Source organism: Serratia sp. GW822-FHT06E05 (assembly GCF_058799445.1).
Window position 1 is genome coordinate 343865 of the sequence record NZ_JBXALM010000003.1, and the last position, 57253, is coordinate 401117.

Sequence of the window (57253 nt, forward strand, 5' to 3'; positions counted from 1 at the left end):
GAATGCGCGGCTGGTGATATAGCCACGGTTGATATACCAATCGGAGATCTGCTGCACCAGCGTCTGGACTTGGCCCAGATTCAGACATTGCTGCAGATAAGGCTGCGTGAGTTTACGTTGTGCACTGGCGGGCAGATGAGCCGCGCCTTCCAGCCGGATATGGGCGATGCTAAAACAAGGTCCGCCAGCGTTGGCGTTGGGTGTTGCAGGGGTCGGCAAGGCCGGCGTCAGGCTACGTTGCAGCTCCTGCCGCTGCTGCTGGTTTTGCTCCAGCAATTCACGCTGCTGTTGTTGAATGGTGTCACGATCTGCCGGGCTAAGCAGGTTAGCGCCCGCCGCGGAGGAAAAGAAAATGCACAGCAAAGCTGTCGAAAGCCGTTGAGTCACTGAATCCATTCAGAAGATCATCCGTGTGTTTTTTCAGCATTTTAACGACGGAAGGAAGAATGTAACAAGCTGTGAATCATTAGCTGGAGAGGCAATTAGGGCAATCGATACAGAAAGCTCTTAGGGAAAACCGCAGAAAATAGCTTCAAATAGTTAAATCTAATTTATTGATTTACTGAGGCTGGGAAAAACAGTGGATCGCTCTTAATTTAAGCAAAGCCAACTCATTGCCGTTAATGCGATGCAGGCCGCAAAATGGCGTTTGATAGGGGCCGGGATCCGGCCCCAGGAGACGGTTACGCGGTACCACCAACGGTCAGGGTGTCCAGCTTCAGGGTCGGTTGGCCGACGCCCACCGGCAGGCTTTGCCCCTCTTTGCCACATACACCAACGCCTTTATCCAGCGCCAGATCGTTGCCGACCATTGAAATCTGCTGCATCGCCTCGATACCGGAGCCAATCAGCGTAGCGCCTTTCACCGGTTTGGTGATGCGGCCATTTTCAATCAAATAGGCTTCGGTGGTGGAGAACACGAACTTGCCCGAAGTGATGTCCACCTGACCGCCGCCGAAGTTAGGCGCATACAGCCCGTACTCGACGCTGGCGATGATCTCTTCCGGCGTCGACTTACCCGCCAGCATGTAGGTATTGGTCATGCGCGGCATTGGCAGGTGCGCATAAGACTCGCGGCGGCCGTTACCGGTCGGTGCAACGCCCATCAGGCGCGCATTGAGCTTGTCCTGCATGTAGCCTTTCAGGATGCCGTTCTCAATCAGCACGTTGTACTGACCCGGTACGCCTTCGTCATCGATAGCCAGTGACCCACGACGCCCTTGCAGAGTACCGTCATCCACTACGGTGCAAAGCTCGGAAGCCACCAGTTGGCCCATCTGACCGCTGAACACCGACGTACCGCGACGGTTGAAGTCACCTTCCAGGCCGTGGCCTACCGCCTCATGCAGCAGTACGCCTGGCCAGCCTGCGCCCAACACCACCGGCATATTGCCCGCCGGCGCCGCAACGGCAGACAGGTTGATCAACGCCATGCGCACCGCCTCTTTGGCGTAGGCATCGGCGCGAACGTCACCCTCGACGATTTCCAGGAAATAATCATAGCCAAAACGACCGCCGCCGCCGCTGGAGCCGCGCTCACGCTTGCCGTCTTGTTCCACCAGCACGCTGACGGACAAACGCACCAAGGGGCGCACGTCCGCCGCCAGGGTGCCGTCGGTAGCCGCGACCAGGATCTGCTCATATACGCCGGTGATGCTGGCGCTGACTTCCTGTACGCGCTTATCGGTAGCGCGGGCCACCTTATCAACGCGATGCAACAAGGCAATTTTTTCTTCACGCGGCAGGCTTTGCAGCGGATCAAGCAGCGGGTACAGCGCCTTATGGCTTATTTCGCCCAGGGTATGTACCTGGCCGTTGCCCTTGTCACGTACGATGCTGCGCGCCGCCTGTGCGCTCTGCTGCAAAGCGTTCAGGGTGATCTGATCGGCATAGGCGAAGCCGGTTTTTTCGCCGCTGACGGCGCGCACCCCGACCCCTTGATCGATATTGTAAGAACCATCCTTGATAATGCCGTCTTCAATCACCCAGGCTTCATGGTAGCTCGACTGGAAATAGAGATCGGCATAATCGAGGCGGCGTTCTGCCAGTTGCCCCAGGACGGAAAACAGGTCTTGGTGGCTCAACTTATTCGCAGCAAGTAACTGCTCACTGACAAACGTCAGGCTCATAATTTTTTCACTCTTTAATGGAGGAGTTTTTTTCAAACGGCGCCGTCAGCGACATCTGGAATCTGTTGTGTTGCAACACCGGCATCTGCTCACGAATCGTTTTGAGGCCGGTAGTGTCAACCCGCACTTTCAACGCCGAGACCGCATCCGCGTTTTCGGCCAGCACCTTGCCCCAACCGTCTACCGCCAGCGAGTGGCCCCAGGTGCGGCGAGTCGGGCCATGGCTGCCGACCTGCGCCGGCGCCAGGATCACACACTGGTTTTCAATCGCCCTTGCGCGCAGCAGTATTTCCCAGTGCGCTTCGCCGGTCACGCGAGTAAAGGCTGCAGGCACGGAAATCAGTTCAGCGCCCTGCGCTCGCAACGCCTGGAACAGCGCCGGGAAGCGCAAATCGTAGCAGATGGTCATGCCAAGCCGACCGACCGGGGTATCCACTACCGTGAGCTGTTGGCCATGTTGATAGGTGTCCGACTCACGATAATGGCCGTGGGAGTCGTTAATGTCCACGTCGAACATGTGCAGCTTGTCGTAACGCGCCCGGATCTCGCCCTGATCGTCAAACAGCAGGCTGCTGGTAGTGATAAGCGCAGGATTTTCGCGGCTGACCAGCGGCATGGAGCCGACCAGCAACCACACGCCATAGCGTCGCGCCATTTCGCGCACCGCGTTTTGCAACGGCCCGTCGCCCTGTTGCTCCGCATGCTCACGATAGGCCGCAGAGTTGGCGAACAGCAGCGCATTCTCCGGCGTCATTACCAGTTTTACCCCGGCATTGAGCTGCTTAATCTGCTGTTCAATCTGGGCCAGGTTGTCACGCACCCGATCGCCACTGCACAACTGTAACAACGCAACGTTAGCATTTCTCATGACGCCTTATCCTCCTTTGGCTTACGCAACACCTCATTGATCTTCGGCTGATCCAGGCTGCCGCCGATATGGTAACGAATCAGCGAAATCTTGTTCCACAGCGGCCCCAGCACTTTGGACGCGGCAAACACCGCAGCACCGACAATCGGGTTAATCACGAATGCCGTCGCCACGCCGACGGTGGCTGAAATTTCCGGCGCCACCACCGCTTCCATATCAATCTGCCGACGCGCCAGGTCAATTTGCCCGCTCATGGCGATATCCGCTGCCAGCCCGTCTACCAAAAGGTTATCGGTATGCATTATGCCATCTTTCAACCACGAGGTGCTGCGGATGGAGTCAAAGTAGAAGCCTTTGCCGAAGGTATCGCTGAAATCGAACTGTAGCTTGCGTAACAGGGCATCGAAGCTCACCAGACGCAACAGCTGGCCGGCACGACCGCCGCCCATGCTGTCGATTTCGCCCTTGCCCATATTGATTTTCAGCGCGCCACTCAGGGTGTTCAACTGCGGTTTCCACGGCTGGCCGCGCCAGTAGAGATCGAAATCGACGTCATAAGGTGCGCCTTTCAGCGGCGTGGTGATGCCGAAGAAAGCCGCGGTTTCATCAATTTTGGCACCCAGCAGTTTACCTTTCAGCGAGCTGCGCTCCTCCTGGGCATTCTGTTTCCATAAACCGCTGGCGGTCATGCGCCCTTTGCCGGTATCGACTAACCCGTGCGTCAGCAGGAGGGTATCCCCCTGATTGGTCAAATCCGCCTCAACCTTGCCGAGGTTCTGCCCCATCACCCAGCACGACTTACAGCGCAGCATCAGCGACGGCCAGTCGCGGAAGGAAACCTTGTCTGCGGCCACCTGCGCAGCTGCGGTCGCCGTCGGAGTGCTCTTAGCGGCGTCAAACTGCGGGTTGTAATAGAGATAATTGATATCGGCGCGCCACGGCCCCCGGTCCGCCACCCGTAAACTGCCATCAACCTCATCGCCCTTGGCGCTGACCAGCGTGGCCCCCAGCTGCTTCTCTGCCGACAGCGTCAACTTATGCCACGCCTGACCGCCTAGCAGCAGCTGTGGCGTTTTTAGTGCGACGGTGGTCGGGAAGTTAAATCCGCCCACCTTGCCCATACCGCCACTTTGTTTCAGCGCCGGTGCCATCAGGCCCAGCCATTTCTCACCGTCCAGCGGCGGCAAGTTCAGCGTCAGAGATTTTCCGTTCGGTAACGGTGGGGTTCCACTACCAGCGGTCTGCCAGGCCGCCCGTGCCAGCGTGACCTGCTGTTTGGCGAAGGTCCATTCGCTGTTGAATTTGTTTTGTTTGCCAGCACTGCCGGTCAGCATGAGTCCATTCAGACCGCCTTTCACTTTTACGCTCAGCGGCAATGGCTCACCCGCCGGTTTATCTAATGGCGAAGGTAAGTGACTACTTACTTTCTTAAGGTCCGCATCAACGCCAATGTCATAGCTGGCCGCGCCCTGATGAGGCAAGACAATAGCCACTTGGCCTTGCCAAGGGGCGCTGCCGCTCAGTGCATCGCTCACTTCCTGCGGGATGCCAGGGAATTTGCCCGGTTGCCAGTCAGCTTTCAGGCCAACGTTGACCTTGTAATCGTTTTTCCCTTCCTGAGTGTTGAAATCCACCGCCACCGGCTGTCCAAACCAATTGGCAGACAGGGTATCGCTGCTCAGGTTGCCGTTATCAAAACGGAACTTGCCGCTGACCTTTTGCAGCTCACTGTCGATAGGCTTCACCAACAGTGAGTTATTGTTCAGTGCAACTTCACCGGTGGCGCGCACCAGCTCGCCGTTCAACGGAATATCGAGGTGTAAGCGCCCACTGACATTACCACCAATCTGCAGTTCATCCAGGGCCGAGCCCAATGAATCGTGCAGCGGAGTCTGTTTGAAATAGTCATGGATTTCCCCCCCCTGGCCCGCGACCTCGGCATCCACCAACAAACGCTCTTTCAGGTAGTCCGGAATGACGGCACTGACATTTTTGCCATCGACTTTACCCAATTTGGTTTGCGGAGCGTTCATCCACAGCCCCTCATTGGCGAAGTCGAGATCGATAGCCAGATCGGTCAACGCCGGCCAATCCGGTTGGAACTGGAAGGTGGAATGACGCAGCGGGACAAACACCTCAAACTGACCTTCGTTTTTGCGGTATGGGAAATGCTGCGGATCGCCGTTGTAGATCAGCGTGGCGTTATCCACCTGCCCACCCTGGATGGCGCCGCTGAGGTAATCCACCAGATGCTTGCCCATCAGGGGCTCAGGGAAGTAGCGCCAGGCGTCCGCGCCGTCGTACAGACGGATACCTGCCAGAATATTCAGCCACGGGTCGCCTTTGGCCGGCTGCTGATAGCGGAAGTCACCGTTAACCCACAGCGATTTGGCTTTCACATCCAGGTTTTGGCTCGCCAGTTCCCAGCCCTGGTCATTGTTCTGCCAGGTCAGAGCCCCCCGCGCGCTGCTGATTTCCAGAGGTGCCCGGAACATATCGCCATACGGCAAGGTGCTGTTATTGAGATCAAGCTGCAGACGACCATTTTCCACACCGCCACTCAGTGCGCCGGAGAAGTGATTCACGCCGGGCAACAGTTTCCAGTGCTGCCAGCTGACATCCTGCCAAAGGGCCTGGAAACGCGTTTTTTCCGGTTGTTTCAACGGGATATCCAACGCCAACGCGTTGACCTTGCCTTGCGGTTGCAGATCGTTCCAGCGATCCAGCACGTCCGGGCTGAGGAAAGAGAAGGTCGGCAGTAGCGCGGCCAGGCGCTCAAGCTGAATGTCAGTGGCGCGCACGCGAAGCTCTTCGGTTTGCCCTGGGCCCAGGAACTCGGTGTTTTCCGGCAACCACAGCGCAGACAGTTTACCCTGTGGCCAGGCCTGACCGTCGGTGGCCAGGTTCAACTGCGGAACGTCCACCTGCCAGCCGGTACCCTGACGGCTGAGCGTCAGCGCCAGGTTGTCCACGTCGAGCCGATGAGCTTGAGTCCCCACGTTCCAGTTGGCCGCCCCCTGTTTCAGTAATGCACTGCCGGTGGCGATTTCACCATTTTGGATCTGCAGCCAGGCCGCCAGACTGAAGTCTGCGCTTTCCAGCCCGGTATTGGCACGCAGCCAACGGGTGAACCAGGGCTTCATATCGATATTGTCGGCCTGCATATAGACAGTGCCGGTATTCAATAGCCCTTGGTTATCACGCAGATCCATGCGCAGTTGCACCACACCATGCTGACCGTTCAGCGTCGACAGGCTGATCTGCCCTTCTGCCCGGTGACGATCGCGGCCGTTCAGCCAGGTCAACTGCGGGATTTCGAATTCGGCACGCGCGCCGGCGGGCGTCAGGAATGAGATGCGGCTGTCGCGCAGGTCGAAATGATCCAGCTGATGCAGCAGCAAATCGGTGATTTTACCCGGTTCGATGGTGCTACCCTGGTGCTCATCGCCGCCCAGCGTGGTGTTAAGATCGAACTGGAGTTGGTGAAAGGTAAGATCGCGGAACTGCCAGCGCAAATGCAGCAGCGATTGCCACACGTCCAGCGCCAAGGTCACGCGTTCAATCTTCAGATTGCTTTTGGGCAGCGTGGCGCGCACGTTGCGCATTTCAAGCTGTGGGCCAAAAGTTTCCCAACTGCCCTGGATGAAATCGACCTGTACGGGCACGCCGGAGAGGCTTTCAACCTTTGCCAGCAATTGAGGGCGATAGTTGTTCAGTTCAGGCAGCGCCAGACGCAGCCCGCTGATCAGCAACGCCACGATGACAATCAGAGTGGCGCCTGTAGCTAACAAAATCCCAGGCAGTCGCCTCACGCAGTTCTCCTTGCTTCCGCTGCCTGGCAACGGGAATATCTATGCACGATGGGGCTCAGTATGCTGAGCCCCACTCATGTCTGACTTTAGCCACCAACGGGCGAACTACATCATGACAACGTCAAATTGTTCCTGGCTGTATAAAGGTTCGATTTGTACCTTCACCTGCTTGCCCACAAAGATTTCCACTTCGGCCAGCGCATGGGACTCTTCGCTTTTCAGCGCCTCACCCACCGCCGCAGAGGCGTAAACCAGGAAACGATCTGAATCATAAGCATGGTGCACGCGCACAATTTCACGCAAAATTTCGTAGCACACGGTTTCCACTGTTTTCACCGTGCCGCGTCCCTGACAGGTAGGACAATCGTTACACAGCACATGTTCAATGCTTTCCCGCGTACGTTTACGCGTCATTTCCACTAAGCCTAGCTGAGAGAAGCCGTTGATCGTGGTTTTTACCCGATCTTTACTCAGCGCCAGCTCCAGCGAATGCAATACTCGACGGCGATGTTCTTCATTATTCATATCAATGAAGTCAATGATGATAATGCCGCCCAAGTTGCGCAGCCGCAGTTGGCGGGCAATGGCCTGGGTCGCTTCGATATTGGTGTTGAAGATGGTTTCGTCGAGATTGCGGTGGCCGACAAAGGCGCCGGTATTGATATCCACGGTCGTCATCGCCTCGGTCTGATCGATGATCAGATAACCGCCGGACTTCAGCTCGACCTTGCGCTCCAGCGCACGCTGTATCTCGTTTTCGACGTCGTACAGATCGAAGATTGGCTGGCTGCCGGTGTACAGCTCCAGCTTGGCGGTGATATCCGGGATGTACTCACCGGTAAACTCCACCAGCAGATCGTGGGTCAGGCGGGAATCCACGCGGATCCGGTCCAGCGCCGCGCCGGCGAAGTCACGCAAAATGCGCTGCGCCAACGCCAACTCACCGTATAATTTGTATTTGGTCTGGTTGCGTTTTTTACGCTCCATCACCTTGGTCCACAGGCGTTTGAGGAAAGCGGCGTCCTGCGCCAACTCTTCTTCGCCAATGCCTTCAGCCGCGGTGCGGATGATAAAGCCGCCCAGCTCATCACAGTAACCGGCCACCGCTTTTTTCAGGCGATCGCGCTCGGCTTCACTTTCTATACGCTGCGAAACGCCAACGTGCGCCGCCCCTGGCATAAACACCAGGTAACGCGAAGGCAAAGTGATGTCGGTGGTCAGGCGTGCACCCTTGGTGCCGAGCGGATCTTTCACCACCTGGACCATCAGATCCTGTCCCTGGCGCACCAGTTCGGCAATGTCACGCACGTGGAAATTTTTCTGCTCATCGCCGGCGACACATTCCGTGTGCGGCATGATATCGGAAGCGTGCAGGAAGGCCGCTTTATCCAGGCCGATATCGACGAATGCCGCCTGCATGCCCGGCAACACGCGGCTTACGCGCCCTTTATAAATATTGCCGACGATGCCGCGCTTGGATTCGCGTTCGATATGGATCTCTTGCAGGATGCCGCCATCAATATAGGCAACCCGCGTTTCAGACGGTGTGATATTAACCAGTAGCTCAGCTGTCATGCCTTCTCCTCAGAGCCGGTCGATAATGGCAGCGCCCATCAACCGGTTCTTACATCACGTAATGCGACAAAATTACTGAGCAGCTCATGTGTTTCGACTAACGGCAGGCCCATCACCGCATGATAACTCCCGGTTATCGTTCTGACGAAACAACCACCCTTTCCTTGAATTCCGTAGGCGCCCGCTTTATCCATCGGCTCGCCCGTAGCAATATAGTCGCAGATATCCTGCTGTGACAGGTTGCGGAATGTCACGTCCGTCACCACCAGTTGGCACAGAACGTCATGGCGATCGGCGATCGCCACCGCAGTCATCACTTGATGCTGTTTACCCGACAGCGCCGCCAGCATTTGTGCCGCGTGCGTCTCGTCCTGAGGTTTTTCCAACACCCGGCCATTGAGCACCACAATGGTATCGGCACCCAGCACCGGCCACGCCTGCGGTGCCAGCGCCACGCCGGCTTTGGCCTTATCCTGCGCCAGACGGCGCACATAGGCTTCCGCGGATTCCCCTTCCTGCCGCTGCTCTTCGGTATCCGTCAGGATAACTTCAAAGGGGACGCCCAACAGGGTCAGTAATTCATGTCGACGGGGAGAGCCGGAGGCCAGATAAAGCGAAGTCATTGTTATACCCTTACTGTACGGCGAACTGACGGCGAATTTTTCGCATCAACAGGAACAACCAAGGCCACAGGATGCCGTTTACCACACTACTCCAGAACACCTCTGGGCGGAAAGAAACGTTGATCACTAAAAACTCGGCCCAGAACACCACAACGTCCATCGCCAGTGACAGCAGCACGACGATCAGCGCCTGTTGCCAGAGCGCCATATTGCGGAACAGTTGGAATTTGAACGCCACAAGATAGGCAATAATACCTAACGCCAGCGCGCGTACGCCCAGCGTGGAACCGAGGATCAGATCCATAATCAGCCCCAGCACGAAGCCGGTGCCGACGTTAACCCGATGAGGCAACGCCATCACCCAGTAGATCAGGATCAAAGCCAGCCAGGAGGGACGGAACATGTAGATCTGTTCCGGCCACGGCATGATTTGCAGCACCAGCGCCACCAGGAATGACAGCCAGATTATCCAGCGCCCGTTGCTGCGGTAACGATTCATTGCGTGACTCCCGCAGCAGGAGCAGCGGTTTGTACCGCGGCCCCGGTTGCCGGAGCAGGCAGAGGCAGTTGCGGCCCCACCGCATCAGCCGGCGGCAGAACCTGCGGCATCATCTGCATCAGACGCTCATTGGCGACGCGATGAACTTCATCGGGCGGCAACGGCATGTCGCCGTTACGATCGGCCCCCCACAGTAGCAGCAGATAGCGCAAGCGCTGTAGCCCTGCGGTTGGTCGAGCCTGAATCACGGTATAGGCGCGCTGATTATCCACTTTGACCGAGGACACCACCGCCACCGGATAGCCTTCAGGGAAGCGGCCGCCAAGGCCGGATGTGACCAGCACATCACCCACGCGGATATCGGTATTGTTCGGCAGATGTTCGAGCTGTAAATCGTCGGCACAGCCGCTGCCTGCGGCGATCACCCGGATATCGTTGCGCAGCACCTGAATTGGCAGCGCATGTGAAGCATCGCAGATCAGCAACACGCGGCTGGTGACTTTAGCCACCGCCACCACCTGGCCCACTACGCCTTTATCACTGATGACCGGCTGGCCTTCATAAACGCCGTTATCCGATCCTTTGTCGATTACTACCTGATCGCTGTAAGGATCCGAGCCGGTCGAGATCACCTGAGTGACCATTTTGTGTTCGTCCTGGCGCAGCGGCGAGCCTAACAGCTCACGCAAGCGGGCGTTTTCCTGCTTGAATTGGCCAAGAAGAAGAATATCGCTGTTTTTCAGCAGCAGTTCCTGCCGCAGAGCCCGGTTTTCCAGCTCCAGCTGTTGGCGGGTAGCCAGCGTTTCTGAAACGCTGTCCAAAACTTTACGTGGCCCATTGGCCAAAAAATAGAAAGGGCTGACGGCCGTGTCCATGTAGTTACGTATTTTCACGAACGTACCGAGACGGCTATCGGCAACGATCAGGCCAATGGCCACGATCACCGCCAAAAAAAGTCGTAGTTGCAGGGAAGGCCCCCTGCTAAAAATCGGCTTCATAAATTATGCGTGTTCCTCGACAACAGAAAGAGGAACCGTACCTGATTTTCGCTTTGCGCATTCACCCGATACGATTCCTCCTTCTTGGGGCTGACTATTCTTCGCTGAACAAATCGCCGCCATGCATGTCGATCATTTCCAACGCCTTGCCACCGCCGCGGGCTACGCAGGTCAGCGGATCTTCTGCCACGACCACCGGAATACCGGTTTCTTCCATCAGCAGGCGATCCAGGTTGCGCAGCAATGCGCCACCGCCGGTCAACACCATGCCGCGTTCGGAAATGTCGGAAGCCAGCTCTGGTGGACACTGCTCCAGCGCCACCATCACCGCACTGACGATGCCGGTCAACGGCTCCTGCAGCGCTTCAAGGATTTCATTGGAATTCAGGGTAAAGCCACGTGGCACGCCCTCAGCCAGGTTACGGCCGCGAACTTCGATTTCATGCACTTCATCGCCCGGATAAGCGGAACCGATGCCATGCTTGATACGTTCGGCAGTTGCTTCACCGATCAGTGAGCCGTAGTTACGACGCACGTAATTAATGATAGCTTCGTCGAAACGGTCACCACCGATACGTACAGAAGAAGAGTAGACCACACCGTTCAGTGAGATCACCGCCACTTCAGTGGTACCGCCACCGATATCCACCACCATGGAACCTGTCGCTTCAGAAACCGGCAGGCCGGCACCGATTGCGGCAGCCATAGGTTCTTCAATCAGAAACACCTCACGCGCACCGGCCCCTTGGGCAGATTCGCGGATGGCGCGGCGCTCAACTTGAGTTGCGCCAACCGGCACACACACCAGCACGCGCGGGCTTGGCCGCATGAAGCTGTTGCTGTGAACCTGTTTAATAAAGTGCTGCAGCATTTTTTCGGTCACGAAGAAATCGGCGATCACGCCGTCTTTCATCGGACGAATAGCCGCGATGTTGCCGGGCGTACGCCCCAGCATTTGTTTAGCCTCATGACCCACGGCCGCAACGCTCTTGGGTGAACCGGCACGATCCTGGCGAATGGCAACCACCGACGGTTCGTTCAGTACAATGCCTTGCCCTTTAACATAAATCAGGGTATTGGCGGTACCCAAGTCGATGGACAAGTCATTGGAAAACATGCCACGAAATTTCTTAAACATAACTAAAGGATAATCCTGCAAGCTGGGGGCGGAAAATAAAATCCGCCTACTTTACCAACCACACGAAGCAGCGACAAGGCGCAAAAACGTTCTACTTCGGTGAAAAATAGTCTGTATTGTTTCTGCTCGAATGCACGGAAATTGGATGAGGCCTGAATTCCCTGAACAAAGGCTCAGTTTACCACCCTGTCAGCGCACGAAACGGCGTAACACAGCTCATAAAATCTAACATATTCCCTGATTGCCGCTGGTGGTAAGCACCTACCAACGTTCAACAGAAAAGGACTGACAAGAGCCTATATCAAATAGGCGTCATTGTCGCAGGCAGTTTGGGGGTTATCCCAAAATGACAGAGAAAAAAGCCCAGATGAATTGGCGCTCATTCTACGTTAATTTTTGTTCGGTATTCAGGTTAAACACGATAACGACGCGAATATTTTTTACGCCCGACGTCTATCGGTTCCGGCGACGCGAAAAAGTCGCCCTGTCCACCGAGGATCCCCCGCTCTTTCAGCGTCTGCCACTCATTACGCGTCCGCACGCTGGCGGCGAAAACCTGAGTGCTGGTGCCTTCACAGGCGCCGGTCAGGCTTTGAACGAACAGCTGATTTTCATCACGCTTATCAATACTCCGCACCAGACCCGGATGGAGCTTAACCAATTCCACTGGTAAGGACTTGATATAGGAGGTACTTACCACGGTTAACCCGGCCTGGGACACCGCCAGACGACAGCCCAGCCCTGACAGTAACTTCAGTACCGGACGTAAACGGTCGATATGTTGACACACGTCTGCCTCTGCAAGTTCAATCAGAATTCGCCGACGATGACTTTTTTCACACTGTAACAGGCTATCACGCAGCCAACGCTGGAAACTACGCTGCAACAGTGAGTCTACGCTCAGCGTAAAGGCCAATGTCTCTTCGGGCCACAGCGTCAGTAAAGGAAGAATACGGCTCAGATGTTGACGATCGTAGCTTTCCGCCAGCCCTAACTGTCGCACCAGAGGCATATACTCCGATGGCAGCAGTTCCTGGGTGCCATCGTAGATCCGGCTCATGATCTCACGGTGATGCACTTCCCCTTCTACCGTCACCGCCGGTTTCTGATACAAACGCGGGCCTCCCCGCGCCAGCACCTGTTCCAGCAGGGTGCGCCACTTGACGCTGCCGCGCCCTTTTTCCGGCACCTGGCTGTCATAAACGTACCAGCCGTTTTCGCCTTGCAACGTAGCATGGCGCGTTGCCTGCTCCGCGTAATCGATCACCTGTTCGGTGGTTTGTCCGCTGCGGTACGCCACGATGCCAATGTGCAGGAATGCTTCACGATCGATAAGCGCCGTTGAAGGCAAGGCATCAATCGCGTGGACCAGCTGCGAAGCAATGCCATCCGCCTCTTTCAGGGTTCGATGCGGTAACAATACGGTGAAATCGCTGTGGAAATAACGCGCCAGCAGCGCCGCCGGATAGCGCATCACGAAGGTCGACAGCAGATTGACCAGCGAGTACATCAGTTCCTGCACCGCGCCGTTGCCGTGAATTTCCCGCAGCGTGTCAAAATCGGGCAGTCGCACCATCATCACAATGCCGTGCGAGCCTTCCTCTTCCAGTTGAGTGGTTAGCTGGTTGTCGAAGAACAGTCGATTATTCAGGCCGGTTTTGGCATCCTGAGCGGCAAAGGCGCGGATCAAGGTATCGACCCGATTACGTTCCTCGCGCGCTTCCGCCAAATCCGCCAGTAAACGATCGAGCGCGCCACTGACGTTTGCTGGCCATTCGCGCATATCGCCCTGCATCACGCTCTCTCTTTCACCGTTAAGAATGCGCCGTGCGCGGCGTTCCAGCCGATCCTCTCCGTCGGCCTGATCGCGCAGCCAGCGCAGGCTAAACAGCAAGATCACCACCATCACAACGATCGAAAGCGTCACGGCGGCGGTAGATTGCAACGAGCGTACGTCGCTGGCGAAAGGATCGATATAAGTAATTTGCAGTGCCGCGCCGGGATGCTGCATCAGCGGCAAAGCCACCTGCCTGTAACCGTTGAGCGGATCCCAGGGCTGTTTGTTGAGCGTCGGCAATTTATAGGAAAGGAGGTTACTGTGGCTGGTATCCACGCTGACCGCCACAATACCCAGTGGACGCATCACCAACGGCAACCAGCGTTTCTGTTCCTCTGGGGATTCGTGCAGCATCGCTTGGTCGAGTGAGGTCATCAGCGACTCGAAGCGGCGATCCAGACGCTCCTGAGTGACGTAAAAGAAGCTGTATGAGCAGCCCATCAGCATCAAAAACATCGCCAAAGCAACAAGCAAGGTGATCAATGCAGAGAGTTTGGTGGTGAATCGCATCCCTGTGCCTTGTCCGGTATGGTTACGTGAGTTTTCACCTTTGGAAGTATAAAGGCCCCGAATCCGCTCAAATGAATCCAACACAATATCCTGATTTTTTTAATGAATAGCGGGTACCGCTCCGGCGATACCCGTTGTCGGTTCACGACACCCAAGCTACCAAGCCTCGACAACGAAGAAAACCTTCAATCACCCTTTTTTGTCTTTTATCAGGACATAAATTTCTTATATGCATATAGTCAATTAAATCTGGTTCAGCCATCCATGGCAAAAATGCAAACAAGAGGAAGAGTGACATGCGTGCACTGTTATTGGAACAACAAGGCGATCAAACTCTGGCTCACATCAAGGATATCAGCAGCGATCTGCTGCCCGACGGCGATGTCCTGGTAGACGTCAACTGGTCCAGCCTTAACTATAAAGATGCGTTGGCGATCACCGGCAAAGGCAAGATCGTGCGTAACTTCCCGATGGTGCCAGGCATCGATTTCGCCGGTACAGTACGCGAAAGCCGCGACGATCGTTTTAAAAAAGGCCAAAGCGTGGTGCTCACCGGTTGGGGCGTGGGTGAAAACCACTGGGGTGGCCTGGCTGAACAGGCACGAGTCTCAGGCGAATGGCTGGTGCCCTTGCCAAACGGGCTGGATGAACGCAAAGCGATGATCCTGGGTACCGCCGGCTTTACCGCCATGCTGTGCGTGATGGCGCTTGAAGAAGGTGGCGTGCGCCCGGACGACGGCGATATTTTGGTTACCGGTGCCAGCGGCGGCGTAGGCAGCACGGCCATCGCCATTCTGGCGGCGTTGGGCTATCACGTCACCGCCATCAGCGGCCGCGAGAGCAATACCGAGTATCTGAAAGCGCTGGGCGCCAAAGAAGTCCTGTCGCGCGACGGCTACCTGGAAGCCCCGCGTCCGCTGGAAAAGCAACTGTGGGCCGGGGCGGTAGATACCGTCGGTGACACCCTGCTGGCACGAGTACTGGCGCAGATGAATTATAACGGCACGGTCGCCGCCTGTGGCCTGGCCGGTGGCTATCACCTGCCCACCACGGTGATGCCGTTTATCCTGCGCAACGTTCGCCTGCAGGGCGTGGACTCGGTGCATACGCCACTGCATCGCCGCCAAACCGCGTGGGAACGGCTAGCCGGTATTTTGCCTGACAGTTTCTACCAACAGGCCACCCAGGAAATCACTTTGGAACAGGCACCGGCCACCGCCGCCGCGCTGCTGAATCATCAAGTAACCGGTCGCACTCTGGTTAAAATCCGCTAAAGCTTAAATCGCCCCCCGGCAACGGGGGGAACATCCGCCTGCGAAATTTCATATTTTCCCGCGCCCTCTCGCATATAGCCTGATTTCACGCCATGCTTACAACACAGATACCCCAGCATACTGTAGGGGCGTTGCATGCTGCGTCCGCGTTAATCGGGCTCAGAAGGTTACCCCCTACAGTCACTCTGACGGGAGCAGGTTTGAGTACCCGCACCTGAAAGGCGGCGGGGATGAAACGCGGAGAAAACACCATGAGAAAGCCCCCTAAATTGACCGAAGCCGATGTCACGCCCGAGAGCGTGTTCCATCAGCGGCGCAAAGTGCTGCAGGCGTTGGGTATCACCGCCGCGTCGCTGGCCTTGCCGCTTAATGCGCAGGCCGATTTGCTGTCATGGTTCAAAGGCAACGATCGGCCCAAGGCCCCCGCCGGTAAACCGCTGGCATTCAGCAAGCCTGCGGCCTGGCAGGCGCAACTGGCCATGACGCCGGAAGACAAAGTCACCGGTTACAACAACTTCTACGAATTCGGTCTGGATAAAGCCGATCCTGCCGCGAATGCCGGCGGCCTGAAAACCGAAGGCTGGAAAGTACGTATCGACGGCGAAGTCGCCAAACCGATCACATTGGATATCGATGACTTGATCAAACGCTTCCCGCTGGAACAACGCATCTACCGTATGCGCTGCGTGGAGGCCTGGTCGATGGTCGTGCCCTGGATTGGCTTTGAGCTGGGTAAGCTGATCAAGCTGGCGGAGCCGAACAGCAATGCCCGCTACGTCGCTTTCCAAACGCTGTACGATCCGGAGCAGATGCCAGGCCAGAAGGATCGTTTTATCGGCGGCGGGCTGAAATACCCTTATGTTGAAGGGCTGCGTCTCGATGAGGCCATGAACCCATTGGCCCTGCTGACCGTCGGCGTATACGGCAAAACGCTGCCGCCGCAAAACGGTGCGCCGCTGCGGTTGATCACCCCCTGGAAATACGGCTTTAAAGGCATTAAGTCGATAGTCCATATCCGTCTGGTGCGCGATCAGCCGCCCACAACCTGGAATGAATCTGCGCCGAATGAGTACGGCTTCTATGCCAACGTAAACCCGAACGTCGATCATCCACGCTGGTCACAGGCCACCGAACGCTTTATCGGCTCCGGCGGCATTCTGGACGTTAAACGCCAACCCACGCTGCTGTTTAACGGCTATGGCGAACAGGTAGCGTCGCTGTACCGCGGCCTGGATCTAAGGGAGAATTTTTAGGTGCGTTTAACTCCGGCTCATATCAAGTGGATTAAGGTCGCCATTTATCTGGCGGCATTCCTGCCTTTTCTCTGGCTGGTGCTGTCGGTGGACCAGGGTTGGTTCAGCGCCGATCCGGCCAAAGACATTCAACACTTTACCGGCAGAATGACGTTGAAACTGTTGCTGGCAACCTTGATGATTGCGCCACTGGCGCGCTATGCCCGGCAACCGCTGCTGATTCGCTGTCGTCGTCTGGTGGGACTATGGTGTTTTGCCTGGGGCACGTTGCATCTGATAAGCTATTCGACGCTGGAGCTGGGGCTGAGCAATATCGGCCTGCTGGGGCGTGAACTGGTCACCCGCCCTTACCTGACGCTCGGCATCATCAGTTGGCTGATCCTGCTGGCGCTGGCCGCAACCTCCACGCTGTGGGCGATGCGCAAACTGGGGGCCAAATGGCAGACGTTGCATAATCTGGTCTATCTGGTGGCGATCCTGGCACCGATTCACTACCTGTGGTCGGTAAAAACCTTTTCGCCGCAGCCCTTCATTTATGCTCTGCTGGCCGTCGCGCTACTGGCGCTGCGATACAAGAAATTCCGCAATTGGTGGCGTTAAAAGCCGGAACTTTTCTGTGTTCTACCCCTCATAATGCAATATCGCCCTGGCCAGTTTACTGATTTAGGGTTGAATATCTTCGCTGATAAGACCAGTATTTAGCTGCGAATTGCTACGATATCGTTATAATGCCCGACCTTGTTCCTGTTCTCAGGGTGAATTTTCCCCTTAACAGGTGACAAATCTGTGACGTCGGGTTATTTTCTACGATGATGGTTTTATTGCCGGAGATACCAGCACAATGGCGGATAAGTTTCACATTTTGCTTCTGAACGGCCCCAATCTGAATCTGCTGGGGACGCGTGAGCCGGAGAAGTACGGCAGCACGACGTTAACAGAGATTGTTAACGGATTGGAAAACCAGGCATCCGCACTGGATATTACCCTGAGCCATCTGCAGTCTAACGCCGAACATGCGCTGATCGACCGCATACATCAGGCGCGCGGCAACACAGATTTTATTCTGATTAACCCTGCCGCGTTCACGCATACCAGCGTGGCGCTGCGTGATGCATTGCTGGCGGTGCAGATCCCGTTTATCGAGATCCACCTCTCCAACGTGCATGCCCGAGAGCCTTTCCGCCATCACTCTTACCTCTCCGATATTGCGGTAGGCGTGATTTGCGGCCTCGGCGCGGATGGCTACACATTTGCTTTACAGGCAGCGGTTAACCGTCTGTCGAAAACCCACTAATTGCTACGCAAAAGAGTACGGAATCACACTCATGGATATTCGTAAAATCAAGAAACTGATCGAACTGGTTGAAGAATCAGGTATTTCTGAACTGGAAATTTCTGAAGGCGAAGAGTCAGTTCGCATCAGCCGCGCTGCTCCAGCGCAGGCTTACCCAATGATGCCACAGGCATACGCAATGCCAGCACAGCCGCAGCCAGCACTGGCTACCGCCGTTGCCAGCGCGCCAGCCGAAACGCCTGCAGCACCAGCGGCCATGAGTGGCCACGTCGTTCGTTCCCCAATGGTCGGTACTTTCTACCGCACGCCAAGCCCGGATGCGAAAGCCTTCATCGAAGTCGGCCAGAAAGTGAACGCCGGCGACACTCTGTGCATCGTTGAAGCAATGAAAATGATGAACCAGATCGAAGCGGACAAATCCGGCGTGGTGAAAGCCATCCTGGTAGAGAACGGCCAACCGGTAGAATTTGACGAGCCACTGGTCGTCATCGAATAACGAGGCGAACATGCTTGATAAAATTGTTATCGCCAACCGTGGCGAGATCGCGCTTCGTATCCTGCGTGCTTGTAAAGAGCTGGGCATCAAAACCGTTGCCGTGCACTCGACAGCCGATCGCGATCTGAAACACGTACTGCTGGCTGACGAGACCGTGTGTATCGGTCCTGCGCCATCGGTAAAAAGTTACCTGAATATCCCGGCAATCATCTCTGCGGCTGAAATCACCGGCGCAGTGGCGATCCACCCGGGCTACGGCTTCCTGTCTGAAAACGCCGATTTCGCCGAGCAGATCGAACGCTCCGGCTTTATCTTCATTGGCCCGAGAGCCGAAACTATCCGCCTGATGGGCGACAAGGTTTCTGCCATCAATGCCATGAAGAAAGCTGGCGTGCCTTGCGTACCTGGCTCTGATGGCCCGCTGACCGACGACATGGATAAAAACCGTGCCTTCGCCAAGCGCATCGGCTACCCGGTTATCATCAAGGCATCCGGCGGCGGCGGCGGTCGTGGCATGCGCGTAGTGCGCAGCGACAAAGACCTCGAGCAATCCATTTCCATGACCAAGGCGGAGGCCAAAGCGGCTTTCAACAACGACATGGTTTACATGGAAAAATACCTGGAAAACCCACGCCATATCGAAATTCAGGTGTTGGCGGACGGTCAGGGTAACGCCATCTATCTGGCCGAGCGCGACTGCTCCATGCAGCGTCGCCACCAGAAAGTGGTTGAAGAGGCTCCGGCACCGGGCATCACCAGCGAAATGCGCCGTTATATCGGCGAGCGCTGCTCGAAGGCCTGTGTGGAAATCGGTTACCGCGGCGCGGGCACTTTCGAGTTCCTGTATGAAAACGGCGAGTTCTATTTCATCGAAATGAACACCCGTATTCAGGTTGAGCATCCGGTTACCGAGATGATCACCGGCGTGGATCTGATCAAAGAGCAGCTGCGTATCGCTGCCGGTCAGCCTTTGTCGATCAAACAGGAAGAAGTGAAGGTTCACGGCCACGCGGTGGAATGCCGTATCAACGCCGAAGACCCGAACACCTTCCTGCCTAGCCCAGGCAAGATCACCCGTTTCCATGCGCCAGGCGGTTTCGGCGTGCGTTGGGAATCTCATATTTACGCCGGTTATACCGTACCGCCGTACTATGATTCCATGATCGGCAAACTGATCACCTACGGTGAAAACCGTGACGTGGCGATTGCCCGCATGAAGAACGCCCTGGCTGAGCTGATCATCGATGGCATCAAAACCAACGTTGAACTGCAACAGCGGATCATGAGCGACGAAAACTTCCAGCACGGTGGCACCAACATCCACTATCTGGAGAAAAAGCTCGGTCTGCAGGAAACCTAAGGCAGGCTATTCGCATCGCCTGACAGAAGGCCGGTTAATCACCGGCCTTTTTCTTTACTGCTTTGGGTCACTCAATGGATGATCAAATCCATAATAGTTGTATACCCTAAATAATTGGAGTTGCATCAAGGCGGCAAAGGAGCGCATCCCGATGAGCTTACTGTAGTAAGTGATTCGGGTAAGTGAGCGCAGCCAACACAGAGGCAGCTTCAAGTATGACGGGTATATTGGAGAAACGGATGGACACACGTTTTATTCAAGCTCACCGCGAGGCGCGCTGGGCACTGGGCCTGACGCTGCTTTATCTGCTGGCCTGGGCGCTGGCAGCCTATCTGCCGGACAGCGCATCCGGTATTACCGGTCTGCCGCACTGGTTCGAAATGGCCTGCCTGTTGGTTCCGCTGCTGTTCATCGGCCTGTGTTGGCTAATGGTACGCGGCATATTCCGTGATATTTCGCTGGAGGACGGCGATGCAAACTGAAGTCATTCTGCCGCTGGTCGCCTATCTGGTGCTGGTGTTCGGGCTGTCGGTTTACGCCTATAGCCGACGCCAGAGCGGCAACTTCCTCAGCGAATATTTTCTGGGCAACCGATCGATGGGCGGCTTCGTATTGGCCATGACCTTGACCGCCACCTATATCAGTGCCAGTTCCTTTATCGGGGGCCCCGGCGCCGCCTATAAATACGGCCTTGGCTGGGTGCTGTTGGCGATGATCCAACTGCCGGCGGTTTGGCTTTCACTCGGCGTGCTGGGCAAGAAGTTTGCCATTCTGGCGCGCCGCTACAACGCCATTACCCTGAACGATATGCTTTACGGCCGCTATCAAAGTCGTCTGTTGGTCTGGCTGGCCAGCCTCAGCCTGCTGGTGGCGTTCCTGGGTGCCATGACGGTGCAGTTTATCGGCGGCGCGCGCCTGCTGGAAACCGCCGCCGGTATTCCTTACGACACCGGTTTGCTGATCTTCGGTATCAGCATCGCGCTGTATACCGCCTTTGGCGGCTTCCGCGCCAGCGTGCTCAATGACGCCATGCAGGGGCTGGTGATGCTGATCGGCACCGTGCTGCTGCTGGTTGCGGTGATTCACGCCGCCGGCGGCCTGCACAGCGCCGTGGATAAGCTGCAACAGATTGACCCCGCGCTGGTATCACCGCAGGGCGGTGAACAGATCCTCAGCCTGCCGTTTATGGCATCGTTCTGGATACTGGTGTGCTTTGGCGTGATTGGCCTGCCGCACACGGCGGTGCGCTGCATCTCCTACAAGGACAGCAAGGCGGTGCATCGCGGGATCATCCTCGGCACCATGGTGGTCGCGGTGCTGATGTTTGGCATGCATCTGGCTGGCGCGCTGGGCCGTGCGGTATTGCCGGACCTGAAGATCCCCGATCAGGTGATCCCGACGCTGATGATCACCGTGCTGCCGCCTTATGCCGCCGGTATTTTCCTGGCGGCGCCGATGGCGGCAATCATGTCGACCATTAACGCCCAATTGCTGCAATCTTCCGCCACCATCATCAAAGATCTCTACCTTGGCGTACGCCCACAGCACATGCAGAACGAGCGCCTGATCAAACGCTTCTCCAGCCTGACCACGTTGATTCTCGGCTTGCTGGTGCTGTTGGCGGCCTGGCGGCCACCGGAAATGATCATCTGGCTGAACCTGCTGGCATTTGGCGGCCTGGAAGCGGTATTCCTGTGGCCACTGGTGCTGGGCCTGTACTGGGAACGCGCCAATGCGCAGGGAGCACTTAGCTCAATGGTGACGGGTGCGGTATGCTATACGCTATTGGCCAGCTTTAATCTGCAGCTAGCAGGGTTGCACCCTATTGTGCCTTCGCTGCTGCTTAGCCTGCTGGCGTTTTATATCGGTAACGTCATAGGCGAAAAGCGCCGAGTGGCGTCATCATTAGCCTCTTAAAGAGAATTGTTATGCCTTGGATCCAACTAAAACTGAACACCACCGGCAGCCAGGCGGAAGACCTGAGCGACGCGCTGGTTGAAAGCGGCGCAGTATCGGTCACTTTCCAGGACACCCACGACAATCCGGTGTTCGAACCGCTGCCGGGCGAGACCCTGCTGTGGGGCGACACTGATGTGATCGGGTTGTACGATGCCGAAACCGACATGGCCGACGTGGTCGCCATGCTGGAACAGCACCCGCTGCTCGGCGCCGGCTTCCGCCATAAAATTGAACAGCTGGAAGACAAGGACTGGGAGCGCGAGTGGATGGACAACTTCCACCCGATGCGCTTCGGCGAACGTCTGTGGATCTGCCCAAGCTGGCGCGACGTGCCCGACCCGAACGCGGTCAACGTCATGCTTGACCCGGGCCTGGCATTTGGTACCGGCACTCACCCAACGACTGCACTGTGCCTTCAATGGCTAGACGGCCTCGATCTGGCCGGTAAAACCATTATCGACTTCGGCTGTGGTTCCGGCATCCTGGCAATTGCCGCGTTGAAGCTCGGTGCAGCGCGCGCTATCGGCATCGATATCGATCCCCAGGCCATTCAGGCCAGCCGCGACAACGCGCAGCGTAACGGCGTTTCAGAGCGTCTGGAGCTGTATCTGCCAAAAGACCAGCCTGCCGATCTGCAGGCCGACGTGGTCGTCGCCAACATCCTGGCGGGCCCATTGCGTGAGCTGGCCCCCTTGATCGGCTGTCTGCCGAAGTCCGGCGGTTATCTGGGCCTGTCCGGCGTGCTGGCAACACAGGCGGCAAGCGTGGCGCAAGCCTATGAAGAGAAATTCACGCTGGATCCGGTCGCAGAGCGTGAAGAGTGGTGCCGCATCACCGGTCAGCGCAAGTAATCCCCTTACTGCCCTGATAAAAACCACCGCCAACGTAGCCCGTGGCGGTGGTTTTTTGTTTTTCCTGTCTACGCGACGTCGGCACCCCGCGCCTTTGAAACGCCATGCCAAATTCACGTGACCCTGAATATTTTCTGCCTAAGCCTTCACCACGCGATTTCAGCATAATTCAGCCCATTCTCAATGAAAAACCCTGACAAACGACTTAAATCACTGCCGTTCTCGAGCTGAATCGAGACTCATTACAGATAAAATCCTGTTGTATTGGGAATATTTTATAGCGCACTAATTAACCAAAATCAGGCAAGCCATTGTTAAGTATATATAATATTTTTATGAATCCCGACAAACCGCATTTTTAATGGCGAATAGCGGCCAATTGGTCAAAGTTTGGCCTTTCATCTCAGCGCAAAAATGCGTAATATACGCGCCCTTGCGGACACAGTATGGTTACTCTTTGTCTATGCGCATTGGACACCACCAGCTTACAAATTGCCTGATTGCGGCCCCGATGGCCGGCATTACAGATCGCCCATTTAGGACCCTATGTCATGCAATGGGTGCTGGGATGGCTGTATCCGAAATGCTCTCCTCCAATCCGGAGGTGTGGCGGACGGATAAGTCGCGTCTGCGTATGGTCCATAGCGATGAACCAGGGATCCGCTCCGTGCAGATTGCCGGATGCGATCCGGATGATATGGCCGCAGCGGCGCGTATTAACGTGGCCGGCGGTGCACAGATCATCGACATCAATATGGGTTGCCCGGCCAAGAAAGTGAACCGGAAACTTGCAGGGTCTGCATTGCTGCAGTACCCGGATCTGGTTAAACAGATCCTCCACGCGGTGGTTAACGCCGTGGATGTGCCGGTAACGCTTAAGATCCGCACTGGCTGGGCGCCAGAACACCGTAACTGTGTAGAGATTGCCCAACTGGCCGAAGACTGTGGTATACAGGCCCTGACTATTCATGGCCGAACCCGTGCCTGCCTGTTCAACGGCGACGCGGAGTACGACAGCATTCGGGCAGTTAAGCAGAATGTTTCCATTCCGATTATCGCGAATGGCGACATTACTGACCCGCATAAAGCCAGAGCAGTGCTCGACTACACTGGGGCTGATGCCCTGATGATAGGCCGCGCTGCTCAGGGGAGACCCTGGATCTTCCGGGAAATCCAGCATTATCTGGACACTGGGGAACTGCTGCCCCCTCTGCCACTTGGCGAGGTTAAGCGTTTGTTGATAGGGCATATTCGGGAATTGCACGGCTTTTACGGCCAAGGCAAGGGATTCCGGATTGCTCGTAAGCACGTATCCTGGTATCTCCAGGAGCACGCCCCGAATGACCAGTTTCGGCGCACATTCAACGCCATAGAGGATGCCAGCGAACAGCTGGAGGCGTTGGAGGCATATTTCGAAAATCTTGCGTAACAAAAAAGAGCTGACAGAACTATGTTCGAACAACGCGTAAATTCTGACGTACTGACCGTTTCAACCGTGAACTCACAGGATCAAGTGACTCAAAAGCCTCTGCGTGACTCGGTTAAACAAGCACTGAAGAACTATTTTGCTCAACTGAATGGTCAAGACGTTAACGATCTGTATGAGCTGGTATTGGCTGAAGTTGAACAGCCACTGTTGGACATGGTGATGCAATACACCCGTGGCAACCAGACCCGTGCAGCCCTGATGATGGGCATCAACCGCGGTACGCTGCGTAAGAAATTGAAAAAATACGGCATGAACTGATACTAGTCAGTTGGCATGTTGAAAAGGCGCAACCTCGCAAGAGGCGGCGCCTTTTTCTTTTTCCGGATTGCGGGCAATAAAAAAGGCCGGAAGCCCGGCCCTCTTGCAGTATAGCTACCGAGTTATTCGGTGACTTTGTTCTTGAGGCTTTCCGTTTCTTGCTTGGTTTTATCCCAGGCTTTCTCGGTACCTTGTTTGGTGCTGTGCCAGGCTTTTTGCGTACCCTCGGTCACTTTGCTGCCCGTAGTATCGCTTTTGCCTTCAGCAGCATGCTTAGCTTTCAGCTTCAGCTCATCGCCTTTATCCTGCGTTTGGTGCAGTTTTTCTTTGGCAGTATCTGCGCCCTTGTGCGCTTGCGCAACAACCTCATCGCTGGCCTGCGTCGTAGTTGCAGCAAACACCGGAGAAGCGAGTAACAATGCAGACAAGGCAAAAATTGATTTTTTCATAATTCCCTCTTTTCAGATACGTGCTATTCAGCCTAGAACAAGATGGCATAATTTTTCCATTATGCGCCTTAGGAATAGGACTAAAATGCCAAAACACGATACAAAAGCTCTTCAACATTCAGTTGTTCGAACTTTTATGCTAACCCTGCCACTTACCGCGTTCGCTCCAATCAAGGCACAAAAAATTAAAATTTTTCATGTAAAAAACTATAATTTATCCGTTTTTTAACACGCAATGAATAGGATGGATTCTATGGTTGCCGTCATCATCATTGGCATATTTATCATCAGCTTTGCCTATGCACACTCCCGCGGAAAAGAAAAACTAAAAGTGAGACGTCAGCTTTTTGATCACTCTACATTTATGGGGCCGATCAATATGTTCATGACGGGGTTTTCACGACTGCCTGCCAAACAGCCTTATTTCGATCCTTGTGAGTTTCCCGAGTTGCAGATCCTGAGCGACAACTGGTCGACGATCCGCGATGAAGCAGTTCGCTTGCAAGATCATATCAAGAAGGCGCAATCGCACAACGATGCTGGCTTCAATACCTTCTTCAAACGCGGTTGGAAACGTTTTTACCTCAAATGGTACAGCGACAGCCACCCGTCAGCCGAAGCGCTATGTCCGCAGACGGTTGAGTTGCTGAATCGCCTCCCATCGGTTAAGGCAGCCATGTTTGCCGAGTTACCGGCCGGTAGCCATCTGGGCAAACATCGCGATCCCTATGCCGGCTCGGTGCGTTATCATCTGGGGCTGGTAACCCCCAATGACGATCGCTGTTTCATCGACGTAGATGGGCAGCAACACAGTTGGCGTGACGGCCAGTCGGTGATTTTCGATGAAACCTATGTGCATTGGGCGCAAAACGCCACTAACCAGACACGAATCATCCTGTTCTGTGATATTGAACGGCCAATGAAATGGCGTTGGGCACAGGCGGTAAATCATTGGGTCGGTGCCACCCTCATGTCGGCCGCCAGTTCACCTAACGATGATAAAGACCGCACCGGCTTCATCAACCGGATATTCAAATACGTCAACGCCGCGCGTGATGCCGGTCAAGGCCTGAAAGCCCGTAATCGCCGTGGGTATTACCTGCTAAAATGGCTGGTGATTGCCGCAATTTTCGCCGCCATCATCTTTCCCAGCCTGTAAAATTCCGATCTTCAATAGGGGTACAACACGAATGAGAATATTCGCATGCCCCTCTTCTGCTGCACCCAGTATTGTGTGATACAATACGCATTCCTAGAGCCGCCTTCGCTGGCCTACAGCCCTCCTTCCGAAGCCTGATAGCAGCGCGAACCGCCCTTCGAGTGTAAAGATTTAGTCAATTATGGAATCTGGCTAAACCATAGTGGTATCTGGGTGTCTGAGTGGTTGTATCGCAATTGAGTGGATCTTTATGCGTTACAGGTTGCTGCCCCCTTAACGCATAAATGAGTTCATATGAAGCGTCCGCAAAAATTCAAATCGGCCCTGCTGCATCCGCGCTATTGGTTCACCTGGTTCGGCCTGGCTTGCTTATTCTTATTGGTCCAACTTCCCTACCCGGTGCTGCACAAGCTCGGCGTGTGGATGGGCCGCACCTCAATGCGATTCCTCAAACGCCGCGTTGCCATCACCCGCCGTAACCTGGAGCTGTGCTTCCCGGATATGGACGAGGCTCAACGCGAACGCAAAGTGGTAGGCAACTTCGAATCCCTCGGCATGGGCCTGCTGGAAACCGGCATGGCCTGGTTCTGGTCTGATAAGCGCGTTAAGCGCTGGTTCAACGTTTCCGGTATCAATCACCTGAAAATGGCACAACGAAACCAACGCGGTGTGTTGGTGATTGGCGTGCACTTTATGTCGCTGGAGCTGGGTGGCCGTGCCATGGGTTTGTGCCAACCCATGATGGCGATGTACCGCCCACACAACAATAAAGCCATGGAATGGGCACAAACCAAAGGCCGCATGCGCTCCAACAAGGCGATGCTCGATCGCAAAGATCTGCGCGGCATGGTTCATGCCCTCAAGCGCGGCGAGGCCGTATGGTTCGCCCCGGATCAAGACTACGGTCCACGCGGTAGCGTGTTCGCTCCACTGTTCGCCGTCGATCAGGCTGCCACCACCAGCGGTACCTTTATGCTGGCGCGCATGGCCAAGCCGGCGCTGGTGCCGGTGGTTCTGATCCGCCGCGAAAAAGGTCGGGGTTATGACCTGCTGATCCAACCGGCGCTGGAGAATTATCCTATCGGCGATGAGATTGCCGCGGCGGCTTACATGAATAAAGTGGTGGAAAAAGAGATCATGCGCGCACCTGAGCAATACATGTGGCTGCATCGTCGCTTTAAAACCCGGCCGGTCGGGGCTCCGTCATTGTACTGAGCCCAAAAACCATACTTATCAGCCCGGCCAAAGCCGGGCTTTTTTGTGCGCCGGATTTAAAAAACTGCGGATGGGCGCTTATCTTTGCTGTAACCTCCTTTTTTACCCGCACAGGAAAAGGAAATGATGAAAGCTCAAGTCCGTATTGCTCTGGTCGGTGACTACCAACCTCAGGCCGTTTCTCACCAGGCCATTCCTATCGCTCTTCAGCTCACCGCTTCACATCTTAACGTCGACATTCAATCCCACTGGCTGCCCACAGAAACCATTACCGACACGTCGGTACTGCAGGACTATGATGCCATCTGGGTGGTGCCCGGCAGCCCGTATAATCATGACGATGGTGCCTTTATGGCTATTCGCCATGCGCGTGAGCAAAACGTTCCCTTCCTGGGCTCTTGCGGCGGTTTCCAATATGCGATCGTAGAATACGCCCGTAACGTGATGGGCTGGCACGATGCCGGGCATGCGGAAACCGACAGCGGGGGTCGGTTGGTGATAGCCCCGCTGAGCTGTTCGCTGGTCGAAAAAAGCGGTGCTATTATTTTCCAACCCAATACGCTGGCAGCCCGTGTCTACGGCAAGCTGGAAACGCACGAAGGCTATCACTGCAACTTCGGCGTCAACCCGGAGTTTGTCGCCGATCTGCAACGGCACCCGCTGATAATCAGCGGCCACGACACCGAAGGTGACGTTCGCTCGGTTGAGCTACCGGGACACCGTTTTTACGCCGCCACGCTGTTTCAGTCCGAACGTGCGGCATTGCGAAACGAGCTTTCACCACTGGTGGTGGAACTGATCAGGACCGCGGCAACGGCCTGATAGCCCCTGATTCGGCAATAATAAGGAGGATCATGCCGCTATGATCCTCCTTCTGGGTTGTAATCGCAGGTTCACCACATCAGTTGCCCTATCAGTGGGGCGGCAATCACCGTGATAATCCCCGCCAGCATCATCACCAGGCTGGAGACGACGCCTTCTTCCTGCCCCATCTCATAGGCTTTCGCGGTACCGGCGCCGTGCGACGAAGCCCCCAGCCCGGCCCCTTTCGCCAGACTGCTGCGCACTGACAGCCGCAGAAACAGGATGTCCCCCACTGCCATACCGAATACCCCGGTGATCACCACGAACAGCGCCACCAGATCCGGCTGGCCGCCCATCTGTTTGGCGGCCTCCAGTGCAAACGGCGTGGTGATGGATCGCACCGCCAGGCTGCGTTGCACTTCTTCCGGCAAGGTCAGCAGGCGAGCCAGCCACACCGAGCTGTAAACCGCCACCAACACCGCCGTTAGCACCCCGGCGCTGAGCGATAACCAATGGCGTCGAATGATATGCAGATTTTCGTAGACCGGTACCGCGAAGGCGATGGTCGCCGGCCCCAATAGCCATAGCAGCCAGTGCGTTTCACCGATGTAGTCCTGGTAGGAAATATGGGTCACCACCAGCAGCAGCACCAGGATCATCGGCGTCAACACCAATGGCATCAGCAGCAGGGTACGACGGCGCCGGTAGAGTTTTTTATTGGCGAAGTACAACACCAGGGTTGCCAGAAAGCAGGCGAGGCTAAGGATAAAATCATTCATCGCGTTGTTTACGCCGTTGCAGCCAGACTTCCAGTCTATAGACGCGATCGACCACCAATCCGGTCGCGCCCAGCGTTAGCATGGTGCTGACCGCAATCACCAGGAAAATTTTCCAGCCCTCCACCATTAACAGCTGGGCATAGTTCACCACGGCCACCACCGCCGGAACAAAGAACAGCAGCATCTCGGCCAGCAACCAGCGCGAACCGGCCTTGACCCAGTTCAGCGGCAGAATGCGCAACAGGATCAGCGCCAACAACATCAACATGCCAACAATGTTGGCGGGCAGCGGCAGATGGAACTGCTGCACCAATCGGTCGGCAATCAAAAATAACACTGCATATAAAGCAACCTGGATCGGCACCTGCAGCCGGTTCAACAAAGAGGGAGCTGCGTGGCGGAACGCCAATAACATGGGGGAAGGCCTTAAGCAAAAAATTCACGGTTTACAGTATACGCAGCCAGGAAACCTCGCCTGAAATGAATTAAAATTATCGACATCATGCCATCAGGGAATAGTTTCCCGACGGTACTTCCCCCAGGAGAATCCAACGTGGATGTCCGCACCCTGCGCTACTTCGTGGAAGTGGTACGCCAGCAAAGCTTTACCCGCGCGGCGGAGAAACTGTTCGTCACCCAACCGACCATCAGCAAGATGCTGCGCCATTTGGAAGAAGAGCTGGAATGCACGCTGCTGATCCGCGAAGGCCGTAAACTGCACCTGACCGACAGCGGGCAAGCGGTATATCAGCGCGGGCTGGCGATCATTGATGAGTTCCGCCAATTGGAGGCGGAGCTGGAAGACATCAGTTCGGTCAAAAAGGGCGTGCTGCGGCTGGGTATTCCCCCCATGGTCGGCCGGCAGATTGCCGATCTGATCCGTCAATTCCGCCAAACCTACCCTGGCATCGAGCTGAAAATCTCCGAGCTGGGTGGGCTGTCGGTGGAGCAGGCGGTGATGTCCGGCGAGCTGGATCTGGCGATGACCATACTGCCGGTCGATTCGGATCAACCACTGACCTTCCTGCCGTTACTCGTCCACCCCATGTGCGTGGTTGCGCCGCGTACGCCACACTGGCTTAATCGCACCAGCATCAATATCACCGAGTTGGCTAACTGGCCGATCCTGCTTTATAACGAGGACTTCGCGCTGTACAAAATGCTGATGAAAGCGTTCCGTCAGGCCGGGTTTGAGCCACAGATTGCGGTGCGCAGCGGACAGTGGGATTTTTTGGCTTCGATGGTACAGGCCGGGGTCGGCATCGCCACCCTGCCGGAGCCGGTCTGCCAATGGCTGGATAAGGAAAACCTGATCTGGCTGCCGCTAGAACCCCGTATGGAATGGAAAGTCGGGTTGATCTGGCGGCAGGGCAGCTACCTGTCGCACAGTGCACAGGCCTGGATAGCCTGCTGCCGCGATTACTGGCCCGCAGCCAGTACCAGTCACCACAAATAACAAGGGCCGCATATGCGGCCCCGTGAGTATTATCCTTCTCGCTCTATCAACAATGCTTCCAGCAGGTCGAGATCGTGCAACAGCTTCTGCAGCGTCTCGTTGCTGATTTTTTGCGTAGCGCGCAGGTGATATAGCTCCCCACGCTCAGCGCGTAGCGCCGTCAGGCGGAAACGTCGCTCGAGGTTCTCCAGCATCAGCGCATTCTCGATATCGTCCTTGGTGGTGATACGGCGCCGCAGCGTCCCCACCACTCGCGAACTGATCTCTTTCAGCACCTGCGGATCGAGGTTTTCCTCGGTATCAACCGCCAACCGCTCTTCCATTTTGTTGATGCTTTCGATCGCCACTTCAGCCGCCATGGCGATTGCCATCCGCTCTTCGCTTTTGCTGACGCTCTTATCCGCCACCTGAACGCCACGCAGCAACAGCGGCAGCGCCAGTACGCCGGCAATCAATGAAAGCAGGATCACCCCAGCGGCGATAAACACCAACTGGTAACGCGCCGGGAAGGCGGTGCCGTCACTCAGCAACAGCGGAATAGATAGCACACCGGCCAGCGTAATCGCCCCGCGTACCCCGGCAAACGATGCTACCCACAGTTCGCGGGTGGTGTAATCGCCGAACTGCAACGGCCGTTTTTTCATAAAGCGACGGCTGGCGTTTTTCATCAGCCACAGCCAGGTAAAACGCAATACCAGCAGCGCCGCGTAGATAATCGCCACGTCGGCAAACAGGTACCAGGTCTGAATGGTCGGATCCAGCTCCGCCTGCAGGATGGAGGTTTCCAGGATCCCCGGCAGCTGCAGGCCCAACATGATGAATACCATGCCGTTGAACACAAACTCCAGCATCGCCCAGACGCTGTTGGCGCGCAGGCGCATCGCCAGCGGCGCGTTGCGGATCACGCCGGACTGGCTGATGGTCATCCCCGCTGCCACCGCCGCCAGGATGCCGGATACGCCAATGTGTTCGGCAATCAGGTAAGAAGCAAAAGGTAACAGCAGCAGGAAGACTATCTGCGTCGCCGGGTCATCGCCGCTCCAGCGGCTCATGATCCGCAAAGATTTACTGTAGAGCCAGGTGACCGCTACGCCTGCCAGCAGGCCGCCGATCGCCACCTTGAGGAACTCGAGCGTCGCGCCGCCCACGGTAAACACCATGGTGCCCATCGCCACCGCGATAGCGAATTTGAGTGAGACCAGGCCGGACGCGTCGTTCATCAGCGCCTCGCCTTCCAGCACGCCCATGATTGGCTTCGGAATACGCCCTTTGCCGACGATGCCGGACAGCGCCACGGCATCCGTTGGCGACAGCACCGCCGCCAGCGCAAACGCCGCCACCAGAGGAATGCCCGGCACCATGGCGTAAATCAGATAACCGACGCCGACCACGGTGATCAGCACCAATACCAGCGCCAGGCCAAGAATTTCACGACCGTGGTGCAAAAACTCCCGCGTCGGGGTTTTCCAGCCATCGGCAAACAGCAGCGGCGGGATAAACAGCACCAGGAACAGTTCAGGGTCAAAGTCGACGTGCAACCCGAAATGCGGCCAGGCCAACAGGGCCCCGATACCGATTTGCATTAACGGCAGCGGCACCTGGAACGGCAACATGCGCGTCACCACCCCGGACAGGGAGACCACCAGGATTAAAATGAGGATTGTAAAAAAGATTTCCATGCTTTCCTTAGACTCTTGGGTTCAGACTACATCTCTGATGTATACCCGATAGTAGATCACTTTTTTTACGGCGGTTAAAGCTTGTTGTGCCTTTCAAAATGCAGCATCGGCAGAAGGAGATTTATCTGAATAGGGTATGAGGGCAAACATCCCCCGCCGGAACGACGGGGGAAACGACATAGCGGTTAGATTGCCCAGCCGCCGGCATAGAATGCCACCAGCGCCACGGCGATCAGCACGGTGCCGATATTCAGCCGACGCCATTCGCCGGAGAAGATGCGGCCAATCACCAATGAGCTGAAGCCCAGCATGATACCGGTGACGATATTGCAGGTCAGCACGATAAACACGGCGCACAGCAGGCCGGACATGGCATCGACAAAATCATTGAAGTCCAGCTTGGTGACGTTGCTCAGCATCAGCAGGCCAACGTACATCAGCGCCGGTGCGGTCGCGTAAACCGGCACCAGATAAGATAACGGCGACAGGAACAGGATCAGCAGGAACAGCAAACCGACTACGGTTGCTGTCAGCCCGGTTTTACCGCCCGCAGCCGTGCCCGCTGCGGATTCGATATACACCGCCGCCGGGGCCGCACCGACCAGACCAGAGAAAATGCTGCTCAGGGAGTCCGAAGTCAGCGCCTTACCGCCGTTGATGATTTGCCCGTCTTTATCCAGCAGGTTGGCCTGGCCGGCCACCGCACGGATAGTACCGGTAGCGTCAAATACCGCGGTCATCACCAGCGCCAGCACGCTCGGCAAGACCACCGGCTGCAATGCGCCCATGATATCCAGGCTGAAAATCAACGAATTGCCGTTGGCATCCGCCAGGCTTGGCATCGCGAATAAGCCCTGGTATTTCACCGCCGGGTCAAACACCAACCCCACCACCGAAATAGTGATGATCACCAGCAGAATACCGCCGGGAACGCGCAGTTTTTCCAGCCCGAAAATCACCGCCAGCCCGAGCAGCGTCATCACTACCGGGAACGAAGTGAATGCGCCCAAAGCCACCGGCAGGCCGTCCAGTGGGTTTTTCACCACCAGGCCAACGCCGTTAGCGGCGATCAGCAACAGGAACAGACCAATACCGATGCCGGTACCATGAGCGACGCCCATCGGCAAATTGCGCAGGATCCAGGCGCGAATACCGGTTACCGAAATAATGGTAAAAAGCACCCCCATCAGGAATACCGCCCCCAACGCCACCGGAATGCTGATGTGTTGGCCCAGCACCAGACTGAACGCCGTGAAAGCGGTCAGAGAAATCGCACAGCCGATGGCCATCGGCAAATTGGCCCATAACCCCATCAGCAACGAACCGAGACCCGCCACCAGGCAGGTGGCGACAAACACCGCCGTTGGCGGGAAGCCGGCTTTGCCCAGCATGCTCGGCACCACGATCACCGAGTACACCATCGCCAGGAAGGTGGTTAGCCCCGCCACCACTTCCTGACGCACGGTGCTACCGCGCGCAGAAATATTAAAATAACCATCAAGCCCGCCTTTTGGTTTAACGGCGTTATTCGCTTGAGAATTCGACATGTTGCTGTCCCCTGTGTTTCATTGCCAGCCCGTTTAAAGAGGCTTGTTATTCCGCCCACGCATGTTCATTAGGGTAACGTTTGCTTTTCTGCCCTTTGCTCACGTCGCCAATGGGCGTCGCATCAAAGGCAAACGTTTAACTCACAGTGAATGGTGCGGGTAATTTATGGTGGTTTATTCAAGGCAAACGATTATCCAGCCTTCCATACCGTCTGATCAACCAAAGATCGCGCCAATTTATGCGGAAAAGCACTGGGATCAATCATTATCGAAAATACGGTATTTGTCTCATAGGTAAATCCGATGGGAACGCCCCCCTTTCGGAGGGCAAAACGACTACTGAGCCTGGGCCGCCTTTTCATCCATGTACATCAGTTCCCAGATGTGTCCGTCCAGATCCTGAAAACCGTGGCCATACATAAAGCCATAATCTTGCGGCTGATTATAGGTATTGCCGCCGGCGGCAATCGCTTTGCGCACCAGATCGTCCACCGCTGCCCGGTTAGGCTGCGACAGGCATATCAGCACTTCGGTCGCCTTTCTGGCATCGCTGATCGGGTTCGGGGTGAACATTTTGAATTTGTCGTGGGTCAACAGCATCACATAGATGCTGTCGCTGACCACCATGCAGGCGGCGGTGTCATCGGTGAACTGTGGATTAAAGCTGAAACCAAGACGAGTGAAAAACTCGATGGATACGGGCAAATCGCCCACCGGCAGGTTAACAAAAATTTGCGTAGCCATGGGCTACCTCCGACGAAGAGTGACCTCATCGAGTATAGCCCACCCGCTCATTTCAGCAGATCATAAGGCCCGCCCTGCTCCAGCGCCCGTTGGTAGGCCGGCCGCGCATGGATACGCTGGAGATAGTCGCGTAGCTTTGGACAGCCATCCAATGCGCCACGTGCCGCCATCGCTTCCAACGGAAAACTCATCTGGATGTCCGCCGCGCTGAATTCATTGCCGACAAACCAGGTGCTTTTTTCCAGGTGCTGTTCAAGATAGTCGCGGTGCGGAGCAATCTGTTTATCCAGATACTCCCGCTGTACGCCTTTGCCAATAGCCCCTGCCACTGGTCGTAACAGCCAGGGAATGGGCGGCTGGCCCAAGCGGCTAAACACCAGCTTCATCACCAACAGCGGCATCAGTGACCCTTCGGCATAATGTAGCCAGTAACGATACTGTTGCCGGGCATGATAGTCGGTGGGGATAAACTGCCCCTGCGCATCGTAGGCTTCCTGCAGATATTCAATAATGGCGCCGGACTCCGCCAGCGTCAGATCGCCATCGACAATCACTGGCGACTTGCCGAGCGGATGGATCTTTTTCAACTCCGCAGGCGCCAGCATGGTTTGCGGATCGCGCTGATAGCGCTGCACCTGGTACGGCACTCCCAATTCTTCCAAAAACCACAGGATGCGCTGCGACCGCGAGTTATTTAGATGGTGCACGATAATCATGGGGCTTCTCCACTCTGTTGCCACACCCGTTATATGTCGAGGCTTCTGGTTAAAGGGTAGTGGTGAATTATCCCACCCGCCAACAAGGTCATCTGCCGCTCAAAATTAAATCAATAAATTTGACAGAGATACTCAAAACTCTCCGATTTTCTCTTTGGGCATGACGGCCTATTATCTAACACATCGAGAGACAACAGCCTCTCACCTAAAAAATACCCTGAGGATTGAATCATGAAAAACATCAAATTTTTTGCTACCGCTCTGCTGCTGACTACCGCTTCTTTCGCCAGCGTTGCCGCTGACCAACCCGCTAACCAGCCTGCGGCCGGTGCCCAGAAAATCGGTGTGGTGTCCGTGAGCGGCGCTTCTAACCTGAGCACGCTGGAAAATGAACTGGCCAGCAAAGCCGCTGCATCCGGTGCCAGCTCTTACCGCATCATCTCCGCCGGTGGCCAGAACAAACTGTATGGCACCGCAGAAATCTTCAACTGATCGTCAGACAGTAAACTGACGGAAGAAAAAAGCCCCGCAAGGGGCTTTTCTCGTTTCTAGCGAGCATCAAACCTCGCCGCCAGCTTCTGCAGCCGAAATTGTTCGATCATGAAATCAACAAACACTCGGGTTTTGGTCGGCAGGAACTTGGTGGTGGGGAAATACAGGTGCACGCTGCCGCGATCGACATACCAGCCCGACAATACCCGCACCAGTCGACCGCTTTCCAGATAAGGCAAGGCGTTCGGCATGGCGATCAGCGCGATCCCCAACCCCATTTCCGCCGCCTGCGCTGCAGCATCCGGTTCATTTACCGTCATTTTGATTTCCATCGACGGCGCTCGCTGTTCATTCTCCGCATTACGTAGCGGCAGATTGCGGATCCGCCCGGTTTGCGGTGAGCGGATAAAAATGCCCGCATGGTTCATCAACTGTTCCGGCTGCCGGATGGCGGTGTTGCGCTGCAGATACGCAGCAGAAGCCACCAGGACCCCATGGGCTGGAGCCAGTTCACGTGCAATCATGCCCTGCGCCAATTCGATACCGCCCCCCATTGCAGCATCAAAATGCTCACCAATCAGATCCACTTTACGGTTGTCGAAATGCCAGTCTGGGACAATTGCCGGGTAACGCGCCAGAAAGTCGGGCAGCATCGGCATGACAAAATGCAGGCCGAACGCCGTCCCCATGCTGACCTTCAGCGTGCCGGCCGCCACCCCGCCGCCGCTGCTTACTCCTTTTAATGCGCACTGGATCGACAACAGGCCGCCGCTGACCTCCTGCAAAAAACGTTCGCCCTCTTCGGTCAGGATCAATTTGCGCGTATTGCGCTGGAAAAGCCTTACCCCGACGATCGTCTCCAGCTTGGTCACGTTCTTCCCGACTGCCGCAGAGCTGATGCCCAGCTTGCGTCCGGCCGCAGAAAAGCTGCCGTTCTCTGCACTGCTGACAAAACATTCCAGGTGACCAAGCATGGTTGCTCCTGTTGATTTCAAACCCACGGTTTAAGCTGATTATAGCTCTTTGTGGCTAGTGGCGACCCGGCGTTTCCCAGATACTGATCCGGTAGATGTTTAACCTCACCCCACTCTGGAGAAGCACCATGACAACAGCACATCCTCTGCAAAACAAAGTCGCATTTATTCAGGGCGGCTCACGCGGCATTGGTGCCGCCATTGTTAAGCGCCTGGCACGTGAAGGCGCCACCGTAGCCTTCACCTACGTCGCCTCCGCCGAAAAAGCAGACGCCCTGGTGGCCGAAATCAGCGCCACCGGCGGTAAAGCGCTCGCCATCAAGGCCGACAGTGCCGATGCCGCGGCCCTGCAACAAGCGGTACGCCAGGCAGTAAACAGCCTGGGTAATCTGGACATTCTGGTGAACAACGCCGGCGTGCTTGCGATGGGCAGTACCGAAGAGCTGCCGCTGGAAGATCTGGATCGCACGCTGGCTGTCAACGTGCGCAGCGTATTTGTCGCCAGCCAGGAAGCAGCGCGCCATATGAATGACGGTGGCCGAATCATCAATATTGGCAGCACCAACGCTGAACGCATGCCCTTTGCCGGCGGCGCAGTTTATGCCATGAGCAAATCCGCGCTGGTCGGTCTGACCAAAGGCATGGCGCGCGATCTGGGCCCACGCGGCATCACCGTCAATAACGTGCAACCCGGCCCGGTCGATACCGACATGAATCCGGCCAGCGGTGATTTCGCCGAACAGTTAAAAGCCATGATGGCCATTAGCCGTTACGGTAAAGATGAGGAGATCGCCAGCTTTGTCGCTTACCTCGCCGGTCCGGAGGCGGGCTATATCACCGGCGCCAGCCTGAGCATCGACGGCGGTTTTTCGGCTTAAATGTTCTGAAAAGCAAAAAGCCCCTTTCGGGGCTTTTTTTGGGCTTAAGACAACCTGATATCAGAAAGGAATATCGTCGTCGAAGTCCATTGGCGGTTCATTGCTGCTGGCTGCCGGTGCGTTGTTCTGCGCCGGGCGCGCCTGCTGGCCACCGCTGAACTGGTTGCCGCCTTGTGGCTGCTGAGGTTGACCCCAACCGCCCTGGCCGCCGGAAGCCTGACCACCGCCTGCCGGTGCGCCACCGCCTTGACGGCCGCCCAGCATCTGCATGGTGCCGCCAACGTTAACCACAACTTCGGTGGTGTATTTTTCTACGCCAGCCTGATCGGTCCATTTGCGAGTCTGCAGCGCGCCCTCGATGTACACCTGGGAACCTTTACGCAGATATTCGCCCGCCACTTCAGCCAGCTTGCCGAACAGCACAACGCGGTGCCACTCGGTCTTTTCTTTCTGCTCGCCAGTCGCCTTGTCACGCCAGCTTTCGGAGGTTGCCAGGGTAATGTTGGCCACTGCACCGCCATTCGGCATGTAACGGACTTCCGGGTCTTGGCCCAGATTCCCGACCAGAATTACTTTGTTTACGCCTCTGCTGGCCATGAGAACTCTCCTGATGATTGATTTTTACACAGTATAAACGAGTAAGTTTAACACGCTCAGCCTGAAACGACACCCGTGTTGATTACTGCGTGCTGTATTCCGGAATTGTCCTTTCGATCGACCTGTTTGCATTCATGTACTGGATATTCATTCAGGTTTTTTTGTGTCATAATTATGCGTTTCGTACTGGCTGTGCCGGTTTTTTGCGCGTTCGATCACATAATCGTGCGTAAATCACCCAGACAGGCGCGGTGTATCATCAAGACGGGAAGTGTAAATGGACAATATCGAAGTTCGTGGTGCTCGAACCCATAATCTCAAAAACATCAACCTGATTATCCCGCGTGACAAGCTGATCGTCGTCACCGGTCTGTCCGGTTCAGGCAAGTCCTCGCTGGCCTTTGATACCCTGTATGCCGAAGGGCAGCGTCGCTACGTCGAATCGCTCTCCGCCTATGCACGCCAGTTCCTTTCGCTGATGGAAAAACCGGACGTCGACCACATTGAAGGTCTGTCACCGGCAATTTCCATCGAGCAGAAATCGACCTCGCATAACCCGCGATCCACGGTCGGCACCATCACCGAGATCCACGATTACCTGCGTCTGCTGTTTGCCCGCGTCGGCGAACCGCGTTGCCCGGATCACCATGTCGAACTGGCGGCGCAAACCGTTAGCCAGATGGTGGATAACGTGCTCAGCCAGCCGGAAGGCAAACGCCTGATGCTGCTGGCACCGGTGGTAAAAGACCGCAAGGGCGAGCACACCAAAACGCTGGAAAACCTCGCGAGCCAGGGCTATATCCGTGCGCGCATCGACGGCGAAGTGTGCGATCTTTCCGATCCCCCGAAGCTGGAGTTGCAGAAAAAGCACACCATCGAAGTGGTAGTCGATCGCTTTAAAGTGCGTGATGATCTGTCGCAGCGTCTGGCGGAATCCTTCGAGACCGCGCTGGAGCTGTCCGGCGGCACCGCCATTGTGGCTGATATGGACGACGAAAAAGCGGATGAGCTGCTGTTTTCCGCCAACTTCGCCTGCCCTATCTGCGGCTACAGCATGCGCGAACTCGAACCGCGCCTGTTTTCGTTCAACAACCCGGCCGGCGCCTGCCCAACGTGCGACGGTCTGGGCGTACAGCAGTTCTTCGATCCGGAACGCGTAGTGCAGAACCCCGAGCTTTCGCTGGCCGGCGGTGCCATTCGCGGTTGGGATCGTCGCAACTTCTACTACTTCCAGATGCTGCGTTCGCTGGCAGAGCATTACGCGTTTGACGTTGAAGCGCCTTTCAACAGCCTGGACGCCAACGTGCAGAAAGCGGTGCTCAGCGGCTCCGGTAAAGAATCGATCGAATTCAAATACATCAACGATCGCGGTGACACCACCGTGCGCCGCCATCCGTTCGAAGGCGTGCTGCACAACATGGAGCGCCGTTATAAAGAAACCGAATCCAGTGCGGTGCGCGAAGAGCTGGCGAAGTTTATCAGCAACCGCCCTTGTGCCTCGTGCCACGGCACCCGTCTGCGCGAAGAAGCGCGAAACGTGTTCGTTGAAGACACCACGCTGCCGGAAATTTCCGATCTGAGCATCGGCCATGCGATGACCTTCTTCCAGAACATGAAGCTCAGCGGGCAGCGCGCCAAGATCGCCGAGAAAGTGCTGAAAGAGATTGGCGATCGCCTGAAGTTCCTGGTGAACGTCGGCCTGAACTACCTGTCGCTGTCGCGTTCGGCGGAAACCCTCTCCGGCGGTGAAGCGCAGCGTATCCGTTTGGCCAGCCAGATTGGCGCCGGCCTGGTGGGCGTGATGTACGTGCTGGATGAGCCGTCAATCGGCCTGCATCAGCGCGACAACGAACGCCTGCTGGAAACCCTGATCCATCTGCGTAACCTCGGCAATACGGTGATCGTGGTGGAACATGACGAAGATGCCATCCGCGCCGCCGACCATGTCATCGACATCGGTCCCGGCGCCGGCGTGCACGGCGGCCAGGTAGTGGCGGAAGGTACCGTCGAAGACATCATGGCGCAGCCTGAGTCATTGACCGGCCAGTTCCTCAGTGGCAAACGCGAGATTTCCATTCCGGAACAGCGCGTCCCGGCGGACCCGACCAAGGTGCTGAAATTGAGCGGTGCTCGCGGTAACAACCTGAAGGACGTGACGCTGACGCTGCCGGTGGGGCTATTTACCTGCATTACCGGGGTATCCGGCTCCGGCAAATCCACGCTGATCAACGACACGCTGTTCCCGATCGCCCAGCGCCAGCTCAACGGTGCCACTATTGCCGAACCGGCGCCGTTCCGCGAAGTGACCGGTCTGGAGCACTTCGACAAGGTAATCGACATCGATCAAAGCCCGATCGGGCGCACTCCGCGTTCCAACCCGGCGACCTACACCGGCATCTTTACCCCGGTGCGTGAGCTGTTCGCCGGCGTGCCGGAATCGCGCAGTCGCGGTTACAACCCGGGCCGCTTCAGCTTTAACGTCAAGGGCGGCCGCTGCGAAGCCTGCCAGGGTGACGGTGTGATCAAGGTGGAAATGCACTTCCTGCCGGACATCTATGTGCCGTGCGACCAGTGCAAAGGCAAACGCTATAACCGCGAAACGCTGGAAGTGAAGTACAAAGGCAAAAGCATCCACGAAGTGCTGGAGATGACCATCGAAGAGGCTCGTGATTTCTTCGACGCGGTACCGGCATTGGCGCGTAAGTTGCAAACCTTGATTGAAGTCGGCCTGTCTTACATCCGTCTCGGCCAGTCGGCGACCACGCTGTCCGGCGGGGAAGCGCAGCGCGTCAAGCTGGCTCGTGAGCTGTCAAAACGCGGTACCGGTCAAACGCTGTACATCCTGGATGAGCCGACCACCGGGCTGCACTTCGCCGATATTCAGCAACTGCTGGCGGTGCTGCATCAACTGCGCGATCAGGGCAATACCATCGTGGTGATTGAGCACAACCTGGACGTGATTAAAACCGCGGACTGGATTGTCGACCTGGGGCCGGAAGGCGGCAGCGGCGGCGGTGAGATCCTGGTTGCCGGCACGCCGGAAACCGTGGCTAACTGCGAAACGTCGCACACCGCGCGCTTCCTTAAGCCGTTACTGAAGAAGAAATAATCCCCTGCCAGGCGGGCCGCTACTGTAGCGGCCCGCACGCTTACCCGTTTCGGTCAAATTGAACAGAAACAGGCAAGATTTAGACATTTTCAGGCATTTCCCTCCCCGCTCTCAGCTTTTATCATCAATGTTCCCTCTGTGGCCCTTTGCCGTACTCAGGCCACGTCCAACGGCACCCTACTGCCGGAAGCCGTTCCCCCCATACACTGATGACTGGAGTTACCATGAACATTACGCACGCCTATGCCGCGCATGACGCCAAATCAGCGTTAGTTCCTTTTGATTACACGCCGCGCACCTTGCGCGACCACGATGTGCAAATCAAGGTTCTGTTCTGTGGCGTCTGCCATTCGGATTTACACCAGGCCCGCAACGAATGGAGCAACACTCTTTTTCCGGTGGTTCCCGGCCACGAAATTGTGGGGCGCGTGAGCGCCGTCGGCAACCATGTGTCACGCTATCAGGTCGGCGATTTGGTCGGCGTGGGCTGTATGGTGGACTCCTGCCGCAGCTGTCCGAGCTGTGACGAGGGTCTGGAGCAATATTGTGAAAATGGGTTTACCGGCACCTATAACGGTGAGGATCGACAAACCGGCGCCACCACCTACGGCGGCTACTCCACCGATATGGTAGTAGATCAGGACTTTGTACTTCGCGTACCGGAAAACCTCGATCCTGCCGGTGTCGCCCCCTTACTGTGCGCCGGTATCACCACCTATTCCCCGCTGCGTCAATGGGGCGCCGGTCCGGGTAAAAAGGTGGGCATCGTCGGTCTCGGCGGGCTGGGGCACATGGGCGTTAAACTGGCCCGGGCGATGGGAGCGCATGTGGTGCTGTTCACGACTTCAGCGTCCAAAGTCGAAGATGCCAAACGCCTCGGCGCTCACGAAGTGGTGATCTCACGCAATCCGGAAGAGATGGCGCAGCACACCAACAGTTTCGATTTTATTCTTAACACGGTGGCGGCCCAGCACGATCTGAACCCGTTCCTCAATCTGCTACGCCGTGACGGCACCCTGACGCTGGTTGGCGCACCGGAGCACGACCATCCGTCACCGCAGGTGTTTAACCTGATCATGAAGCGTCGTCGCATCGCCGGTTCACTGATTGGCGGCATTGCAGAAACCCAGGAGATGCTGGATTTCTGCGGCCAGCACGGCATTACCTCGGATATCGAACTGATCCCGATGCAGCAAATCAATGAAGCTTTCGAGCGGATGCTGAAAAGCGACGTGAAATATCGCTTCGTGGTGGATATCGACTCTTTGCGAGCCTAAGCCTCTCGGGCGCCCACAGCGGCGCCCGATTTTCTTACAGCTGCTTTATCACTCGCGCCGGATTGCCGCCGACCACGCAGTTCGCAGGCACGTCCTTGGTCACCACCGCACCGGACGCCACCACCACGTTATCCCCCAGCGTAACGCCAGGATTAATCACCGCACGACCGCCAATCCACACATTATTGCCAATGCGCACCGGCTTGCCGAACTCCGCCCCGCCCACGCGGGTTTCCGCATCCAGCGGATGGGTGGCGGTATAAATATGCACTCCAGGCGCCAGCAGGCAGTTATCACCGATATGCACTTCGCATACGTCGAGGATCACGCAGTCAAAATTGGCGTAGAAATTCTTCCCCAGATAGATGTTGTAGCCGTAATCGCAGCGAAACGTCGGCTCGATAGTGCCCCCCTGATACTGGCCCAACAATTCTGCCAATCCCTGTTTACGCAGGTCGCCCTCATCCGGTGACGAATGGTTGTAACGGTGGACCAATTGGCGTGCGCGCTTGCGCTCGCTGCGCAACAGTTCGTCGCCGGCGTCGTACAATTCACCGGCAATCATTTTGCGTTTTTCTTCACTCATCGCCATCTCGCGGCATCCTTTGGTATTTCGGCTTATTGATTAAAAAGCCTAGTCTTTCCTCATCAACAATAAAACGGGAACGTTCCCAATATCGAATCGCGATCACAGTTTGGCGGGAAAACAGAAGAAATAAACGAAGGACTCAGGCAGGCGCTACACCTGCCGTTATCTATGGTTAGGCGCGCAATTCCTGGCGCACATGGTCGGGTAACCCTTCCAGCACCAGCTGATAGGAACTGTCGATCAACGTATAGAACTGCGAGTTCGGCAGATTGCCATCAAGAAAGACCGTATTCCAGTGTGCCTTGTTCAGTCCGACGCAGGGGACGATCTCCGGGTGATGCTCCCGTAGGCTTTCCGCCAGTTCCGGGCTGGATTTTACCGCCAAAGCAGGTCGCCCCTGTACCTCGCACACCATGGCGAACATAACGTCGCCGACTTTGATCTGGCTGGCCTGCCACTGGTTCTGGTCGCTCTGTTCCGCGCCCGGCTTCGCCATGCAGTATTCCAGCAGTGCTGTGTTATTCATTGGGTTATTCCCCCTGTAACGTGGCCACAACCCGGCGTGAACCGCCGTGGATGCGGTGCTCCCCCAGCCAAATTCCCTGCCATGTGCCCAGCATCAGCCGCCCGTGACCGACAGGCAGCGTCAACGACGTGCCCAACAGAGAGGATTTGATGTGCGCCGGCATGTCGTCCGGCCCTTCGTAGTCATGCTGATAGGGTGCGTTCTCTGGCACCTGACGCAGGAAATGCTGCTCCATGTCGGCTCGCACCGTAGGATCGCAGTTCTCGTTCAGCGTCAGCGAGGCCGAGGTATGCTGCAATAACAGATGCAGCAGGCCAGTTTGCAGGCGGTGTAAGTGGGTTAGCTGGTCAGTAATCTCTTCGGTAACCAGATGAAAACCACGCGCTTTTGCGCTGAGGATTAGCGTTTGCTGATGCCACATAAGTGAGCGCCCCTCAATCAGTATATTCTCTCTCCAGTTTGCGGCAACTCTGGCGGCAAACCGACAACAAAAAAGGAGCGATATCGCTATCGCTCCCTGGCTAACGTCAGTTTACCCTAACAGCTTTTACTGCACGGCGGCAAACGCCTCGGCTACCTGATGCACGTTGTGGTGGTTCAGGCCCGCCATGCAAACGCGTCCGCTGTGGATCAGGTACACGCCGAACTCTTCACGCAGGCGATCAACCTGGGCGGCGCTGAAGCCGGTGTAGCTGAACATGCCGCGCTGTGCCAGCAGATAATCGAAGTTCCGTTGCGGCAGGGCGATTTTCAGCGCTTCCACCAGCGTCTTGCGCATCTCGAGAATACGGGTGCGCATGGTTTCCACTTCGGCCAACCACTGGGCTTTCAGCTGCGTGTCGTTCAGCACCTTCGCCACCACCTGCGCACCGAAGTTCGGCGGGCTGGAGTAGTTGCGACGCACCGTGGCCTTCAGTTGCCCCAACACGCGTCCGGCCGCTTCTTCGCTTTCACACACCACCGACAGGCCGCCGACGCGTTCGCCGTACAGCGAGAAAATTTTCGAGAAGGAATTGCTCACCAGGCATGGCAGACCGGCCGCAGCAATAGTGCGGATAGCGTAGGCATCATCGGCAATGCCGCCGCCGAAGCCCTGATAAGCGATATCGAGGAACGGGATCAGTTCACGCTCGGCAATCACTTTGACCACTTCATCCCACTGAGTGTGGGTCAGGTCGGAACCTGTCGGGTTATGGCAGCACGGGTGCAGCAATGCGATGCTGTGTTTCGGCAGCTGTTTCAACGCGCTCAGCATGGCGTCAAATTTCACGCCCAGGCTTTCGCTGTCGAAGTACGGATAGGTGTTCACTTTGAACCCAGCGCCGCCAAAGATGGCAACGTGGTTTTCCCAGGTCGGATCGCTGACCCACACCTGCGAATCCGGGAAGTAGCTTTTCAGGAAGTCGGCACCGACTTTCAGCGCGCCGGAACCGCCCACGGTTTGAATGGTGGCGATGCGCCCTTGCTGCAGCATCGGGTGTTCGGCACCGAACAGCAAATGTTGGATCGCCGTGCGGTAAGGCAGCAGACCTTCCATCGGCAGGTACACCGATGCCCCATGATCCACGCTGTTCAGCTGCGCTTCTGCCGCAGCAACCGCTTTCATCTGCGGGATAATACCCTGCTCATCATAGTAAAGGCCGATACTCAGGTTAACCTTGTGCGCACGTGAGTCTTTTTTGAATTTTTCCATCAGCGACAGGATCGGGTCACCTGCGTAGGCATCAACATTCTGGAACACGGATTATTCTCCTGGATTATGGTGAGTAGGCACAGCGTTACGCTCCTAATATAGACGGAAAAGGCCGTTCAGTTTGAGCTTTATCTCGCAACCGGCAACAAACCATTTTCCTTGATTCGGTTGAGCACCACCGCCGTTTTGATATGCGCCACGCTTTTGTGGCGGGACAGCGTCTGGCTGATCAAATCGTCCAGTGCCGGCAGGTCCGCCACCGCAACCTTCAGCAGATAATCAGCATCGCCAGTGGTTTTGTAAGCGTCAAGAATGGCGTCCACTTCTTCCAGCATCTGGTGGAAACTGTCGATCTGCTCCTGAGCATGGTGAGTCAGACTTACTTCTATCAGGCCAACCAACCCTAGCCCGACGGCCTCCGGTGCCAGTCGCGCGTGGTAACCGCGGATCAGTTGCGCCTGTTCCAGGCTGATGCGCCGCCGCGAACACTGGGATGCCGACAGCCCCACCAGATCGCTCAGTTCCTGATTGGTCAGACGGCCATTGGCCTGTAACAGCGTCAGGATTTTCATATCAAAATCGTCAATGTTGTACATAGCCACCTGTAAACTGTGTTAATAAATGTTGACGTTATAGCCTATCAGTTTTTTGACTGTGGATACCCTTCCCGCGCCGAGGTTGTGAAGCGCACAGCAGCAATGCCGGACGTTTCCGCCTGCCAATGGCATAAAAAACGGGTAACTCGCGCAAGTCAGCAACAATGAGCGGTTAAATAGCGCATAAAACCACGAATGTATAATAAGGACGCCGATGAAAAGATTTCTCCCTCTCGCACTGCTGGTTGCCGCCGGAAGCGCCAGCGCACAATCGCATTTGGATAAGGTGATACAGCAGGGCACGCTGGAAGTGTGCACCACCGGCGATTACAAACCCTATACCTTCCAAAAAGAAGACGGCAGCTACGAAGGCATTGATATCGCCATGGCGGAATCGCTGGCAAAAAGCCTGGGCGCCAAGGTGAAATGGGTGAAAACCAGTTGGAAAACCCTGACGCCGGACTTTGTCGCCGGCAAATGTGATATCGCCATGGGCGGCATCTCGGTCACGCTGCAACGTCAAAAGCAGGTGTTCTTCGCCGACCCGTTGGATACCGACGGCAAGATCCCGTTAGTGCGCTGCACCGACGTGAAGAAATACCGCACCATTGACCAGATCAATAAACCGTCCGTGCGCCTGCTTGAGCCAGCGGGCGGCACCAACGAGGCCTTTGTCCACGCCTATCTGCACAAGGCCAAACTGACGTTGACCCATGATAATTTGGGGATTTTCCAGCAGTTGGTCGACAAGAAAGCCGATGTGATGATCACCGACGCTTCCGAGGCGCAGTATCAGCAAAAACGCTATCCGAAGCTGTGCGCGGTCAACCCGAAAAAGCCGATGCAGTATGGCGAAAAGGCTTACATGCTGCCGCGTGACGATTTGAGCTGGAAGCTGTATGTGGATCAGTGGCTGCACCTGGCCAAGGCGACCGGTGAGTATCAAAGCATTATCGATCAGTGGTTGGCAGTGAAGAAGTAACTCAATATAACGGGCCGCTGCCTGGCGGCCCCTCAATGGACTTATTCGCCGATATATTCCATCGCCACGCGCTGCGTCAGCTTGGTAATCAGTTCATAAGCACTGATGCCGGTGCATTCGGCGATGCGTTCGACCGGTAACTCCCGCCCCCACAGCACCACCTCATCCCCGACCTTGTCGGTCGCGTTCGGCCCCAGATCGACCGACATCATGTCCATCGACACCCGGCCCACGATCGGCACTTCACGGCCGTTGAGCCACACCGGCGTACCGGAAGGCGCGCTGCGCGGGTAACCGTCGCCGTAACCCATCGCCACCACGCCCAAGCGAGTATCACCTTCACTGACCCAGGTACCGCCGTAGCCTACGGACTCGCCGGCCTTGTGCTCACGCACCGCGATCAGGTTGGACTTCAGCGTCATCGCCGGCTGCAGATCAAACTGGCTGCCGTTGGCGTCCTCCATCGGCGAGACGCCATACAGGATAATGCCTGGGCGAACCCAGTCGTTATGCGCATCCGGCCACAGCAGGGTACCGCCGGAGGCGGCAATAGAACGCTGGCCCGGTTTACCACGGGCAAACTGTTCAAAGCACTGCATTTGTTTGAGCGTGGCATCGGAACTCGGCTCATCGGCACGGCTGAAGTGGCTCATGATATTCACCGGCTGCACCACATTGCGGCAGGCGCTCAGACGCTGATAAAACGCCTCGGCATGCTCAGGGCGGACCCCCAGACGATGCATGCCGGTATCCAGCTTCATCCACACCGGCACCGGACGCGCCAGCGTGGCCTGCTCCAGTGCTTCAAGCTGTTCGATACTGTGCACGGCGGTTTCGATGTTATTGGCCACCAGCACCGGCAGATCCTCGGCCGAGAAGAAGCCCTCGAGCATCAGGATGGGTTTGACGATGCCGCCGGAGCGCAGCTTCAACGCCTCGCCAATGCGGGCCACGCCGTAACAGTCGGCATCTTGCAGGGTGTGAGCTGTTTCCAGCAGGCCATGTCCATAAGCGTTTGCTTTCACAACGGCAATCAGGCGACTTTGTGGCGCCTGACGGCGCACCTGTTGCAGATTATGTCGCAGAGCGCGGCGGTCGATTACAGCGGTTGCCGCTTTCATTTCAGTTCCTTAGCTGATTATTCGTCATCATACTGTGGCCCCGCATAGTTATCGAAGCGCGACCACTGGCCGTTAAAGGTAAGGCGTACGGTACCGATTGGACCGTTACGCTGCTTACCCAGAATAATTTCGGCAATCCCTTTCAGATCGCTGTTCTCGTGATAAACCTCATCACGGTAGATGAACATAATCAGGTCGGCATCCTGCTCGATGGAGCCGGACTCACGCAGGTCGGAGTTGACCGGGCGCTTGTCGGCGCGCTGCTCCAGGCTTCGGTTCAGCTGCGACAGCGCCACCACCGGTACCTGCAGCTCTTTCGCCAGGGCTTTTAACGAGCGGGAGATCTCGGCGATTTCCAACGTTCGGTTGTCGGAGAGCGACGGCACGCGCATCAACTGCAGGTAGTCGATCATGATCAGGCTGATGCCGTCATGTTCACGGAAAATACGCCGCGCACGGGAGCGCACTTCGGTTGGCGTCAGGCCAGAGGAGTCGTCAATGTACATATTGCGCTTCTCCAGCAGGATACCCATGGTGCTGGAAATTCGCGCCCAGTCCTCATCGTCCAACTGGCCGGTACGAATACGGGTCTGATCCACACGTGACAGCGAGGCCAGCATACGCATCATGATCTGGTTGCAGGGCATTTCCAGGCTGAAAATCAGCACGGGCTTGTCCTGCGTCATCGCGGCGTGTTCGCACAGGTTCATGGCGAAGGTGGTTTTACCCATTGCTGGACGGGCGGCGACGATGATCAGATCCGACTTTTGCAAACCGGCGGTTTTCTTATTGAGATCCTGATAGCCGGTATCCACCCCGGTCACGCCATCGTGCGGCTGCTGATACAGCTGCTCAATACGCGCAACGGTATCTTCCAGGATACGCTCGATCCCTTTCGGACCCTCATCTTTACTGGCGCGGTTTTCCGCGATTTGGAATACCCGCGATTCGGCTAAATCGAGCAGATCTTCACTGCTGCGCCCCTGCGGATCGTAGCCGGCGTCAGCGATCTCATTGGCCACCGAGATCATCTCACGCACTACCGCACGTTCACGCACGATATCCGCATAAGCACCGATGTTGGCAGCGCTTGGGGTGTTTTTCGATAATTCGGCCAGATAGGCGAAGCCGCCGACAGAGTCCAGTTCGCCCCGCTGTTCCAGCGATTCGGACAGGGTGATCAAATCGATAGGCCGACTCATCTCCAGCAGGCGCTGCATCTCGGTAAAGATCAGGCGGTGCGGGCGGCTGAAGAAATCATTGGAGACCACGCGTTCCGCCACGTTATCCCAGCGTTCGTTATCCAGCATCAAACCGCCCAACACTGACTGCTCAGCCTCCAGCGAATGTGGCGGCATCTTCAGCCCTTCCATCTGGCGATCGCGGGGACGTTCTCTGGCTTCGTCTGCGTTTGTTTTGTTGGTTGGTTTTTTTCCTGCCATGAAGCGTATTCTTAATCCGGTTGCGAATGAAGGATCCTGACGCGAGAGTATACGTGATTTTTATCTGTGATTCCTGCGGCATAACCGATGCAAAAAAGTATCAATCCGCGCGCGGACAAACTGGATCGCCAATACTAAAACGCGTAGGGTGAAATCAGACACCCACACGAGGTACTGATATGGCCAAGCGCATTCAATTCTCCGCCACCGGCGGCCCTGAAGTGTTGCAATACGTTGATTTTACCCCGCCAGACCCGGCAGCCGGTGAGGTGCAGATCGAGAACAAGGCGATCGGCATCAACTATATCGACACCTACATACGCAGCGGGTTATACCCGCCCGCCAGCCTGCCAAGTGGGTTGGGCACCGAGGCGGCCGGGGTGGTCACCAAGATCGGCGCAGGAGTCAGCGCGCTGAAGCCGGGTGACCGCGTGGTTTACGCCCAGTCAACGCTCGGTGCTTACAGCGAAGTGCACAACGTCGCGCAGGAAAAAGTGGCCATCCTGCCGCACAATCTGAGTTTCGAGCAAGGGGCAGCCTCATTCCTGAAGGGGCTGACGGTGCATTACCTGCTGCGTCAAACCCATGAGGTGCAGCCGGGTGAAGTATTCCTGTTCCATGCTGCCGCAGGCGGTGTCGGGTTGATTGCCTGCCAGTGGGCCAAAGCGCTCGGGGCGAAGTTAATCGGCAGCGTCGGTTCCGACGAAAAAGCCGAGCTGGCGAAGCGTGCCGGCGCCTGGGCCACCATCAATTACCATAAGGAAGACATCGCCCAGCGCGTCGCCGAACTGACCCAGGGCGAAAAAGTCGGCGTGGTGTATGACTCTGTGGGCCAAAGCACCTGGCAAGCCTCGCTCAATAGCCTGAAGCGACGCGGGCTGATGGTGAGCTTTGGCAACGCCTCCGGCCCGGTTACCGGAGTCGATCTGGCGTTACTCAACCAGAAAGGCTCTCTGTATGTCACCCGCCCTTCACTCAATGGCTACATCACCAGCCGCGCGGAGCTGCAATTTGCCAGCAATGAGCTGTTTTCATTGATCGGCAGCGGGGCCATCAAGGTCGACGTGAAGGAAGAGCAGAAGTTTGCGCTGGCTGACGCACAACGTGCGCATCAGGTGCTGGAAAGCCGTAATACCAGCGGCTCAAGCCTGCTGATCCCTGGTCGTTGAGTTGGAAAAAAGATCGGTAAAATTAGGTATAACGTGCGGTGGTACATCGTCTAAAGGCGAAGAGTGGAATATGATCTTCCGGCAATTCACGTTGTTCAATAGGGAAATAGCTCTGAAATGAAAATAAAAATGCTGGTTACAGCGCTGGTTTTCGCCGCAGCTCCAGCGTTGGCCACCGCAGCGCAGGTAGCGACGCCAAACGCAGAAAAAGATGCATTGATGAAATACCCTTACTCTGCCGCCTATACGCAATGTATGAGCAGGCCAGATGTCGGCACGCCAAGTATGGCTGCCTGCATTGACACAGAGTTCAATCTTTGGGATGCACGCCTGAACAAGTCCTATAAGGAAGCGCTCAAGTTTAAGGCGGCTCCAAAAGCCTGGCGTGAGGCACAGCGTAACTGGCTGAAGTTCAAAGACAGCCAATGCCAGGCGCTGGTGGCAGCACCGCATGGCTCCGGCGATGCACTGGATGCGGCTTCATGCCAACTGAACATGACCATTGAACGCACGTTGCAGCTTGAAAGCGACGACTGGCCAAGATCTTAATATTGCTGGATTATCAGTAACAAAAAGGGCTCCGTAAGGAGCCCTTTTTGTTACTGCGTTTGTAGGGGTAGAGCAGAGTCCGCCAGAGACAGTGGGTTGCTTGAGCAACGCTCGTATTGGGTATTATTGTCTCTTGCGGTGATGAAATCGGTCGCATCGCTGCATCGGCAAACATCCTAACAGCCCCGAGTCGCAAAAAAAATGGCTAATGCGCCGTACCGGCCGTTTAAACGTCAAGCTGTGATCGCTGCCGCATTAAGAACGCCTCTGTTGCTCGATTTTCAGCGTGACCGACTGATTATTCGACAAAAAATTAATAGCGGCGTATTGAAGGCTTCTGCATTGAACGGTAGATCCAAACGCCAACCACCGCCAAAATCAGCCACGGCAACAGCTTAATCACCATCGCAAACAGCCCGCCAATCAGCATGAATGCCGCGGCCACCAGCAACGCCGCGAATACGCCCAGCAACGAAATGCCCGTCACCATCAGCATGACGACAAAGCCGACCAGAAAGAAGAGTTCCAACATGATTTTGCTCCTTCGCAAAACAAAGTATCTGCGAAGGTATTACAAGAAGCGTGCCAAAATGGTGAGAGGACTAAGTTATTGAAATTGAAAAAAAGGCATGCCACATCACGCAACATGCCTGGTCAAAAACACTAACTGTTAGTCAGAATTTTATCTCTATTACGCCATCTCGGTGCGCGGTAGGCGAACCAAATCCAGCGCCTGCTCAACCACGCGTGCATCGGCCCCTGGCTTATGGGCATTCTCACTCAGGTGACGGCGCCACTGACGGGCACCGGGCACGCCCTGGAACAACCCAAGGATATGGCGGGTGATATGGCCCAAATAGGTGCCCTTCGACAGCTCGCGTTCAATGTACGGATACAGCGATTCGATAATCGCTATGCTGTCCATAACTTCACTTTGGCAGCCAAACAGTTCACTGTCGACCCGCGCCAGAATGCCCGGGTTCTGGTAGGCTTCGCGCCCCATCATCACGCCATCCAGATGCTGCAGATGCTGTTTCGCCTCTTCCAGTGTTTTCACCCCCCCGTTAATCGCCAGAGTGAGCGTCGGGAAATCCCTTTTTAACTGGTACACGCGCGGATAATCCAGCGGCGGCACTTCGCGGTTCTCTTTCGGACTCAGGCCCGACAGCCATGCCTTGCGGGCATGAATGGTAAACATGTCACATTCACCGCGCCCGGCGACGGTGGCGATGAAATCGCACAGAAACTCGTAGCTGTCCTGATCGTCAATACCAATGCGGGTTTTCACCGTCACCGGGATCGACACCACGTCGCGCATCGCCTTGATGCAGTCGGCAACCAGCGTTGCCTGCCCCATCAGGCAGGCACCGAACATGCCGTTCTGTACCCTATCTGACGGGCAACCGACGTTGAGGTTGATCTCGTCATAGCCGCGCTGCTCAGCCAGTTTGGCGCAGTGCGCCAGCGCAGCCGGATCGCTGCCGCCCAGTTGCAGCGCCACAGGATGTTCTTCTTCGCTGTAGGCCAGATAGTCGCCCTTACCGTGGATAATCGCGCCGGTAGTCACCATCTCGGTATACAGCAAGGTTTCCTTGGTCAACAAGCGGTGGAAGTAACGGCAATGACGATCGGTCCAGTCGAGCATCGGCGCGATGGAAAAACGATTGGCGGCGTATTTTGGGGCGTTATTGTCTGTCGTCATGCTGGGCTACTGGCTACCTGATTCTGTCTGGGGTTCAACGAACGGCATGCTGCCGCAAACGGCTATTATAACGACAATCGACGGCGTTGGGAAAACCGCTGTGTCGCCGATAAAAAAGCACCGGCAAAAGCGAATAAAAAGAGGCTGTCAGGTGTTCTCTCTGTAAGGCCGCAGTTCTGCGTCCTTCATGATGAGGAAATAACCATGAACAGTTTCGTTAAACGCCTGCTGCTGCCAGTCATTGCCGGTTCACTGCTGTTATCCGGTACGGCTCTGGCGATGGGCGGCGATGGCAACGGTCAAACCACGCCAACCTGCCCCAAAGGCCAGATATACGATACGAAAACCAAAACCTGCATGGTGGATAAAAGCAGCATGGTCAGCGACAACGATCGCACGAACTATGCCTATGCGCTGGCCAAAAGCGGCCGCTATCAGGAAGCGCTGGATGTGCTGAATACCCTCAAAGATCCCAACACTGCCGTGGCGCTGAATTACCGCGGCTATGCCACCCGCAAGCTCGGCCGCACCGACGAAGGGATCGGCTACTATTTAAAATCAGTGGCGCTCGATCCGAAATACCCCAAAGTCCGCGAATACCTGGGTGAGGCTTATATGATCAAAGGTCGTCAGGACCTGGCGAAGGAGCAGCTTAGGGTTATTCAATCGCTGTGCGGTACCGGTTGTGAAGAATACCGAGATCTGGCGGCGGCTATCGATCATCACCCTGAATCGTAAAACCCGGAGGCAAACATCAGCAGCGACGCGATCCGCAGCGAAATCGGCCAATATCTCTCCCGCCTGTGGCGCTATGGCTTGGTGCTGTCCCACCGGCGGGACGTAGCCGACGACTTGGTGCAGGCCACCTGCGTGCGGGCGTTGGAACGCGCCGCACAGTTTGCCGTGGGAACGCGTATGGACCGCTGGTTATTTTCCATTCTTCACTCCATCTGGTTGAACGAGGTCCGCTCTCAGCACATTCGCCAGGGACAGGGCTTTGTCGACGTTGAAGAACTGGCCGGTGCGGAAAACGGCGAGCAGCCGATTTGGGCCAATGAAGTGATGCAACGGGTTAATCAACTGCCGGAGGCGCAGCGCAATACGTTGTTTCTGGTGTACGTGGAGGAACTTTCTTACCGGGAAGCCGCTGAGGTGCTGGGTGTGCCCATTGGCACCATCATGAGCCGTCTGGCGGCGGCACGGCTGCGGTTGGCGAACGACAGCCTGCTGCAAACCCGTACCCCGCAGGTAAAAGGAGAACAATCATGAGTTCCGCCTACGCAACGGATGAACTGCTGGTCGCCTATCTGGATAATCAGTTGGACCCACAGCAACGCCACCGGCTGGAACAGCGTCTGGCCGGCGAACCGGCGTTGGCTGAACGCTTGTCGTTGCTGGAGCGCAGCAGCTTGCCCTTTAAGCAAGCCTTTGCGCCTTTGCTTGATGAAGCGCCGGTACAAAGATTGCAGGCAGACTGGCCGCAAGCCTCCTCTGCACCACCGCATAGCGTCAGCCGCCGTGGCCTGATTGCCGCCGCCGTCGCTTTTCTGGCACTGGGCATCGCAGGCGATCGCGCCTATCTGCAGCTCAGCCAACCGGATGACAACTGGCGGAGCCTGGTCGCTCAATATATGGCGTTGTACACCCCGGAAACGCTGATGGGTTTTGAAGGCTCCGCAGCGCAGATTGCCAGTCAACTACAGCACACCGGTGATCGGCTGAGCATCGCGCTTCCTCTGTCGCAGCTGACGTTGCAAGGGGCCGAACTAAAAAACGCCCGTGTGCTGGCGTACGACGATCGCCGTATTGCTCAATTGACCTGGTTGGATGCGCGGTACGGTGTATTGGCACTGTGTATTATCCAGCAACCGGGCAAGTCGCAGCCCGCAGAGAGCGAACAACGCCTGGGAATGAATGTGGTCTATTGGTCCGATACCAGACACAGTTTCATGCTGATTGGCCATAATCCAGCAGTGGAAATGGTCAGATTGGCCAGTCAATTACAACGTTCGCTGACCGCCTAAAAGCCAACGCAAAGCCATAGCCTGCGAGAACGGCACGGAACATCGTGAATACCATCACATTTCTGGCTAACAACGGGTGCTAAACCGGACGTTTAATGCACCATACTGGCAGAAAAGTGGCCGACTCTCGGCGATTTGGCTGAAGCATGGTAAAATCGGCTTTTTTACGTACCGGGAAATTTGCCATGAACTCAAGCACCCAGGAAAAGCTGCTGGCGCAGGCTGAACAACTCTGTCAGCAACGCAATGTGCGACTGACACCGCAGCGGCTGGAAGTGTTACGCCTGATGGCACAACAGCCCGGTGCCATCAGCGCTTACGACCTACTGGATTTGCTGCGCGTAGCCGAACCCCAGGCCAAACCCCCCACGGTTTACCGTGCATTGGATTTCCTGTTGGAACAAGGCTTTATTCATCGCGTGGAATCGGCGAACAGCTATGTTTTGTGCCATCATTTCGAACAGCCGATGCATACTTCCGCACTGTTTATTTGCGATCGCTGCGGCCAGGTGACTGAGCGCACAACCGAAGGGATCGAAGAGACGCTGCAAAAGCTGGCTAAAGAGTCAGGATTTGCCCTACGTCACAGCGTGGTAGAAGCCCATGGCCTGTGTGAGGGTTGCGTTGAGGTAGAAGCCTGCGATAGCAAACATGATTGCGGCGAACACGATCACAGCATCGCTATCAAGAAGAAATAAGAGGGTATCAGGTACCTCCCTGTACCTTCGGCCATAGCGTCAAGGGGATTGAAACGCCTGGCCATCAGCATAGTTTACGGCCGCAATCCGCTGCGGCCTATCGCACTACCAGCGATACTTGTTGTGGTCTTCCCAGGATTTCACTTCTTTCTCGGCCGCCTCTTTCTGGTAGCCGTAGCGTTCCTGAATTTTACCGACAAGCTGTTCGCGTTTCCCTTCAATGACCGTCAAATCGTCATCGGTCAGCTTGCCCCATTTTTCCTTCACTTTCCCTTTAAACTGCTTCCAGTTACCGTCGGCTTGATCTTTGTTCATAACCTCTCCGTTACCTGTGATTAGTCAGTTTTAAAAACTTGTCGCTGGGCTTAACTGAGTAATAATCATGGTCAATTGACCTAAAATGAAGGGAATGTCATTCCAATTCATTCCGCCAGCCACATGATTAACTATAGCAACAGATATCGATAAAGAACAAAAAACCAGAATAAAAATTCAACAAAACAACAAAATTAAGTAAAACACCCGAAATAACAGTCAGTAAGCGGGACTAAATCGACGCGATAATATGTAACTCAATATGAATACAAAACATTAGTTAATTTTATGATAACGTCTCATTGTGAGCCGTTGGATCCGCGGCAAACCAGGTACCGCGCAGCCTGTGGCGGTGCCAAATCCAGCCGAGCGCGATGCCTCGCAGAGAAAGAAAGACCGCCAGCGCCAGCCATAAACCATGATTGCCCAAGACGGGTACGGTCAGCAGCGTTAAACCATAGCCGGCCGCTGCCACTGCCATGCTGTTGCGCATTTCTGCTCCTCGGGTGGCGCCAATAAACATGCCGTCCAGCAAATAGCACCATACGCCCACCAATGGCAGCACCACCTGCCACGGCAGATAGTGGCCGGCCAGCGCACGCAGTTCCGGTAACGAGGTCAAGGCGGCGATAATATGCTGACCGGCAACGGCATAAACCAGGCCAAAGGCCAACGCGACCAGACAGGCTTGTCGGCAAGCCGCACGCCACACCTTGCGCAGTTGGCTATCGTCACGCGCGCCATAGGCATGGCCAGAATGCGCTTCAACCGCGTAGGCAAAACCGTCGAGCGCATAGGCGGTAAAGGTCAGTAAGTTCATCAGCACCGCATTCACTGCCACTACTTCGCCGCCAAGCCGGGCACCGAAGATGGTCAAAGAAGCGAAGCACAGCTGCAGCAGCAGGGAACGCAGCATAATATCGCGGTTCAGCGCCAGCAAACGCCGCAGGTTACCGCGCCAGGCAGTGCGCAGCATCGGCATGGAAATGCCACGTAGGCGCATGACCCGCCAGGACAGCCATAAGCCCAGCAGCAGCGTGGCATACTCAGAAATAGCTGTCGCCGTCGCCGCACCTTGCACGTTCCAGCCCAGCCCCATCACCAGCCAGATATCCAGTACAATATTCAATAAGTTGCCGACAATCAGCAGGATCACCGGCGCACGTACGTATTGCACGCCAAGCAGCCAGCCCAGGATAACCATGTTCGCCAATGCCGCCGGCGCGCTCAACCAGCGGATCTCGAGGAATAATCGGGCCTGCTCCAGCACCGCCTCGTCGCCACCGACGATTTTCAGCGCCAGTTCGATCAGCGGATGGCGCAGCAAGACAATGGCCACACCGGCCAACGCCGCCAGCAGCAGCGGTTGCATAAAGGCGCGCGCCAATCCCTGTGGGTTTTGTGCGCCCAGAGCCTGTGCAGTCAGACCGGTGGTGCTCATACGCAGGAACAACAACAGCATGAACAGGAAGCTGGTCGCCATCGCTCCCACCGCCACACCACCCAGATAAACAGGGCTGTCGAGGTGACCGATCACTGCGGTATCCACCAGCCCAAGCAACGGCACGGTGATATTGGAGAAGATCATTGGCAGCGCCAGGCGCCACAAGGCTTTATCGGTATCGCTGGTGAAGGCGGAGAGCAGGCGCATAGTGAAATGTTCCCGTGGCAATGCGGTTTTAATCGGTCAGAAATGATATCGCCCCAGAGCTGGGGCGATTTAAATCAAAGGGCAGCGTGCAGGCTTAT

56 protein-coding genes (1 of these 56 only partly in view) are annotated in these 57253 nt (G+C 56.1%); 26 read left to right on the forward strand and 30 right to left on the reverse strand.

The genetic code is table 11. The features are described 5' to 3' along the window. The 10 genes from AC1RKC_RS11585 to csrD form a co-directional block, all read right to left on the reverse strand. A protein-coding gene (locus tag AC1RKC_RS11585; RefSeq protein WP_493137999.1) for a POTRA domain-containing protein crosses the window boundary here: on the reverse strand, window positions 1-396 show its 5' portion. 174 nt of this gene lie to the left of the window's left edge; the window shows 396 of its 570 coding nt (coding positions 1-396); its start codon is at window positions 394-396; its stop codon lies beyond the left edge, outside the window. 287 nt (window positions 397-683) lie between these two features. Next, window positions 684-2129, reverse strand: coding sequence for a metalloprotease TldD (tldD, locus tag AC1RKC_RS11590; RefSeq protein ID WP_046372542.1), 1446 nt, complete (start codon window positions 2127-2129; stop codon window positions 684-686). Between the two features lie 7 nt (window positions 2130-2136). Continuing rightward, entirely contained in the window at window positions 2137-2997 is an 861-nt protein-coding gene (gene nit1 / locus AC1RKC_RS11595; RefSeq protein ID WP_020832065.1) for a deaminated glutathione amidase, read from the reverse strand. Continuing rightward, the gene (gene yhdP, locus AC1RKC_RS11600; protein WP_493092484.1) at window positions 2994-6809 is read right to left on the reverse strand and encodes an AsmA2 domain-containing protein YhdP; all 3816 of its coding nucleotides are present in this window, start codon (window positions 6807-6809) and stop codon (window positions 2994-2996) included. Before yhdP ends, nit1 begins: the two co-directional genes overlap by 4 nt. A 105-nt stretch (window positions 6810-6914) precedes the next feature. After that, entirely contained in the window at window positions 6915-8384 is a 1470-nt protein-coding gene (gene rng, locus AC1RKC_RS11605) for a ribonuclease G (protein WP_020832068.1), read from the reverse strand. Window positions 8385-8422: 38 nt separating this feature from the next. Then, the gene (locus AC1RKC_RS11610; protein WP_020832069.1) at window positions 8423-9007 is read right to left on the reverse strand and encodes a Maf family protein; all 585 of its coding nucleotides are present in this window, start codon (window positions 9005-9007) and stop codon (window positions 8423-8425) included. Window positions 9008-9017: 10 nt separating this feature from the next. After that, entirely contained in the window at window positions 9018-9506 is a 489-nt protein-coding gene (gene mreD / locus AC1RKC_RS11615; protein WP_012147104.1) for a rod shape-determining protein MreD, read from the reverse strand. Further along, window positions 9503-10504: a rod shape-determining protein MreC gene (mreC, locus tag AC1RKC_RS11620; protein WP_041415027.1), complete on the reverse strand. Its 1002-nt coding sequence runs from the start codon at window positions 10502-10504 to the stop codon at window positions 9503-9505. The genes mreD and mreC overlap by 4 nt, the downstream gene beginning before the upstream one ends. A 94-nt stretch (window positions 10505-10598) precedes the next feature. After that, complete coding sequence (gene mreB, locus AC1RKC_RS11625) at window positions 10599-11642, reverse strand: rod shape-determining protein MreB (RefSeq protein ID WP_012147106.1); 1044 nt, start codon at window positions 11640-11642, stop codon at window positions 10599-10601. Between the two features lie 412 nt (window positions 11643-12054). Then, on the reverse strand, window positions 12055-13989 hold the full coding sequence (gene csrD / locus AC1RKC_RS11630) for an RNase E specificity factor CsrD (protein WP_187961974.1): 1935 nt from the start codon (window positions 13987-13989) through the stop codon (window positions 12055-12057). A 296-nt stretch (window positions 13990-14285) separates the two neighbouring features. Here csrD and acuI point away from each other — a divergent pair, with 296 nt between their 5' ends. The 11 genes from acuI (at window position 14286) to fis (ending at window position 24223) form a co-directional block, all read left to right on the forward strand. Next, a complete protein-coding gene (gene acuI, locus AC1RKC_RS11635; RefSeq protein WP_493092485.1) occupies window positions 14286-15263 on the forward strand; it encodes an acrylyl-CoA reductase (NADPH) in 978 nt (325 codons plus the stop codon). 251 nt (window positions 15264-15514) lie between these two features. Next, the gene (msrP, locus tag AC1RKC_RS11640; RefSeq protein ID WP_041415723.1) at window positions 15515-16516 is read left to right on the forward strand and encodes a protein-methionine-sulfoxide reductase catalytic subunit MsrP; all 1002 of its coding nucleotides are present in this window, start codon (window positions 15515-15517) and stop codon (window positions 16514-16516) included. Next, on the forward strand, window positions 16517-17116 hold the full coding sequence (msrQ, locus tag AC1RKC_RS11645; protein ID WP_493092486.1) for a protein-methionine-sulfoxide reductase heme-binding subunit MsrQ: 600 nt from the start codon (window positions 16517-16519) through the stop codon (window positions 17114-17116). 241 nt (window positions 17117-17357) lie between these two features. Next, window positions 17358-17810 (forward strand): type II 3-dehydroquinate dehydratase, encoded by a 453-nt coding sequence (aroQ, locus tag AC1RKC_RS11650; RefSeq protein WP_020832079.1) that lies wholly within the window; start codon window positions 17358-17360, stop codon window positions 17808-17810. 31 nt (window positions 17811-17841) lie between these two features. Next, entirely contained in the window at window positions 17842-18306 is a 465-nt protein-coding gene (accB, locus tag AC1RKC_RS11655) for an acetyl-CoA carboxylase biotin carboxyl carrier protein (protein ID WP_020832085.1), read from the forward strand. A gap of 10 nt (window positions 18307-18316) precedes the next feature. Then, entirely contained in the window at window positions 18317-19666 is a 1350-nt protein-coding gene (gene accC / locus AC1RKC_RS11660; RefSeq protein WP_020832086.1) for an acetyl-CoA carboxylase biotin carboxylase subunit, read from the forward strand. Window positions 19667-19905: 239 nt separating this feature from the next. Next, window positions 19906-20148 carry a YhdT family protein gene (locus AC1RKC_RS11665; protein ID WP_128864515.1) on the forward strand — a complete coding sequence of 81 codons (243 nt, stop codon included), beginning with the start codon at window positions 19906-19908 and terminating at the stop codon, window positions 20146-20148. Then, on the forward strand, window positions 20138-21583 hold the full coding sequence (gene panF / locus AC1RKC_RS11670) for a sodium/pantothenate symporter (protein WP_122080321.1): 1446 nt from the start codon (window positions 20138-20140) through the stop codon (window positions 21581-21583). The genes AC1RKC_RS11665 and panF overlap by 11 nt, the downstream gene beginning before the upstream one ends. A gap of 11 nt (window positions 21584-21594) precedes the next feature. After that, the gene (gene prmA / locus AC1RKC_RS11675; protein WP_046372537.1) at window positions 21595-22476 is read left to right on the forward strand and encodes a 50S ribosomal protein L11 methyltransferase; all 882 of its coding nucleotides are present in this window, start codon (window positions 21595-21597) and stop codon (window positions 22474-22476) included. Between the two features lie 463 nt (window positions 22477-22939). Further along, the gene (gene dusB / locus AC1RKC_RS11680; RefSeq protein WP_046374956.1) at window positions 22940-23905 is read left to right on the forward strand and encodes a tRNA dihydrouridine synthase DusB; all 966 of its coding nucleotides are present in this window, start codon (window positions 22940-22942) and stop codon (window positions 23903-23905) included. A gap of 21 nt (window positions 23906-23926) precedes the next feature. After that, entirely contained in the window at window positions 23927-24223 is a 297-nt protein-coding gene (gene fis / locus AC1RKC_RS11685; protein ID WP_000462905.1) for a DNA-binding transcriptional regulator Fis, read from the forward strand. 122 nt (window positions 24224-24345) lie between these two features. Here the strand turns inward: fis and AC1RKC_RS11690 are convergent, their stop codons facing one another. Then, window positions 24346-24672, reverse strand: a complete 327-nt coding sequence (locus AC1RKC_RS11690; RefSeq protein ID WP_020837135.1) for a hypothetical protein — start codon at window positions 24670-24672, stop codon at window positions 24346-24348. 253 nt (window positions 24673-24925) lie between these two features. Between AC1RKC_RS11690 and lpxO the strand changes: the two genes are divergently transcribed. From lpxO to AC1RKC_RS11705, 3 genes are all read left to right on the forward strand, one after another. Beyond that, window positions 24926-25831, forward strand: coding sequence for a lipid A hydroxylase LpxO (gene lpxO, locus AC1RKC_RS11695; protein ID WP_046374955.1), 906 nt, complete (start codon window positions 24926-24928; stop codon window positions 25829-25831). A 294-nt stretch (window positions 25832-26125) separates the two neighbouring features. Then, a complete protein-coding gene (gene lpxP, locus AC1RKC_RS11700) occupies window positions 26126-27046 on the forward strand; it encodes a kdo(2)-lipid IV(A) palmitoleoyltransferase (protein WP_020837138.1) in 921 nt (306 codons plus the stop codon). 123 nt (window positions 27047-27169) lie between these two features. After that, a complete protein-coding gene (locus AC1RKC_RS11705; protein ID WP_020837139.1) occupies window positions 27170-27868 on the forward strand; it encodes a CTP synthase C-terminal region-related (seleno)protein in 699 nt (232 codons plus the stop codon). A 71-nt stretch (window positions 27869-27939) separates the two neighbouring features. On the opposite strand, the gene AC1RKC_RS11710 is transcribed toward AC1RKC_RS11705, so the two are convergent. Both AC1RKC_RS11710 and AC1RKC_RS11715 read right to left on the reverse strand, forming a co-directional pair. Next, a complete protein-coding gene (locus AC1RKC_RS11710) occupies window positions 27940-28629 on the reverse strand; it encodes an LrgB family protein (RefSeq protein ID WP_020837140.1) in 690 nt (229 codons plus the stop codon). Then, window positions 28622-29044: a CidA/LrgA family protein gene (locus tag AC1RKC_RS11715; RefSeq protein ID WP_020837141.1), complete on the reverse strand. Its 423-nt coding sequence runs from the start codon at window positions 29042-29044 to the stop codon at window positions 28622-28624. The genes AC1RKC_RS11710 and AC1RKC_RS11715 overlap by 8 nt, the downstream gene beginning before the upstream one ends. A 138-nt stretch (window positions 29045-29182) precedes the next feature. On the opposite strand from AC1RKC_RS11715, the gene AC1RKC_RS11720 reads away from it, so the two are divergent. After that, window positions 29183-30085: a LysR family transcriptional regulator gene (locus tag AC1RKC_RS11720; protein ID WP_020837142.1), complete on the forward strand. Its 903-nt coding sequence runs from the start codon at window positions 29183-29185 to the stop codon at window positions 30083-30085. A 29-nt stretch (window positions 30086-30114) separates the two neighbouring features. On the opposite strand, the gene AC1RKC_RS11725 is transcribed toward AC1RKC_RS11720, so the two are convergent. The 4 genes from AC1RKC_RS11725 to AC1RKC_RS11740 form a co-directional block, all read right to left on the reverse strand. Beyond that, complete coding sequence (locus AC1RKC_RS11725) at window positions 30115-31764, reverse strand: Na+/H+ antiporter (protein ID WP_020837143.1); 1650 nt, start codon at window positions 31762-31764, stop codon at window positions 30115-30117. A gap of 185 nt (window positions 31765-31949) precedes the next feature. Beyond that, the gene (locus AC1RKC_RS11730) at window positions 31950-33311 is read right to left on the reverse strand and encodes an NCS2 family permease (RefSeq protein WP_020837144.1); all 1362 of its coding nucleotides are present in this window, start codon (window positions 33309-33311) and stop codon (window positions 31950-31952) included. 336 nt (window positions 33312-33647) lie between these two features. Further along, window positions 33648-34055 (reverse strand): VOC family protein, encoded by a 408-nt coding sequence (locus AC1RKC_RS11735; protein WP_020837145.1) that lies wholly within the window; start codon window positions 34053-34055, stop codon window positions 33648-33650. Between the two features lie 47 nt (window positions 34056-34102). Then, window positions 34103-34771 carry a glutathione S-transferase family protein gene (locus tag AC1RKC_RS11740; RefSeq protein ID WP_128864510.1) on the reverse strand — a complete coding sequence of 223 codons (669 nt, stop codon included), beginning with the start codon at window positions 34769-34771 and terminating at the stop codon, window positions 34103-34105. Window positions 34772-35002: 231 nt separating this feature from the next. On the opposite strand from AC1RKC_RS11740, the gene bhsA reads away from it, so the two are divergent. Continuing rightward, a complete protein-coding gene (gene bhsA, locus AC1RKC_RS11745; protein WP_020837147.1) occupies window positions 35003-35263 on the forward strand; it encodes a multiple stress resistance protein BhsA in 261 nt (86 codons plus the stop codon). Window positions 35264-35319: 56 nt separating this feature from the next. On the opposite strand, the gene AC1RKC_RS11750 is transcribed toward bhsA, so the two are convergent. After that, window positions 35320-36237 (reverse strand): LysR family transcriptional regulator, encoded by a 918-nt coding sequence (locus tag AC1RKC_RS11750; protein WP_046372534.1) that lies wholly within the window; start codon window positions 36235-36237, stop codon window positions 35320-35322. A gap of 128 nt (window positions 36238-36365) precedes the next feature. Here AC1RKC_RS11750 and AC1RKC_RS11755 point away from each other — a divergent pair, with 128 nt between their 5' ends. After that, entirely contained in the window at window positions 36366-37115 is a 750-nt protein-coding gene (locus AC1RKC_RS11755) for a 3-oxoacyl-ACP reductase family protein (RefSeq protein WP_046372533.1), read from the forward strand. Window positions 37116-37175: 60 nt separating this feature from the next. Here the strand turns inward: AC1RKC_RS11755 and ssb1 are convergent, their stop codons facing one another. After that, window positions 37176-37712, reverse strand: coding sequence for a single-stranded DNA-binding protein SSB1 (gene ssb1 / locus AC1RKC_RS11760; RefSeq protein WP_020837150.1), 537 nt, complete (start codon window positions 37710-37712; stop codon window positions 37176-37178). A 277-nt stretch (window positions 37713-37989) separates the two neighbouring features. Here ssb1 and uvrA point away from each other — a divergent pair, with 277 nt between their 5' ends. Continuing rightward, a complete protein-coding gene (uvrA, locus tag AC1RKC_RS11765; RefSeq protein ID WP_046372532.1) occupies window positions 37990-40821 on the forward strand; it encodes an excinuclease ABC subunit UvrA in 2832 nt (943 codons plus the stop codon). Window positions 40822-41045: 224 nt separating this feature from the next. Beyond that, on the forward strand, window positions 41046-42098 hold the full coding sequence (locus tag AC1RKC_RS11770) for an NAD(P)-dependent alcohol dehydrogenase (protein WP_044553778.1): 1053 nt from the start codon (window positions 41046-41048) through the stop codon (window positions 42096-42098). 34 nt (window positions 42099-42132) lie between these two features. Here AC1RKC_RS11770 and maa read toward each other — a convergent pair whose 3' ends face one another. The 5 genes from maa to AC1RKC_RS11795 form a co-directional block, all read right to left on the reverse strand. Continuing rightward, window positions 42133-42690: a maltose O-acetyltransferase gene (gene maa, locus AC1RKC_RS11775; RefSeq protein WP_020837153.1), complete on the reverse strand. Its 558-nt coding sequence runs from the start codon at window positions 42688-42690 to the stop codon at window positions 42133-42135. Between the two features lie 169 nt (window positions 42691-42859). Continuing rightward, window positions 42860-43213 (reverse strand): MmcQ/YjbR family DNA-binding protein, encoded by a 354-nt coding sequence (locus AC1RKC_RS11780; protein WP_020837154.1) that lies wholly within the window; start codon window positions 43211-43213, stop codon window positions 42860-42862. Window positions 43214-43217: 4 nt separating this feature from the next. Further along, entirely contained in the window at window positions 43218-43634 is a 417-nt protein-coding gene (locus tag AC1RKC_RS11785; RefSeq protein WP_017894193.1) for a secondary thiamine-phosphate synthase enzyme YjbQ, read from the reverse strand. Window positions 43635-43760: 126 nt separating this feature from the next. After that, the gene (locus AC1RKC_RS11790) at window positions 43761-44954 is read right to left on the reverse strand and encodes an amino acid aminotransferase (protein ID WP_046372530.1); all 1194 of its coding nucleotides are present in this window, start codon (window positions 44952-44954) and stop codon (window positions 43761-43763) included. A gap of 80 nt (window positions 44955-45034) precedes the next feature. Continuing rightward, window positions 45035-45502, reverse strand: a complete 468-nt coding sequence (locus AC1RKC_RS11795) for an Lrp/AsnC family transcriptional regulator (protein WP_020837156.1) — start codon at window positions 45500-45502, stop codon at window positions 45035-45037. Window positions 45503-45716: 214 nt separating this feature from the next. On the opposite strand from AC1RKC_RS11795, the gene AC1RKC_RS11800 reads away from it, so the two are divergent. Then, window positions 45717-46484, forward strand: a complete 768-nt coding sequence (locus tag AC1RKC_RS11800) for a transporter substrate-binding domain-containing protein (protein ID WP_493092487.1) — start codon at window positions 45717-45719, stop codon at window positions 46482-46484. Between the two features lie 41 nt (window positions 46485-46525). Here AC1RKC_RS11800 and alr read toward each other — a convergent pair whose 3' ends face one another. Together alr and dnaB are read right to left on the reverse strand one after the other, a co-directional pair. Further along, window positions 46526-47605, reverse strand: coding sequence for an alanine racemase (gene alr, locus AC1RKC_RS11805; protein WP_020837158.1), 1080 nt, complete (start codon window positions 47603-47605; stop codon window positions 46526-46528). A 17-nt stretch (window positions 47606-47622) separates the two neighbouring features. After that, window positions 47623-49047, reverse strand: coding sequence for a replicative DNA helicase (gene dnaB / locus AC1RKC_RS11810; protein ID WP_020837159.1), 1425 nt, complete (start codon window positions 49045-49047; stop codon window positions 47623-47625). A gap of 179 nt (window positions 49048-49226) precedes the next feature. Here dnaB and AC1RKC_RS11815 point away from each other — a divergent pair, with 179 nt between their 5' ends. Next, window positions 49227-50216: a quinone oxidoreductase gene (locus tag AC1RKC_RS11815; RefSeq protein WP_046372527.1), complete on the forward strand. Its 990-nt coding sequence runs from the start codon at window positions 49227-49229 to the stop codon at window positions 50214-50216. Between the two features lie 129 nt (window positions 50217-50345). After that, window positions 50346-50765, forward strand: coding sequence for a lysozyme inhibitor LprI family protein (locus AC1RKC_RS11820; protein WP_261139545.1), 420 nt, complete (start codon window positions 50346-50348; stop codon window positions 50763-50765). Window positions 50766-51078: 313 nt separating this feature from the next. Here AC1RKC_RS11820 and pspG read toward each other — a convergent pair whose 3' ends face one another. Beyond that, a complete protein-coding gene (pspG, locus tag AC1RKC_RS11825; protein WP_020837162.1) occupies window positions 51079-51297 on the reverse strand; it encodes an envelope stress response protein PspG in 219 nt (72 codons plus the stop codon). Between the two features lie 159 nt (window positions 51298-51456). Further along, window positions 51457-52467: a tRNA dihydrouridine(20/20a) synthase DusA gene (dusA, locus tag AC1RKC_RS11830; RefSeq protein ID WP_046372526.1), complete on the reverse strand. Its 1011-nt coding sequence runs from the start codon at window positions 52465-52467 to the stop codon at window positions 51457-51459. 204 nt (window positions 52468-52671) lie between these two features. Here dusA and AC1RKC_RS11835 point away from each other — a divergent pair, with 204 nt between their 5' ends. The 4 genes from AC1RKC_RS11835 (at window position 52672) to zur (ending at window position 55189) form a co-directional block, all read left to right on the forward strand. Further along, window positions 52672-53205, forward strand: coding sequence for a tetratricopeptide repeat protein (locus AC1RKC_RS11835; protein ID WP_493092488.1), 534 nt, complete (start codon window positions 52672-52674; stop codon window positions 53203-53205). 42 nt (window positions 53206-53247) lie between these two features. Further along, window positions 53248-53736, forward strand: coding sequence for an RNA polymerase sigma factor (locus AC1RKC_RS11840; RefSeq protein WP_071844531.1), 489 nt, complete (start codon window positions 53248-53250; stop codon window positions 53734-53736). After that, window positions 53733-54491 carry an anti-sigma factor family protein gene (locus AC1RKC_RS11845; protein ID WP_261139543.1) on the forward strand — a complete coding sequence of 253 codons (759 nt, stop codon included), beginning with the start codon at window positions 53733-53735 and terminating at the stop codon, window positions 54489-54491. Before AC1RKC_RS11840 ends, AC1RKC_RS11845 begins: the two co-directional genes overlap by 4 nt. 185 nt (window positions 54492-54676) lie before the next feature. Then, window positions 54677-55189 (forward strand): zinc uptake transcriptional repressor Zur, encoded by a 513-nt coding sequence (gene zur, locus AC1RKC_RS11850; protein WP_041415728.1) that lies wholly within the window; start codon window positions 54677-54679, stop codon window positions 55187-55189. Window positions 55190-55294: 105 nt separating this feature from the next. On the opposite strand, the gene AC1RKC_RS11855 is transcribed toward zur, so the two are convergent. Together AC1RKC_RS11855 and dinF are read right to left on the reverse strand one after the other, a co-directional pair. Beyond that, window positions 55295-55504, reverse strand: a complete 210-nt coding sequence (locus AC1RKC_RS11855; protein WP_017894203.1) for a CsbD family protein — start codon at window positions 55502-55504, stop codon at window positions 55295-55297. A gap of 286 nt (window positions 55505-55790) precedes the next feature. Further along, window positions 55791-57155, reverse strand: a complete 1365-nt coding sequence (gene dinF / locus AC1RKC_RS11860) for an MATE family efflux transporter DinF (protein ID WP_020837168.1) — start codon at window positions 57153-57155, stop codon at window positions 55791-55793. Window positions 57156-57253: the final 98 nt, after the last annotated feature.

Coding starts and splice junctions, on each gene's coding strand:
- tldD (WP_046372542.1), bottom strand. CDS start 2,129: ATGAGCCTGACGTTTGTCAGTGAGCAGTTACTTGCTGCGAATAAGTTG.
- nit1 (WP_020832065.1), bottom strand. CDS start 2,997: ATGAGAAATGCTAACGTTGCGTTGTTACAGTTGTGCAGTGGCGATCGG.
- rng (WP_020832068.1), bottom strand. CDS start 8,384: ATGACAGCTGAGCTACTGGTTAATATCACACCGTCTGAAACGCGGGTT.
- AC1RKC_RS11610 (WP_020832069.1), bottom strand. CDS start 9,007: ATGACTTCGCTTTATCTGGCCTCCGGCTCTCCCCGTCGACATGAATTA.
- mreD (WP_012147104.1), bottom strand. CDS start 9,506: ATGAATCGTTACCGCAGCAACGGGCGCTGGATAATCTGGCTGTCATTC.
- mreC (WP_041415027.1), bottom strand. CDS start 10,504: ATGAAGCCGATTTTTAGCAGGGGGCCTTCCCTGCAACTACGACTTTTT.
- mreB (WP_012147106.1), bottom strand. CDS start 11,642: ATGTTTAAGAAATTTCGTGGCATGTTTTCCAATGACTTGTCCATCGAC.
- csrD (WP_187961974.1), bottom strand. CDS start 13,989: ATGCGATTCACCACCAAACTCTCTGCATTGATCACCTTGCTTGTTGCT.
- acuI (WP_493092485.1), top strand. CDS start 14,286: ATGCGTGCACTGTTATTGGAACAACAAGGCGATCAAACTCTGGCTCAC.
- msrP (WP_041415723.1), top strand. CDS start 15,515: ATGAGAAAGCCCCCTAAATTGACCGAAGCCGATGTCACGCCCGAGAGC.
- aroQ (WP_020832079.1), top strand. CDS start 17,358: ATGGCGGATAAGTTTCACATTTTGCTTCTGAACGGCCCCAATCTGAAT.
- accB (WP_020832085.1), top strand. CDS start 17,842: ATGGATATTCGTAAAATCAAGAAACTGATCGAACTGGTTGAAGAATCA.
- accC (WP_020832086.1), top strand. CDS start 18,317: ATGCTTGATAAAATTGTTATCGCCAACCGTGGCGAGATCGCGCTTCGT.
- AC1RKC_RS11665 (WP_128864515.1), top strand. CDS start 19,906: ATGGACACACGTTTTATTCAAGCTCACCGCGAGGCGCGCTGGGCACTG.
- panF (WP_122080321.1), top strand. CDS start 20,138: ATGCAAACTGAAGTCATTCTGCCGCTGGTCGCCTATCTGGTGCTGGTG.
- prmA (WP_046372537.1), top strand. CDS start 21,595: ATGCCTTGGATCCAACTAAAACTGAACACCACCGGCAGCCAGGCGGAA.
- dusB (WP_046374956.1), top strand. CDS start 22,940: ATGCGCATTGGACACCACCAGCTTACAAATTGCCTGATTGCGGCCCCG.
- fis (WP_000462905.1), top strand. CDS start 23,927: ATGTTCGAACAACGCGTAAATTCTGACGTACTGACCGTTTCAACCGTG.
- AC1RKC_RS11690 (WP_020837135.1), bottom strand. CDS start 24,672: ATGAAAAAATCAATTTTTGCCTTGTCTGCATTGTTACTCGCTTCTCCG.
- lpxO (WP_046374955.1), top strand. CDS start 24,926: ATGGTTGCCGTCATCATCATTGGCATATTTATCATCAGCTTTGCCTAT.
- lpxP (WP_020837138.1), top strand. CDS start 26,126: ATGAAGCGTCCGCAAAAATTCAAATCGGCCCTGCTGCATCCGCGCTAT.
- AC1RKC_RS11705 (WP_020837139.1), top strand. CDS start 27,170: ATGATGAAAGCTCAAGTCCGTATTGCTCTGGTCGGTGACTACCAACCT.
- AC1RKC_RS11710 (WP_020837140.1), bottom strand. CDS start 28,629: ATGAATGATTTTATCCTTAGCCTCGCCTGCTTTCTGGCAACCCTGGTG.
- AC1RKC_RS11715 (WP_020837141.1), bottom strand. CDS start 29,044: ATGTTATTGGCGTTCCGCCACGCAGCTCCCTCTTTGTTGAACCGGCTG.
- AC1RKC_RS11725 (WP_020837143.1), bottom strand. CDS start 31,764: ATGGAAATCTTTTTTACAATCCTCATTTTAATCCTGGTGGTCTCCCTG.
- AC1RKC_RS11730 (WP_020837144.1), bottom strand. CDS start 33,311: ATGTCGAATTCTCAAGCGAATAACGCCGTTAAACCAAAAGGCGGGCTT.
- AC1RKC_RS11735 (WP_020837145.1), bottom strand. CDS start 34,055: ATGGCTACGCAAATTTTTGTTAACCTGCCGGTGGGCGATTTGCCCGTA.
- AC1RKC_RS11740 (WP_128864510.1), bottom strand. CDS start 34,771: ATGATTATCGTGCACCATCTAAATAACTCGCGGTCGCAGCGCATCCTG.
- bhsA (WP_020837147.1), top strand. CDS start 35,003: ATGAAAAACATCAAATTTTTTGCTACCGCTCTGCTGCTGACTACCGCT.
- AC1RKC_RS11750 (WP_046372534.1), bottom strand. CDS start 36,237: ATGCTTGGTCACCTGGAATGTTTTGTCAGCAGTGCAGAGAACGGCAGC.
- AC1RKC_RS11755 (WP_046372533.1), top strand. CDS start 36,366: ATGACAACAGCACATCCTCTGCAAAACAAAGTCGCATTTATTCAGGGC.
- ssb1 (WP_020837150.1), bottom strand. CDS start 37,712: ATGGCCAGCAGAGGCGTAAACAAAGTAATTCTGGTCGGGAATCTGGGC.
- uvrA (WP_046372532.1), top strand. CDS start 37,990: ATGGACAATATCGAAGTTCGTGGTGCTCGAACCCATAATCTCAAAAAC.
- AC1RKC_RS11770 (WP_044553778.1), top strand. CDS start 41,046: ATGAACATTACGCACGCCTATGCCGCGCATGACGCCAAATCAGCGTTA.
- maa (WP_020837153.1), bottom strand. CDS start 42,690: ATGGCGATGAGTGAAGAAAAACGCAAAATGATTGCCGGTGAATTGTAC.
- AC1RKC_RS11780 (WP_020837154.1), bottom strand. CDS start 43,213: ATGAATAACACAGCACTGCTGGAATACTGCATGGCGAAGCCGGGCGCG.
- AC1RKC_RS11785 (WP_017894193.1), bottom strand. CDS start 43,634: ATGTGGCATCAGCAAACGCTAATCCTCAGCGCAAAAGCGCGTGGTTTT.
- AC1RKC_RS11795 (WP_020837156.1), bottom strand. CDS start 45,502: ATGTACAACATTGACGATTTTGATATGAAAATCCTGACGCTGTTACAG.
- AC1RKC_RS11800 (WP_493092487.1), top strand. CDS start 45,717: ATGAAAAGATTTCTCCCTCTCGCACTGCTGGTTGCCGCCGGAAGCGCC.
- alr (WP_020837158.1), bottom strand. CDS start 47,605: ATGAAAGCGGCAACCGCTGTAATCGACCGCCGCGCTCTGCGACATAAT.
- dnaB (WP_020837159.1), bottom strand. CDS start 49,047: ATGGCAGGAAAAAAACCAACCAACAAAACAAACGCAGACGAAGCCAGA.
- AC1RKC_RS11815 (WP_046372527.1), top strand. CDS start 49,227: ATGGCCAAGCGCATTCAATTCTCCGCCACCGGCGGCCCTGAAGTGTTG.
- AC1RKC_RS11820 (WP_261139545.1), top strand. CDS start 50,346: ATGCTGGTTACAGCGCTGGTTTTCGCCGCAGCTCCAGCGTTGGCCACC.
- pspG (WP_020837162.1), bottom strand. CDS start 51,297: ATGTTGGAACTCTTCTTTCTGGTCGGCTTTGTCGTCATGCTGATGGTG.
- dusA (WP_046372526.1), bottom strand. CDS start 52,467: ATGACGACAGACAATAACGCCCCAAAATACGCCGCCAATCGTTTTTCC.
- AC1RKC_RS11835 (WP_493092488.1), top strand. CDS start 52,672: ATGAACAGTTTCGTTAAACGCCTGCTGCTGCCAGTCATTGCCGGTTCA.
- AC1RKC_RS11845 (WP_261139543.1), top strand. CDS start 53,733: ATGAGTTCCGCCTACGCAACGGATGAACTGCTGGTCGCCTATCTGGAT.
- zur (WP_041415728.1), top strand. CDS start 54,677: ATGAACTCAAGCACCCAGGAAAAGCTGCTGGCGCAGGCTGAACAACTC.
- AC1RKC_RS11855 (WP_017894203.1), bottom strand. CDS start 55,504: ATGAACAAAGATCAAGCCGACGGTAACTGGAAGCAGTTTAAAGGGAAA.
- dinF (WP_020837168.1), bottom strand. CDS start 57,155: ATGCGCCTGCTCTCCGCCTTCACCAGCGATACCGATAAAGCCTTGTGG.